Source organism: Lentilitoribacter sp. JB5-8, assembly GCF_055693385.1.
On the sequence record NZ_CM146332.1, the window covers coordinates 1,332,279 to 1,389,001 of the forward strand.

General features: G+C 44.0%; 59 protein-coding genes, 1 tRNA gene and 1 pseudogene (2 of these 61 cut by a window edge). 25 read left to right on the top strand and 36 right to left on the bottom strand.

The window, feature by feature from the left end:
- From ACZ1GZ_RS06330 to ACZ1GZ_RS06375, 10 genes are all read right to left on the bottom strand, one after another.
- Positions 1-107: the 5' portion of a branched-chain amino acid ABC transporter permease gene (locus ACZ1GZ_RS06330; RefSeq protein WP_472667627.1), read on the bottom strand. It extends 859 nt beyond the left edge of the window; 107 of the gene's 966 nt are visible here — the first part of the coding sequence; the start codon lies at positions 105-107; its stop codon lies beyond the left edge, outside the window.
- Complete coding sequence (locus tag ACZ1GZ_RS06335) at positions 108-974, bottom strand: branched-chain amino acid ABC transporter permease (RefSeq protein ID WP_472667628.1); 867 nt, start codon at positions 972-974, stop codon at positions 108-110.
- Complete coding sequence (locus ACZ1GZ_RS06340; protein ID WP_472667629.1) at positions 975-1,691, bottom strand: ABC transporter ATP-binding protein; 717 nt, start codon at positions 1,689-1,691, stop codon at positions 975-977.
- Complete coding sequence (locus ACZ1GZ_RS06345) at positions 1,688-2,422, bottom strand: ABC transporter ATP-binding protein (RefSeq protein ID WP_472667630.1); 735 nt, start codon at positions 2,420-2,422, stop codon at positions 1,688-1,690. Before ACZ1GZ_RS06345 ends, ACZ1GZ_RS06340 begins: the two co-directional genes overlap by 4 nt.
- A gap of 62 nt (positions 2,423-2,484) precedes the next feature.
- On the bottom strand, positions 2,485-3,720 hold the full coding sequence (locus ACZ1GZ_RS06350; protein ID WP_472667631.1) for an ABC transporter substrate-binding protein: 1,236 nt from the start codon (positions 3,718-3,720) through the stop codon (positions 2,485-2,487).
- 23 nt (positions 3,721-3,743) lie between these two features.
- Complete coding sequence (locus tag ACZ1GZ_RS06355; protein ID WP_472667632.1) at positions 3,744-4,562, bottom strand: alpha/beta fold hydrolase; 819 nt, start codon at positions 4,560-4,562, stop codon at positions 3,744-3,746.
- A complete protein-coding gene (locus ACZ1GZ_RS06360) occupies positions 4,555-5,871 on the bottom strand; it encodes a M20 family metallopeptidase (RefSeq protein ID WP_472667633.1) in 1,317 nt (438 codons plus the stop codon). The genes ACZ1GZ_RS06355 and ACZ1GZ_RS06360 overlap by 8 nt, the downstream gene beginning before the upstream one ends.
- On the bottom strand, positions 5,868-6,512 hold the full coding sequence (locus ACZ1GZ_RS06365; RefSeq protein ID WP_472667634.1) for a cysteine hydrolase family protein: 645 nt from the start codon (positions 6,510-6,512) through the stop codon (positions 5,868-5,870). The genes ACZ1GZ_RS06360 and ACZ1GZ_RS06365 overlap by 4 nt, the downstream gene beginning before the upstream one ends.
- On the bottom strand, positions 6,509-6,757 hold the full coding sequence (locus tag ACZ1GZ_RS06370; RefSeq protein WP_472667635.1) for a hypothetical protein: 249 nt from the start codon (positions 6,755-6,757) through the stop codon (positions 6,509-6,511). The genes ACZ1GZ_RS06365 and ACZ1GZ_RS06370 overlap by 4 nt, the downstream gene beginning before the upstream one ends.
- The gene (locus ACZ1GZ_RS06375; RefSeq protein ID WP_472667636.1) at positions 6,754-7,281 is read right to left on the bottom strand and encodes an N-formylglutamate amidohydrolase; all 528 of its coding nucleotides are present in this window, start codon (positions 7,279-7,281) and stop codon (positions 6,754-6,756) included. Before ACZ1GZ_RS06375 ends, ACZ1GZ_RS06370 begins: the two co-directional genes overlap by 4 nt.
- A gap of 151 nt (positions 7,282-7,432) precedes the next feature.
- On the opposite strand from ACZ1GZ_RS06375, the gene ACZ1GZ_RS06380 reads away from it, so the two are divergent.
- From ACZ1GZ_RS06380 to ACZ1GZ_RS06395, 4 genes are all read left to right on the top strand, one after another.
- The gene (locus ACZ1GZ_RS06380; protein WP_472667637.1) at positions 7,433-8,287 is read left to right on the top strand and encodes a MurR/RpiR family transcriptional regulator; all 855 of its coding nucleotides are present in this window, start codon (positions 7,433-7,435) and stop codon (positions 8,285-8,287) included.
- The gene (locus ACZ1GZ_RS06385) at positions 8,277-9,587 is read left to right on the top strand and encodes a glutamine synthetase family protein (protein ID WP_472667638.1); all 1,311 of its coding nucleotides are present in this window, start codon (positions 8,277-8,279) and stop codon (positions 9,585-9,587) included. The genes ACZ1GZ_RS06380 and ACZ1GZ_RS06385 overlap by 11 nt, the downstream gene beginning before the upstream one ends.
- Positions 9,588-9,847: 260 nt before the next feature.
- A tRNA-OTHER gene (locus tag ACZ1GZ_RS06390) sits at positions 9,848-9,914 on the top strand.
- A gap of 196 nt (positions 9,915-10,110) precedes the next feature.
- A complete protein-coding gene (locus ACZ1GZ_RS06395; RefSeq protein ID WP_472667639.1) occupies positions 10,111-11,463 on the top strand; it encodes a tyrosine-type recombinase/integrase in 1,353 nt (450 codons plus the stop codon).
- 136 nt (positions 11,464-11,599) lie between these two features.
- Here the strand turns inward: ACZ1GZ_RS06395 and ACZ1GZ_RS06400 are convergent, their stop codons facing one another.
- From ACZ1GZ_RS06400 to ACZ1GZ_RS06410, 3 genes are all read right to left on the bottom strand, one after another.
- Entirely contained in the window at positions 11,600-12,016 is a 417-nt protein-coding gene (locus ACZ1GZ_RS06400) for a hypothetical protein (RefSeq protein ID WP_472667640.1), read from the bottom strand.
- A 210-nt stretch (positions 12,017-12,226) separates the two neighbouring features.
- Entirely contained in the window at positions 12,227-12,715 is a 489-nt protein-coding gene (locus ACZ1GZ_RS06405) for a hypothetical protein (RefSeq protein WP_472667641.1), read from the bottom strand.
- 1,172 nt (positions 12,716-13,887) lie between these two features.
- Complete coding sequence (locus ACZ1GZ_RS06410; RefSeq protein ID WP_472667642.1) at positions 13,888-14,133, bottom strand: hypothetical protein; 246 nt, start codon at positions 14,131-14,133, stop codon at positions 13,888-13,890.
- Between the two features lie 144 nt (positions 14,134-14,277).
- Here ACZ1GZ_RS06410 and ACZ1GZ_RS06415 point away from each other — a divergent pair, with 144 nt between their 5' ends.
- Complete coding sequence (locus tag ACZ1GZ_RS06415) at positions 14,278-14,622, top strand: helix-turn-helix domain-containing protein (protein ID WP_472667643.1); 345 nt, start codon at positions 14,278-14,280, stop codon at positions 14,620-14,622.
- Here the strand turns inward: ACZ1GZ_RS06415 and ACZ1GZ_RS06420 are convergent.
- Genes ACZ1GZ_RS06420 through ACZ1GZ_RS06430 form a run of 3 tightly spaced genes read right to left on the bottom strand, consistent with a single transcriptional unit; the run spans position 14,619 to position 15,882 of the window.
- Complete coding sequence (locus tag ACZ1GZ_RS06420) at positions 14,619-14,984, bottom strand: hypothetical protein (RefSeq protein WP_472667644.1); 366 nt, start codon at positions 14,982-14,984, stop codon at positions 14,619-14,621. The genes ACZ1GZ_RS06415 and ACZ1GZ_RS06420 overlap by 4 nt on opposite strands.
- Positions 14,985-15,029: 45 nt before the next feature.
- Entirely contained in the window at positions 15,030-15,434 is a 405-nt protein-coding gene (locus ACZ1GZ_RS06425) for a hypothetical protein (protein ID WP_472667645.1), read from the bottom strand.
- Positions 15,427-15,882 carry a DUF805 domain-containing protein gene (locus ACZ1GZ_RS06430; protein WP_472667646.1) on the bottom strand — a complete coding sequence of 152 codons (456 nt, stop codon included), beginning with the start codon at positions 15,880-15,882 and terminating at the stop codon, positions 15,427-15,429. Before ACZ1GZ_RS06430 ends, ACZ1GZ_RS06425 begins: the two co-directional genes overlap by 8 nt.
- A gap of 608 nt (positions 15,883-16,490) precedes the next feature.
- Here ACZ1GZ_RS06430 and ACZ1GZ_RS06435 point away from each other — a divergent pair.
- Complete coding sequence (locus ACZ1GZ_RS06435) at positions 16,491-16,943, top strand: hypothetical protein (RefSeq protein WP_472667647.1); 453 nt, start codon at positions 16,491-16,493, stop codon at positions 16,941-16,943.
- A gap of 299 nt (positions 16,944-17,242) precedes the next feature.
- Here ACZ1GZ_RS06435 and ACZ1GZ_RS06440 read toward each other — a convergent pair whose 3' ends face one another.
- Positions 17,243-18,244 (bottom strand): tyrosine-type recombinase/integrase, encoded by a 1,002-nt coding sequence (locus tag ACZ1GZ_RS06440; protein ID WP_472667648.1) that lies wholly within the window; start codon positions 18,242-18,244, stop codon positions 17,243-17,245.
- A 40-nt stretch (positions 18,245-18,284) separates the two neighbouring features.
- Here ACZ1GZ_RS06440 and ACZ1GZ_RS06445 point away from each other — a divergent pair, with 40 nt between their 5' ends.
- A complete protein-coding gene (locus ACZ1GZ_RS06445; protein ID WP_472667649.1) occupies positions 18,285-19,235 on the top strand; it encodes an endonuclease/exonuclease/phosphatase family protein in 951 nt (316 codons plus the stop codon).
- Positions 19,236-19,490: 255 nt separating this feature from the next.
- Here the strand turns inward: ACZ1GZ_RS06445 and ACZ1GZ_RS06450 are convergent, their stop codons facing one another.
- On the bottom strand, positions 19,491-19,943 hold the full coding sequence (locus tag ACZ1GZ_RS06450) for an Lrp/AsnC family transcriptional regulator (protein ID WP_472667650.1): 453 nt from the start codon (positions 19,941-19,943) through the stop codon (positions 19,491-19,493).
- A gap of 120 nt (positions 19,944-20,063) precedes the next feature.
- Between ACZ1GZ_RS06450 and ACZ1GZ_RS06455 the strand changes: the two genes are divergently transcribed.
- Entirely contained in the window at positions 20,064-21,044 is a 981-nt protein-coding gene (locus tag ACZ1GZ_RS06455) for a nucleoside recognition protein (RefSeq protein ID WP_472667651.1), read from the top strand.
- The gene (locus tag ACZ1GZ_RS06460) at positions 21,038-22,258 is read left to right on the top strand and encodes an MFS transporter (protein WP_472667652.1); all 1,221 of its coding nucleotides are present in this window, start codon (positions 21,038-21,040) and stop codon (positions 22,256-22,258) included. Before ACZ1GZ_RS06455 ends, ACZ1GZ_RS06460 begins: the two co-directional genes overlap by 7 nt.
- Before the next feature lie 56 nt (positions 22,259-22,314).
- Here ACZ1GZ_RS06460 and hmuQ read toward each other — a convergent pair whose 3' ends face one another.
- Genes hmuQ through hemP form a run of 6 tightly spaced genes read right to left on the bottom strand, consistent with a single transcriptional unit; the run spans position 22,315 to position 26,654 of the window.
- A complete protein-coding gene (hmuQ, locus tag ACZ1GZ_RS06465) occupies positions 22,315-22,629 on the bottom strand; it encodes a heme-degrading protein HmuQ (RefSeq protein WP_472667653.1) in 315 nt (104 codons plus the stop codon).
- A gap of 9 nt (positions 22,630-22,638) precedes the next feature.
- Positions 22,639-23,418, bottom strand: a complete 780-nt coding sequence (locus ACZ1GZ_RS06470; RefSeq protein WP_472667654.1) for a heme ABC transporter ATP-binding protein — start codon at positions 23,416-23,418, stop codon at positions 22,639-22,641.
- A gap of 1 nt (position 23,419) precedes the next feature.
- Positions 23,420-24,517: a FecCD family ABC transporter permease gene (locus ACZ1GZ_RS06475; protein ID WP_472668246.1), complete on the bottom strand. Its 1,098-nt coding sequence runs from the start codon at positions 24,515-24,517 to the stop codon at positions 23,420-23,422.
- Positions 24,518-24,549: 32 nt separating this feature from the next.
- A complete protein-coding gene (locus tag ACZ1GZ_RS06480; RefSeq protein WP_472667655.1) occupies positions 24,550-25,422 on the bottom strand; it encodes a heme/hemin ABC transporter substrate-binding protein in 873 nt (290 codons plus the stop codon).
- Between the two features lie 10 nt (positions 25,423-25,432).
- The gene (locus ACZ1GZ_RS06485; RefSeq protein WP_472667656.1) at positions 25,433-26,488 is read right to left on the bottom strand and encodes a hemin-degrading factor; all 1,056 of its coding nucleotides are present in this window, start codon (positions 26,486-26,488) and stop codon (positions 25,433-25,435) included.
- Positions 26,489-26,498: 10 nt separating this feature from the next.
- A complete protein-coding gene (gene hemP / locus ACZ1GZ_RS06490; RefSeq protein ID WP_472668247.1) occupies positions 26,499-26,654 on the bottom strand; it encodes a hemin uptake protein HemP in 156 nt (51 codons plus the stop codon).
- A 210-nt stretch (positions 26,655-26,864) separates the two neighbouring features.
- Here hemP and ACZ1GZ_RS06495 point away from each other — a divergent pair, with 210 nt between their 5' ends.
- From ACZ1GZ_RS06495 to ACZ1GZ_RS06520, 6 genes are read left to right on the top strand one after another with little or no spacing between them, the layout of a single operon-like run.
- Positions 26,865-28,961, top strand: a complete 2,097-nt coding sequence (locus ACZ1GZ_RS06495; RefSeq protein ID WP_472667657.1) for a TonB-dependent receptor domain-containing protein — start codon at positions 26,865-26,867, stop codon at positions 28,959-28,961.
- 26 nt (positions 28,962-28,987) lie between these two features.
- Positions 28,988-29,419 (top strand): hypothetical protein, encoded by a 432-nt coding sequence (locus tag ACZ1GZ_RS06500; protein ID WP_472667658.1) that lies wholly within the window; start codon positions 28,988-28,990, stop codon positions 29,417-29,419.
- A gap of 10 nt (positions 29,420-29,429) precedes the next feature.
- The gene (locus tag ACZ1GZ_RS06505; protein WP_472667659.1) at positions 29,430-30,077 is read left to right on the top strand and encodes a MotA/TolQ/ExbB proton channel family protein; all 648 of its coding nucleotides are present in this window, start codon (positions 29,430-29,432) and stop codon (positions 30,075-30,077) included.
- 12 nt (positions 30,078-30,089) lie between these two features.
- On the top strand, positions 30,090-30,473 hold the full coding sequence (locus tag ACZ1GZ_RS06510) for an ExbD/TolR family protein (protein WP_472667660.1): 384 nt from the start codon (positions 30,090-30,092) through the stop codon (positions 30,471-30,473).
- 2 nt (positions 30,474-30,475) lie between these two features.
- Positions 30,476-30,862: an ExbD/TolR family protein gene (locus tag ACZ1GZ_RS06515; protein WP_472667661.1), complete on the top strand. Its 387-nt coding sequence runs from the start codon at positions 30,476-30,478 to the stop codon at positions 30,860-30,862.
- Positions 30,862-32,004, top strand: coding sequence for an energy transducer TonB (locus ACZ1GZ_RS06520; RefSeq protein ID WP_472667662.1), 1,143 nt, complete (start codon positions 30,862-30,864; stop codon positions 32,002-32,004). Before ACZ1GZ_RS06515 ends, ACZ1GZ_RS06520 begins: the two co-directional genes overlap by 1 nt.
- A 30-nt stretch (positions 32,005-32,034) precedes the next feature.
- Here ACZ1GZ_RS06520 and ACZ1GZ_RS06525 read toward each other — a convergent pair whose 3' ends face one another.
- Both ACZ1GZ_RS06525 and ACZ1GZ_RS06530 read right to left on the bottom strand, forming a co-directional pair.
- Positions 32,035-32,748: a DNA helicase gene (locus ACZ1GZ_RS06525; protein ID WP_472667663.1), complete on the bottom strand. Its 714-nt coding sequence runs from the start codon at positions 32,746-32,748 to the stop codon at positions 32,035-32,037.
- Positions 32,749-32,961: 213 nt separating this feature from the next.
- Positions 32,962-33,870, bottom strand: coding sequence for a LysR family transcriptional regulator (locus tag ACZ1GZ_RS06530; RefSeq protein ID WP_472667664.1), 909 nt, complete (start codon positions 33,868-33,870; stop codon positions 32,962-32,964).
- Between the two features lie 115 nt (positions 33,871-33,985).
- Between ACZ1GZ_RS06530 and ACZ1GZ_RS06535 the strand changes: the two genes are divergently transcribed.
- The 4 genes from ACZ1GZ_RS06535 to ACZ1GZ_RS06550 are packed head-to-tail and all read left to right on the top strand — an operon-like array spanning position 33,986 to position 38,423.
- Positions 33,986-35,014 (top strand): type 2 periplasmic-binding domain-containing protein, encoded by a 1,029-nt coding sequence (locus tag ACZ1GZ_RS06535; protein WP_472667665.1) that lies wholly within the window; start codon positions 33,986-33,988, stop codon positions 35,012-35,014.
- On the top strand, positions 35,011-35,535 hold the full coding sequence (locus tag ACZ1GZ_RS06540) for a TRAP transporter small permease (RefSeq protein WP_472667666.1): 525 nt from the start codon (positions 35,011-35,013) through the stop codon (positions 35,533-35,535). The genes ACZ1GZ_RS06535 and ACZ1GZ_RS06540 overlap by 4 nt, the downstream gene beginning before the upstream one ends.
- Positions 35,532-36,827, top strand: coding sequence for a TRAP transporter large permease (locus ACZ1GZ_RS06545; RefSeq protein WP_472667667.1), 1,296 nt, complete (start codon positions 35,532-35,534; stop codon positions 36,825-36,827). The genes ACZ1GZ_RS06540 and ACZ1GZ_RS06545 overlap by 4 nt, the downstream gene beginning before the upstream one ends.
- Positions 36,828-36,830: 3 nt before the next feature.
- A complete protein-coding gene (locus tag ACZ1GZ_RS06550; protein WP_472667668.1) occupies positions 36,831-38,423 on the top strand; it encodes an alkaline phosphatase family protein in 1,593 nt (530 codons plus the stop codon).
- Positions 38,424-38,443: 20 nt separating this feature from the next.
- Here ACZ1GZ_RS06550 and ACZ1GZ_RS06555 read toward each other — a convergent pair whose 3' ends face one another.
- The 9 genes and pseudogenes from ACZ1GZ_RS06555 to ACZ1GZ_RS06595 all read right to left on the bottom strand — a co-directional run bounded on the left by ACZ1GZ_RS06555 (position 38,444) and on the right by ACZ1GZ_RS06595 (position 46,759).
- Positions 38,444-39,370, bottom strand: a complete 927-nt coding sequence (locus ACZ1GZ_RS06555; protein ID WP_472667669.1) for a carbohydrate kinase family protein — start codon at positions 39,368-39,370, stop codon at positions 38,444-38,446.
- On the bottom strand, positions 39,367-39,966 hold the full coding sequence (locus ACZ1GZ_RS06560) for an ABC transporter ATP-binding protein (protein WP_472668248.1): 600 nt from the start codon (positions 39,964-39,966) through the stop codon (positions 39,367-39,369). Before ACZ1GZ_RS06560 ends, ACZ1GZ_RS06555 begins: the two co-directional genes overlap by 4 nt.
- A 36-nt stretch (positions 39,967-40,002) precedes the next feature.
- Positions 40,003-40,424: pseudogene (locus ACZ1GZ_RS06565) on the bottom strand (ABC transporter ATP-binding protein); the annotation flags it as partial.
- Positions 40,412-41,845 (bottom strand): mannitol dehydrogenase family protein, encoded by a 1,434-nt coding sequence (locus tag ACZ1GZ_RS06570; RefSeq protein WP_472667670.1) that lies wholly within the window; start codon positions 41,843-41,845, stop codon positions 40,412-40,414. The pseudogene ACZ1GZ_RS06565 and the gene ACZ1GZ_RS06570, both read right to left, overlap by 13 nt.
- Positions 41,842-42,738: a cupin domain-containing protein gene (locus ACZ1GZ_RS06575; RefSeq protein WP_472667671.1), complete on the bottom strand. Its 897-nt coding sequence runs from the start codon at positions 42,736-42,738 to the stop codon at positions 41,842-41,844. The genes ACZ1GZ_RS06570 and ACZ1GZ_RS06575 overlap by 4 nt, the downstream gene beginning before the upstream one ends.
- Before the next feature lie 2 nt (positions 42,739-42,740).
- Positions 42,741-43,508, bottom strand: coding sequence for an SDR family oxidoreductase (locus ACZ1GZ_RS06580; protein WP_472667672.1), 768 nt, complete (start codon positions 43,506-43,508; stop codon positions 42,741-42,743).
- The gene (locus ACZ1GZ_RS06585) at positions 43,505-44,341 is read right to left on the bottom strand and encodes a carbohydrate ABC transporter permease (RefSeq protein ID WP_472667673.1); all 837 of its coding nucleotides are present in this window, start codon (positions 44,339-44,341) and stop codon (positions 43,505-43,507) included. The genes ACZ1GZ_RS06580 and ACZ1GZ_RS06585 overlap by 4 nt, the downstream gene beginning before the upstream one ends.
- Before the next feature lie 9 nt (positions 44,342-44,350).
- Positions 44,351-45,295 carry a carbohydrate ABC transporter permease gene (locus ACZ1GZ_RS06590; protein ID WP_472667674.1) on the bottom strand — a complete coding sequence of 315 codons (945 nt, stop codon included), beginning with the start codon at positions 45,293-45,295 and terminating at the stop codon, positions 44,351-44,353.
- A gap of 180 nt (positions 45,296-45,475) precedes the next feature.
- Positions 45,476-46,759, bottom strand: a complete 1,284-nt coding sequence (locus ACZ1GZ_RS06595; RefSeq protein WP_472667675.1) for an ABC transporter substrate-binding protein — start codon at positions 46,757-46,759, stop codon at positions 45,476-45,478.
- 492 nt (positions 46,760-47,251) lie between these two features.
- Between ACZ1GZ_RS06595 and ACZ1GZ_RS06600 the strand changes: the two genes are divergently transcribed.
- The 5 genes from ACZ1GZ_RS06600 to ACZ1GZ_RS06620 all read left to right on the top strand — a co-directional run bounded on the left by ACZ1GZ_RS06600 (position 47,252) and on the right by ACZ1GZ_RS06620 (position 54,771).
- The gene (locus ACZ1GZ_RS06600; RefSeq protein WP_472667676.1) at positions 47,252-49,348 is read left to right on the top strand and encodes a S8 family serine peptidase; all 2,097 of its coding nucleotides are present in this window, start codon (positions 47,252-47,254) and stop codon (positions 49,346-49,348) included.
- Positions 49,349-49,376: 28 nt separating this feature from the next.
- Entirely contained in the window at positions 49,377-50,627 is a 1,251-nt protein-coding gene (locus tag ACZ1GZ_RS06605) for a ComEC/Rec2 family competence protein (RefSeq protein WP_472667677.1), read from the top strand.
- Between the two features lie 285 nt (positions 50,628-50,912).
- Positions 50,913-52,481 carry a Re/Si-specific NAD(P)(+) transhydrogenase subunit alpha gene (locus ACZ1GZ_RS06610; protein ID WP_472667678.1) on the top strand — a complete coding sequence of 523 codons (1,569 nt, stop codon included), beginning with the start codon at positions 50,913-50,915 and terminating at the stop codon, positions 52,479-52,481.
- A 13-nt stretch (positions 52,482-52,494) separates the two neighbouring features.
- The gene (locus tag ACZ1GZ_RS06615; protein ID WP_472667679.1) at positions 52,495-53,937 is read left to right on the top strand and encodes an NAD(P)(+) transhydrogenase (Re/Si-specific) subunit beta; all 1,443 of its coding nucleotides are present in this window, start codon (positions 52,495-52,497) and stop codon (positions 53,935-53,937) included.
- A gap of 126 nt (positions 53,938-54,063) precedes the next feature.
- A complete protein-coding gene (locus tag ACZ1GZ_RS06620) occupies positions 54,064-54,771 on the top strand; it encodes a VIT1/CCC1 transporter family protein (RefSeq protein ID WP_472667680.1) in 708 nt (235 codons plus the stop codon).
- Here ACZ1GZ_RS06620 and ACZ1GZ_RS06625 read toward each other — a convergent pair.
- Positions 54,768-56,255, bottom strand: a complete 1,488-nt coding sequence (locus ACZ1GZ_RS06625; RefSeq protein ID WP_472667681.1) for an NAD(P)H-hydrate dehydratase — start codon at positions 56,253-56,255, stop codon at positions 54,768-54,770. The genes ACZ1GZ_RS06620 and ACZ1GZ_RS06625 overlap by 4 nt on opposite strands.
- A gap of 151 nt (positions 56,256-56,406) precedes the next feature.
- On the opposite strand from ACZ1GZ_RS06625, the gene ACZ1GZ_RS06630 reads away from it, so the two are divergent.
- Positions 56,407-56,723: the start of a universal stress protein gene (locus tag ACZ1GZ_RS06630; RefSeq protein WP_472667682.1), read on the top strand. Its footprint extends 538 nt past the window's final position; the window shows 317 of its 855 coding nt (coding positions 1-317); the start codon lies at positions 56,407-56,409; the stop codon falls past the right edge of the window.

Here is a 56,723-nt window from a genome sequence, read left to right on the forward strand (position 1 = left end):
TAAATGAATGCGATGATGAAGAGATGACGTGTATAACTATCTTCGACAAAAATTGGGATGACCAACAAAATCAGAAAACCTGCAATGAGGGAAAAATATCGTGCCATCTATGCTCTCCCAAACAGACCATTTGGCCTGAAAATAAGAACACAGATTAATCCCAAGAATAGCAGGAACGGTGTCCAGTAAAGCCCAACCACAAGAACTAAAAATGCTTCAGCCATGCCAATGACAAAGGCTGCCCCCGCAGTTGACCCCATCGATCCCAAACCACCAAAGATAACCACGATCATTGCTTTGACTAAAGGCTCTGCGCCTAATGAAGGTGTGATGAACCGAATAGAGCCAAGCAATATACCTGCTAGTGCGGCCAGTGCAGCACCAAGCCCAAAGGCAAGTGCAAATGTAAGGGGAACATTAATCCCTAAAAGTGCCGCCGAATCCTGATTTTGCCCCACCGCTCTAAGTGAACGACCAACATTTGTTCGCGATGTAAAGACCCATAGGGCTACCAGAATAAAAGGTGCGAGAATAACTACCATAACTTCGTGGGCAGATATAACAGAACCAAATATGGAAACATCGCCTTCAACAAGTCGAGGCAATTGTTTAAGCCTTGAACCCCAGATAATCTGGGCACTTTTTTCAAGAATAATCATAGCTGCCAAGGTGGTCATCACCGTAATCAGCAGCATGTTTGGTTTGCCGTAAAACGGGCGAATAAGCAGATATTCGATGACAACACCAAGCAGTGTAGCAACCACAATGCCTGATATAAGGCCGGCTCCAAGCCCAAGGCCCATCGCTTCGCTGACCGTCCAAGCCACATAGGCACCAATCATCATGAGCGCACCATGGGCAAAATTAAACACGCCCAAGGTGGTCCAAATGAGGCTGAGGCCACTTGCCATCAAAGCATAGAGTGCACCTAGCACAACGCCAGATAGGATTGTCGAAATAAGCGTCTCGGTCATCTATGCCTCATTTCCAAAATACATATCCATGATCGCTTTTTGGTCAGGCGAATTATCTTTTGAAATCTCCTGCTGCACGGAGCCATGTTCGATAAAGTATAGCCGATCTGAGAGTGACAATAGTAATTCAACATCCTGCTCAACAATAACCAACGGTACCTTTTGAGAAATGTCTTTAAGTGCAACGGACAGTTCTTCTTTGAGCTTGGGCGACAGGCCAAGCGTAGGTTCGTCCAGTAGTAATAATCTCGGTGCACACATCAAAGCGGCACCAATTGACAGCATTTGCCTTTCACCGCCGGACAGAGTTTTCGCCAATTGTGACTTACGTTCGGCAAGACGAGGAAATAGCGAATACACAAACTCCAGATTCTCTTTCGCACTATCTTTTCCGCGTTTGCAGAACGCTGCCATTTCAAGTGTCTCAGCAATTGCCATATCTTTGAAAAGCGTATTGCCCTGTTGCGAATGTATAAGGCCATGAGCGACAATCTTCGACGGGGACAGTCTGCCAAGATCATTATCATCGAAATATGTGCGTCCGTTTTCGGGTTTAATCAGGCCAGAAAGGACACGCATCAATGTTGTCTTGCCATGACCATTTGGTCCGAACAGACCGACATTCTCACCCAAATTAACATGAAGGGAAAGATCACGAAGGACCGTGTAATTTCCGTAACCGGCTGTTACATTTTGAACATCTAGGAAGCGCGTCATTTCGTCCGCCCTCCCAAATATGCCTCTATAACTTCAGGCTGCTTGATGACATCTTTCGGGTCACCCTCTGCAAGCAACGAGCCATGATTGAGAACGAGCAGTCTCTGCGCGACCGACAAAAGTAGACCAAGAACATGCTCGATTAGAATAACGGTAATGCCCTTCTCGTTGATGGATTTAAGCAGTGCATCAAGCGAGGCTATTTCCGGTTTTGTAAGACCAGATGCAGGTTCGTCCAGCATCAGAATTTTGGGCTTCATGATCAATGCTGAACCGATCATCAATTGCTTACGCTCATAGACCGACAATTCTGTTGTTTTTAAAAATGCCCGTTGATAATCAAAATCAATATTATCCAGTACATTTTCGGCTTGGATGTTCGCTGTTTTTCGATCAAAATTTAGTCCGTAAGAACCAGCGAGTGCGACAGTTTCGAGAGCATTTAAATCAGGAAATTCAGCGTCCTTTTGGAACGTGCGGAGTAAGCCGAGTTTTGATATATTATGGGGTGGCATCTGATCGATTGTCTGACCGTTGAAGGTGATGGAACCAGATGTTGCGCCAAATGGAATGCGCGTCAAAATATTAAAGAGTGTACTTTTACCTGAACCGTTCGGTCCAGCAATTCCCAAAAATTCACCTTGATTTACGCTAAATGAAACATCGTTCACCGCCTTCAGTCCACCGAAGGACTTGGTCACGTGATCAACAGTGAGAATAGGGTTTGACATTGAAACTCCAAAAACAGTTTTTGACTGAGCGGGAACATTCCCACCCAGCGTATTCGAAGGATTTATTTCATCCAAGTTGGCTCTGAAAAATCGCCGGTTGCATAGACAGGTGGGTAGAACAGTACGCGTTCACCTTCGTTGATCTGGTAGAACTGAAGCGGGATACCGTCGTTGGACTGAACTGCAAGGTGTGTCTTAGGATCAAACTTGACCTTGCCCATAGCTGTTTGCGTCTCGCTTGCACCGATGGCTTTACCGATTTCAACGCGCTTTGATGGGTCTCCAACTTCGCTCAGAGCTTTCGCGTAGATCAAAACCTGCTCATAAAGAGCAGCACCATAAGTGCCCGGCTCATTGCCAAACTTTTCTTTATATTTACTCAAAACTTCAGCGGCACGAGGGTTCGTTGGTGTATTTAAAACACCGCCCAAAAGGTTATAAACGATCCCGGAAGACTGCTCTTTTGTGAGTTCGATAAATTCCGGTACCGAAGGTGCATATTGAATAAACACCAAACTGTCCGTCGGGTCTTCGTTGAACTGTGACACGAACAAAGCTGCATTCGCAGACACATAATCGGTATTAATTATAACAGCAGGTGGGTCCTGACGAACTTTTGCCAAAAAGCCACGCCAGTCATTAATCTCGCCAAACGGCAAAAGGTCGTTATGGGTTACTTCCCACCCGGCAGCGGTAAATGCTTCAACCATGCCATCGGCAATGCCTTTGGAGTAAGGATTATCAGATGCAATGATTGCGACTTTCTTGTTCGGTAAGTCCAGTTTCCCATCATTGGCTAATCCATCCACTACAGGCACAATTTCTGTATTGTATCCAGCAAAAGATGGTGTGAGTGACCAAACGGTTTGGAAGCTGTCAGGGTCAGGTGAGATGATGCCTTCAGTCTGTGTCGAGTTCGCAGACACCATGTAAATCATGTCCTGCTCGGCCATCATTTCAATCTCGAAATTGGAACCAGATGCATAACCGGTCATGATTGCACCCATATCGCGATCACCAAGCAAACGCTCGGCGGCAGTTGATACTGCATCAGCACTGGCATCGCCCACATCGCCGACAGCAAGTTCGAATGTATAGCCAGCAACGCCTCCAGCGGCATTGAGTTCATCAATAGCAAGTTGAGCACCATTGACCATTTCCTGACCATCAGCAGCTTGCTTACCTGATACTGGTGCAAGCACACCAATTTTTACCGTTTCCGCGAATGCATTGCCGGCAAGAATTGCAAGAGTAGCTGTGACTGATAACATCAGCCTAAGACTGTTCCTTTTGAGCATTTCATTTCTCCTTTTTGAGTTAATTATAATTGGGCCAGAAATCTTGAAAGATATGTATCGAAGAGTTCAGGTGCCTCCCAAAATGGGGCGTGTCCAATCCCATCTAGATCATGAACTCGACCTTCCCAGATGTTTTTGAATGCAAGTGCTGCTATAAAATCGTTGTGGATAAACGCATCTTCTCGGCCATTTACGATGGCTAATGGTGCGTAAGAGTTAATGGCTAAATCCTGTTGATTTGGCCCGACGCCGCATGCAAGCTTGGCAAGCATTAAGGATCGGGCTCTACCGTCTGTTCTAGCCACGGCATCTTTTAGAAACGGCTCATATGGTGCATTAGGTCCGCATGTGTTGTGCGCAAAAAACTCTATCTCTTCATCAGATAATATCTGCTTTGAAGCGATTGAATGTTCGATATCACCAGCAAAGCCTTCAGAAATAGCACCTTTAGCTTTAGTGACCGGAGGCGATCCAGTAATCATCAAACCCTTTATAGATTTGGTCTGGTCAAGCATATCAAGTGCAATATGGCCGCCTAGGGACCAGCCTAAAATCGCGAACTCATTGACATCAAGCTTTTGAAGCAGTTCGAGACCGGCACTTGCATAGCCCTGCATATTGTATGTTCGATCAGGATTGATTGCGTTGTCAGAAGCACCATGACCGGGTAGATCAAATGCTATGCATCTATATTGTTTGCCAATCTCCCCATCGAGTTGGTTTTTAAATACCTGATGACTGGTTGAGTTCCCGTGCACCATAAGTAACGGCAATCCCGTTCCACTGCTTTCTCTATAGGCCAGTTGTCCATGGGACGTTTGCATATGATCCATATCAGGCATTTTTTACCCCACACATATCAATCACGGACGCGGCAATGACCTTTGTTGTTTCCACTAAACTTTCGATATCCACGCACTCATCATTGCCGTGGAACCCTTCTCCAGCCGGGCCATAAATGACCGGCACAACGCCTTTTCCGGCGTAATGTGCAGCGTCTGTTACAGCCTCAAAACCTTTGATTTTTGGCTTCTGTAATTGGAACTTATCCGCGTTTTTTAGGACAGATTGTGTGAGCGGATGGTCAGTTGGCGTGTCCATTGGCGGAAAATATAGGTCCCACAGATTCCATTCTATATTAGGAGGGTTCTCCCGCATCCACGGGTCCATTTGGGCAAAATGATGAACGAAAGCCTCAAATTCAGCTTTCACATCCTCAAAATTTTCTTGTGGCATGAACTTATAATCCAGCACCATTGTCACAACATCAGAAATCATTGCCGCATTCGTCATGATTGCCGGGTTTCCATCTTCACCCATTCCTGCTCCACCCATGATGGTACCGGGGTTGATGGTTGCAAGCCCCGCAGGCAGCAAAGGATGGTTATTGTTTTGACATCTACTGGTCTCAAAATCACGAAGTGCGCCGATAAATCTGCTCGCCAATTCGATGGCGTTGACGCCCGGCTCTAAGCGACCGGGGGTTTCATGTTGCGGCCAAATGGAATTGAACCGCCAGCCCGCATGCGCCTGCTTTCCAAATATCGTGACCTTGACCCAACTTAAACCGCCTTCAGCGGGGATAACATCACCCCATGTTGGTTCTGCAATAATGGCATGTTTGGCGAGTATGCCTTTGTTCACAAGATCGATAGCACCGAAACCACCTGCCTCCTCGTCCACAACTGTGTGGATTGATAATTTGCCCTCAAGCTCAATTCCTGCCTTGTGAATGGCTCGTGCTGCGGAGATGCAAGCAGCAACCCCACCTTTCATATCAACCGCCCCACGCCCCCATATGCGCCCATCATCCGATTGGCCGCCGAATGGGTCACGTTTCCACGCGTCTGCATCACCAACGGGGACGACATCGACATGCCCGCATAAGATCATGCTCTTGTCGTCTGACCCTTGCCATTCCGATACTAAGTTTGGCCGGTCTTCAAAGACATCCCAACGCTCTTGTGTGAACTCAATGGACGATAGCTCTTGTGAAATTCGATCCTGAACATCAGCTTCACGGTTTAAGCCCTGTTCCTGCTGAAACTTCGGATTGACGGAGGGTATGCGGACAAGATCTTGCGTCAGGGCAACGACATGATCTTTGTCATTTTCGATGATATCTATCACGGAGCTGATTGCATCATTCATGCTATACCCTCCAACTCTTTAATTAATTGATCTGAAGTCAGTTGGCGGCAATAACCACTAATTGCTGAAATTGAATTGTCGTGTCGCTCTTGCGTATATGTCAGGCAAGCGTCGGTCACCTGTGTGACCAAGTAACCAAGATCGCAGGCATCGCGTATGGCACTTTCTACGCATTGATCTGTTATCAGGCCGGATATGATTAATTGCTTCACACCGAGATTTCTTAAAGTGTAATCAATGTGTGTTGAGATAAAGACTGAAGAAGATGATTTGGGTAACACGATCTCATCTCCCACAGGAGCAATCTGGTCGATCACTTTTCCATCCCATGACCCTTTTGGCACGTTAAACCCGGTGATCTTATAATCAAGAGAACGGTCCCTGCCATCCAGTGTCAGGCTTTCGATAGTTGTGTACATCACCTCAACACCTGAACGACGACAAGCGGATTGAATCTTTTGCATGTTGGGAATAACGCGGTGATCAAGCTCGGTAAAATACCAACCATATTTTTCGTTAAAGGCACTATCATCCAAGTCTTTGAATTCTGCACCTTTCCGATGGGCTGAGAAATTTTGCACATCAATGAACAGAAGTGCGCTTTCAGATGGATTGATGGTTTTGTTGCGTGTCAGACTCATTTCAACTGCTCCAATATTTCACTCATTGCGCTTGAAATCAGTTCAGCCCATTCATCAATACCTTCCTGTGAGAGCAGTTGATCATTTCGAACTTCAATGAGTGTATGGGCTGCATTTAATTTTTCAGCATATTGTGGAATGAACCAGTCTGATTTCTCATCAATGGCATAAGGTTCATTAATCGCCAAACTGTAATCTGGTCTGAGCTTTTGAATATGCTCACATATCCCTTTCGCAGTTTTCATATCTTGGCGCGACAGAAACCCGGCGTTCCACGGACGTTTCTGACCACCCATTTGGGGGTGAATGAATGTATCGAGATCAATAATTTACGTTCGTATTGATCAAGGCAGGCAGAAATTGCGCTATCCATGGGATCAAATATTTCGTGTCTACGCGCTAACTCTTCCTCTGGTGTGCAATCTTTATTGCCAGCAATTTCGACACCATCGCTTATGACCGGAATAGAACCAAACTCAGTTGGTGGGCGATTGCAATCAATGACCAAGCGGCTGTAGCGTTGCAATATCAGTGGTGCCGTTAGATTGTGCGATATCTGTCGAGCCAGTTTCTCAGCACCAATATCCCAACCAATATGACTTTGTCGCGCTTCATCCGACAATCCCAAGTCATCCAAGCATTTTGGTATAGTGTTACCGGCATGTTCGCAAAGCAACATAATGGGCGCGGAACTATCCCGGTTCTCCCATACAACTGGATCGGGATCAGATGACCCCAACAATCCTGATATTTGCTCCAAAAAATTCATCTGAGTTATATTTGCCCTTATGTCTGACTTGCGCCATTAACACGCTAAGCTTAGATTAACGGTAAATATTTTTCAAAGTCAATGATTTTTATGTTGACTGAAAAATTATTTTCATTCATCTGTATAGGTAATTCGAAAGTTGAAATAAGTTATGTACGTAAAAGAAAAGATCGAAACAGCTGCATCAGAGCTAACGGCAGGAGAGCGCAAACTTGCTGCATCAATTTTGTCTGACTACCCTTATGCTGGGCTATTATCCATTCAGGAATTAGCCAAAAGATCGGAAGTCTCTTCTGCGTCTATTTCAAGGTTCGTTATCAAAATTGGCTTTGGCGGATATCCTGAATTTCAACGTGACATCATTAAAGAGCTGAAGGAAGGGGAGCGATCACCGATTGATATTTACCAGTCAAACCGGAAGATCGACAAAGGTTTTCTCGATGATTTCGTTTCCAAGGCAGCAAGCCAGTTGCAACTTGCAACCGAAACAATAACTGAAGAACAGTTCGTTCAAATATGCGGAATGCTATCGGACCCGAAAAAACATATCTATGTTATTGGCGGTCGGGTCAGTAATGCAATTGCTGAAAATCTTTCATTCCACTTAAGACAATCACGCAGTCATGTCTATCATTTGCCCCGTGATCCAGAGGTTTGGCCCGAATATATTTTAAGAATGAATTCTGGCGACGTTCTGTTTGTCGCCGACTTTCGGCGATATCAAAAGAGTTTGCAGGACTTGTGTAAGGTAGCATGTGAAAAACGCGGCGTAAAAATTATTCTTATGACTGACAAATGGCTGTCACCGCTTGCCAAGCATGCCGCTGAAATATTGCCCGTACCAATTGATATTGGCACTCTTTGGGATACCTATTCAGCTGCGCTCACAATTACTGAAGCCGTAGTCACTTATATTGCTGAAAACAACTGGGAACAAACTCGTAACCGCATTACCGAATGGGACGGGATACGTGATCAATCAGGAAAAGAAGCCGATGACCAATGAACCGCTTATATTTGCTGCCACATGCGATATTGCAGGTAAGGTGCGAGGCAAAGCCTTTCCGGCCGCGCAACTCGAAAAGAGATTACAACGCGGTGTTGGTTGGACGCCGACAAATGTGCAGATAACTTGCTTTGATACGATTGCGGAAAGTCCATTTGGCGCATTGGGTGATCTGCTGCTAGTCCCAGATGACAACACCGACGTAATACTTAAACTACCGGATGGTAAGACTGAACGCTTCATGCTCGGCGACATCTCTGATCTGGATGGTAATCCATGGAACTTTTGCACCCGTTCGATATTGAAATCCGCTCTTGGGCGGCTGGATGATGTTGCAGGCTTGAGCTTGTTATCAGCCTTTGAACATGAGTTCCAACTTAAAGAAGAACCAGCGATCATAAATCAAGGCTATGGTCGCGAAGGCTTTGAACTTCAACGAGACCTATGTGAGCTATTGGTGGCATCATGCGAAACTGCTGGGTTAAACACCGACAGCATTATGAAGGAATATGGTCCCAATCAGTTTGAAATTGTAGTTGGTCCAAAGATCGGTGTCACAAGTTCTGATGAGGCTACAATTTTGCGGGAACTAACGCGTTCATGCGCAAGCGCACTTGGGCATAATGCAACATATACGCCCATTCGGGATGTCAATAATGTCGGCAACGGTGTCCATGTCCATATGAGCCTGCTTGATCAGAACAATGAACCTGTTGGATATGATGAAGAATCACTATATGGCATGTCAGAAATTATGGGTTCATTTGCGGCTGGTATCTTGAAATATCTCCCAAATATCATTGCCCTGACTGCACCATCAGTGATCTCCTATGAGCGGCTTACGCCGCATAGATGGTCTGCGGCCTATAACAATCTGGGGTTCAGAGATAGAGAAGCATCACTACGGGTTTGCCCGGTCACTGCCAAGGACCCTCAATCAATCGCTAAGCAGTTTAACATTGAATATCGGGCAGCTGATGCAGCGGCATGTCCTCACCTTGCGCTGGCAGCGATTATTCATGCCGGTACGCAAGGCATTGAGGAAAACTTGCCAACGCCAACACCAACCGAAGAAGACCTTTCTGTGCTGGAACCGGATGAACTTGCAAAGCGTGGGTTCGAACGGCTACCAACTAATCTGGAAGAGGCTCTTGCAAAGTTCTCCGAGAGCGACACTGCAACGGGTTGGTTCCCGGATAAATTCAGCGATGTGTATATGGCACACAAAAAGGCTGAAATCGAACATGTGAGCGAAATGTCTGTCGAAGAACGATGCGCTGCCTATGAGGATACTTACTGATTGCAATTACAACATCATTAGATGCACGTTAACATTGAGTTTGCATTTGAGGATATGCTAATCTCCTCACGCACCATGTCAAAAATCGCAGAGATATTTGGATTTCCATTAGCTTTTGGAGATCACTACAAGGTGCCTATTACTATATATCCAATTGAACAAATTATTGGTGCTTTATCCGCAACGGAACCGCAACGTTATCGACAATTTGACTGAGTTTCATTGTAATAAGTGATTGATAATAATTGATATTTCTCAGGGTATTTGGAGTTTTAAGATGCGCTCCGAAGGCAGAGGTCGCAGATTCGAATTCTGCCGGGTGCGCCATTAACTTGCTGATATTATTGAATTAAATTTATAGAAATCTGCTCTTTACAAGTTTGATATCCTAGCACAATATTAGCACAGTGCTATTTGAGATTTTCAACATCCTTATTTTTCAATAAGTTAGCAACCAAAAGAATCACAAAATAGCACAGTCGTAGCACAGCATTGAGCTCTGCTACCTTTTTGGAATGTGCTAATGCCTTATGTAAAATATGATGATGAGAGCTACACAGTATTCAAACGCTCCGATAGCGGTAGCTATGCCATGCGTTTTACACTTGTAGATAAAGATGGAAAAACTACCCCGCAAATACGAATTGGACTGCGTACACGAGATGAGGCTGAAGCTCATAAACGTGCAGCAAAAGAATATCTCAATGCGCGAGTAAGATTAGAAAACAATATTCTTACTGGACCTGCCAGTTTTAAAAATGTGGCAAAGGACTACTTGAAATACTTGGAGGCACAAATCGGTGATGATCCAAAGAGACGATCCGCTTACAAACACGCTAAATCAACAATTGATCGGTTCTTTATTCCAAAGTTTGGCGAACAACCAGTTACCATGCCTTTTGAAGAAAAGTTTGAAGATTATGTTCAATGGCGAATTGTGTATTGGATAAAAGGGCCAGGTAGCAAGAAGCCAAAAGAAGAGCCAATCTATTTGCGTAACGGCAAAGAGGTAAAGCACAAGCTAGTTAAAAAACGGGCTTCTAAAAGCACACTAAAACGTGAGAATTCATTTTTACGCAGTGTATTTAATCACGCTGTTCGCAAAGGCTTGATAAGAAAAGGTGATATCCCAAAGTTGGAATTACCCAAGTTTGAACAAACTAAAAGACCCGCATTTACAAAAGAACAATATCACAGAGTATTGCAAACAGCTGAACAACGATTGTTTGAAGCAACGAATAGGCCATTGACCCAATCTGACCCCAAAGAAATGGAAGAAGAACAAGCTCAAAAGCAACGGGAAATTTATGAACACTATCAGATGTTCAATTTTGTTGAATTCGCAGTCGAAACTGGCATGAGGCCAGTTGAGCTATTTAATTTAAATTGGGGGCATTTAGAAGGTTTGGAAATAGCTCGGCAATCTCCGGCTAATGAGAGAAAACTTGTTATCAGCGCATTTGGTAAGGGGAAAAAACTACAACGTTTTGTGCCACGTCGATCTGCCATCGGTAACTTATTAAACTTGTGGGATGGTGCTGTTCAACATTTTGGCATTGAACCCAAAAAAAGTGATGCTGTTTTTAGGGACTATTTGGGCCGACGTCTCAAATCGCTTAATCGACCATTGAATAAATTATTGAAAGAGGCCGATGCGCTTTACAGTATAGGTGAAGATGAAAATAACGGCCAAAAGCTATCCACCTATTCATTTCGTCATTCTTATGCGACTTGGCAATTGGAGAAGAACCCACCTATTGACGTCTATACGCTGGCTATAAATATGCGCACATCCGTTGAGATGATTGAGAAATGGTATTCAAAAGCAAATGTGGTTAGCCAATCAGACATATTGCTGGGTGATGATGAATGGTAAAAAGTTTAAATTTTAAACTTTTTAAGATGCCCTCAGTCTCCCATTTTGCATGTTCATTTATGTTGGGTCATTCATTATTGAGATACGCACTGTGAACCCTATTTGAGCATTTAAAACAATTACAGCACTTGTTGTGTTATCCGAGCCTATGCCAAGCTTCTTTAAATTGTGGCTGATCGTATGCTGTAGGCTGCAACCAATGTGATTTAGTGCCTGTTTTGCTTTTTGCTGGATCGCTATGAAAACAAAGCTCTTTGACCTCTTCCATTGTCATAATGTAACAAACAGGGTGATCGTCTTTTGCCTTAATGGTAATTATCCACCATTTAGAACGCAGATTATCTAAGTTAGACCCCAGCCCAACTGGATCACGTTTAGAGAGCCCTTTACTTTGAACACCAAAGATTATGCTTTCATCATCATTTGAACAGAATAGATCACTACCTTTTGCGTTTCTCGCAGTCGGCATAACATTCCAACCCTTACGCGACAATTGCCAACCCACATAGTGTAATGCTGCATTTCCAGTAGCCTGAGCCGATTTGACATCCATAGTTCACTCCCAATATTTTGACGGTATTGGGTTAAACAGCAGATTATTTAACAAGTAAAGCAAACCAAATATTTGACGCAACAAATATGATGCGTGGGTACCAACTGTCGCTCATTGCTATAAACCACATTGCGCGAACGCCAACGCCAATGAATTTAAATGCAAGCACAGAACAAATTGTGCTTGCTATGAATACGATCACAATACCCATTAGCTGGACTTCGTAGTTTTGGAAGTTGATGGTTCAGCAGCAGGCTTCTTGTTTTTACCAAATGGCTTACGCTCAGAGATCAGCTTTTCAAGCCGCTGATCAAGTTCACCTGCTATAACAGCAGCACGTACAGTTTCGATTGTGCCAGCTAAATCTTCAATACCACCCACTTCAACAGATTTATGATTGTCATCCAATGGAATGATCTTGTTTCCATCTTTAAGCGTGAGCATGAGCGCACCATGCTCATTGGCCCACCACCATTTTTTAACCGGACGGCTTTGGGTGACCAGTTCTTTTTCACCTGTTTGTTCGTTTTTGACCCACCGCTTGACTTCTGCGGTATGCTCCATACCTTCACTTGCGCATTCAGCAGCCAGCAATTGTTGATCAAGTTTACGCAACAGCTTGATACGTTTACGGGCTAATGGTGTTAATGGCTGATTGGGCGTTGTGGTTGTCAGTGTGAGCTTGGACAAATTGGACATGGAAAGAACCTCAAATAATTACAGAGGCCTTTTCATCTAACGCCAAATTGCTCAAAGAGCGACCAATCTTTTGATAGCCAATTACACTAAGTTATCGGCGTTTCGGTCTGTTGAGAACACGTCTCATCAGCTCCAATGCAATTGCTGCAACGAACAAAAATAAAAAAACTACAGGTATTACAGAATTGAACTCAATCACCACCTCAATAATACCTGAAATCCCACCACAGAAAAATGCGCGAATAAAATATATACACAAGAGTGCCATTGGCGTTAGAAACGTTGCCAGAAAGCAAAGCGCACTTTCTATCCTACTTTTTGTGAAGAAAAAAATCGCTGCCGAAACCAACAAAATTGGCAGACTCCCCCAAACCATACAGTTATGATTGAAAGTGAAATGTAAGCAAAATTCACGCCATCTATATTGCAGGTTGGAGAACCATCATACCAGCTTGCGATATAAACTGCGCACAAAAACAAAGCCGCAACTATGATAACTGGAATTAAAATAAATCTATTGAGCTTCATAAGTTCTCGCAAACAAACCAATTAGTTACGTCCTGCTTTCTTAAGCATCAACATGATGAGATTTAATGAGATAACTGCCAAAATTATTGTGGGGATTGATAAAACCGGTGACTCAAAGACAAATAAGCCAAATATTTCCCATAATCCCGCAATGCCATCGCAGTAGTATGCGCGTATAAAATATATACTGGAGAAGATTATTGGTGTCAGAAATAAAGAGTAAATGCACAATGAACGTTCATTTTTACATTTTGTGAAGTGAAACCAAGCTGCTGAAGTTAGCAGGACTAACAGACAGCCTCCGAACCAAACAGTAATATTGTGAAGTATCAAAAAGGAATGAACCACACCGTCTACGTTGCATGTGTTTGGGATATGCACCCATATAGCTGAAGACAGGCAAAACCAATACAATGCTAAAATCAGTAAAATCGGTAGCACTAAAGCTTTTTTGAACCACAAATCGTTTCCCAACGCATCTGCAAATGCACTCATATGTTGCAGTAGTACAGGGTTAGTCTTACGGAAATCTGAATCAACTATTTAAAAGCACGTGCAGTCCAATTAAGAACCACACGTGCCTTTTCGCATATTGGAACGACGTAAGAACCTATGCGAAATTCTTAAATTTGATGGACCTGTGTTTAGCTGGCGCCACGTGCTGCTTTGTAAGAATTGTAGTCGCCGTAATGTTTGATCAATTGCGCTTGCACATTCGAACACTCATCATGCATTGGCACACCATTCTGTTTTGCGTCGGCATCACATTCATCAAGTTCAACATGCAGACGTTTCAACGCATCTTCGGTTAAAACAAAATCTGTGTTCTCAGCCTTTGACAAAGTCGCAGTAAACAAAACACCCAATACAACAACAGCCAATAGTTTCATTCTTACCTCCATTTAAGCAAAGCTTTGCCAATGATAGAAATACGTATTTCTACCCTATAATCGGCTTATAATATCTAATTCAACAATCGATAGCGTCTCAAAACATAATGGTCAAGCACTTTACACGGCTTTATAAATCATATTATGTCAGATCAATTGAAACAAAATATCGGTTTACGTGTGAAAACCATACGCAATCAACGCAAGCTAACTCAGGCTCAGCTTGCGGAAGCTATTGATAAGACATTTGAGGCAATATCCAATTTGGAACGTGGTAAGACAGCCCCCAATTTCTCAACATTGGCTGACATAGCACGAGTACTTCAAGTTCCCATGCGCGAGTTTTTTGAAGGAATTGATGCAGAGCTTTCAGAAGACAGGCAAGAGCTTTTCACAAAACTCAATCTTCTGGCTTCAAAAATGGATGATAAAACACTGGAGCTATATTTAAAGCTTGGTGATGTTTTGTTGGAACAAAAAACAGATTAATCACTGTTGTCATTCAGATTATTTAGAAATTCATCTAGTATTTCACGTTCGCTTGAATTAACAAATCTTCTATCAATTTCAGCAAATATTTGACTTTTGGGGAAATATTTCTTCTTGGAATCTTGATTAAAAAAAATTGTTCCGTGAATTCCTGCAACTTCTGACTTTATAACTGGACAGCCCCACAATCTTTGCAATGTCTCAGTTGTAACTTTGTCATTTGGAAGATCAGAGTCAAACTGAATATCTTGATTCAATTTTGGGAATAAAATTTTGTAGTCTTCGTGCGTACATGCAAAAATTGAATAAGTGCAATTCTCAGCTTCATCTATGATTTGTACGTTCTTAATTTGTATTTTCATGATTTGAAATACTCTGCTTCAATAAATGCAATTCCAAGTAGACTGTTATGTAGGTGTGTCGGAAAATGGTTCAGCAATCACCTGTTGCTCATCCTCAAATACAATATATCCAATTCGACTTGAATGGACTGTTTCAATGGCGTAACCGTTTTGTTCTAGCAAAGATACAAGCCCATATGCTTTTGCTAAAGCACTAGAAGCTTCAGGCTTAAACCAACTCAAACCTTTTGTATCTTTTTGAAACTTACCCTTCGACTTTGATCTAGTAAATTTATTTGGTATCGGCAAATTTTGCCTGAACCATTCAAGTAAGTCTTCAAGCTGCTCTGACGTGTATTGGTCAATTTCATCATTTTCGCGCAACTCATATGCTGCATTAAAAAAGCCTTCTCTTGCAGACATACCACAAACAATATTTTGGCGAACAAACCTAGTGAATTTCTCAGGCAACTTTCATGCCCTTTCGGAAGCCTAAATTAATAGGTACCCAAAAGAACATAACCATCCATAGAAGAAGAAGTAAAAACTCCAAAAGAGAACCATCTTCATCGATAAGAATTAGTTTGAAGGAGTAAAGTACACAGAGTAATGCACTCAAACCCAGATAAATGAATATACCTATATGACGTCTTCCCAAATCATTCGTACGCTTCACCAATATGGCTGCTTCAGGCATGATTAACATTAAGCCAGTAACACCAAATGTTATTCGGTAATTTGTATTTAACAGCATTTCATTGGTCGTGTCCCATGCATACGGATTGACGCCATTGAAATAGATGGATGAAAGGTAATCGGTAAGAGTACCGATTAAAACAATTACAATAAAACCAATCCAAAATTCATATCTGTTTATAGTCCCATTGAATGAGAAAAATAGGTGTTTTAGATTAGGCAAAATGAACCCCATTTACCAGAATACAATTCAAACGAGCATTAGGAATTATATAGAATTAATCGGTTATATTGGCCATCACCGCTGCAATTATTTCATTGAATATAGTTAATTAAATACTGGCGAGATCACCTCCATCTCAATTGTATTGATGAGACCCTCCAAATGGCGGTGTGCTTTTCTGAGTGCTTTTGCGTTCGGATTGCTGAAGTGTTTATTGAGCTCGAGCGCACCATGATAAAATCTAGCAGCATTGAGTATGCGCAAAATCACAGTCTTTTTTGGTGACCTATTTCTTGTTCTCATGCAGGAAAAATAGCTGGGCTTCATTTTCAATACATGGGTCGAAAATTCACTCTGATTATCGACAATTCGAGTTTTCAAAAATATCTCATATGACAATTCCAACAATTGCAGGTTTGGTGGCTTTGCGGGAACGGTTAATTTGGGTGGTGTTGGGGTAACTTCGACAGCTCTCATTGATGAATCCTTCTTTGTTTAATGCGCTTTGGTAGCAGTAGTATTTATCAATCCAATTCCTTTTGCTCCTGCGTAATTAATACTTTCCGCCTGCATGTTTTGAATAAATAGATTTAGAGTGGAGCAATAAAATGGAACTCATTGAACGTCGAAAAATCTATATGGACCTATCTAAAAAGTTTGAGCCAAACACGTTTTTGACACTGACAACTAACCAAACTTGGACACCCCAAAAATTGCGCAAATTGGTTGGTTCATATTTTGCAAGAATGGACCGTTGGTATTTGGGGCACACATGGCACAATGAACCATATGATCGACGCACAAATGGTATGGGTTTCATTGAGCATGAAGACAGTAACATTCACATTCATCTTTTGGTCAATTTTAAATCTGGCAATGAATGGGGAAGACGTATGATGACAGAACACTACTGGCACAACTTCTGTGAAAGTGGCTCAATTGAAATCAAACCTATTTATGACCTGAATGGCGCTGCTTATTATTGCACGAAGGAAATGACATCCACAAAATATGACGTCTATGAACAAATAGTATTTTTGCAGGATTATACGAGATCGTAACAATGGGGTATCGCCAAACCAACTAGGCAAACGCTGATATAGAGTGAGGCTATCTATCACAACTCGTTGATTCGCAACTATAGAGGGTAGGTTGATATGTAACTAAAGCTTGTATGAAGGTTAAATCTCTGCATATGTTGCAACATAGAAATTGACAAATATTAAAAGCATTTTAAAAGCACATAAATAACACAAAAATATAAAACATTGATTCTATTGTTTTATTTTAAATAATTTTAACTCCGAAGGCAGAGGTCGCAGATTCGAATTCTGCCGGGTGCACCATTCTTTTCAATGACTTAGCCAATCTCAGCCACGGAAAATTGATGTTCCGCAATGTTATCCGCAACGATATCATTTCCAATTTGGTTCATAACAGCCACAGCACGGTGCTGATGGAGAGGCGAATGTTGTTTGTAAACTTTCAACAAAGTTTCTGCTGACGTGGCGAAATATTCGACAGCGTCCTCCAGCATCATGCCTTCCTGAAATGCCCATGTGACTGCCGTATGCTTCAGTGTATGACGTACTACATCATCAAGACCAGCGAGTTTACAAGCGTTGTTAAAGCCTGTCGTTACGTTCGAGACTGGATTACCCTTGTAATGGATGACCGACTCGTTTCCATCCTCTTGCCATAACTTTGCGATCTTAACCAAGTTGGAAGGCATGGAGATCGAACCCTTGCGTTTGCTTGATTCGGTGTCCGCATATCCTTTGAAGTGAATCATCTGCTTATCCATGTCGATCCAACCGTGATGAGGTGAACGTTTCCAACGTAAATCCAAGACAGCGTTCTTCCTTCTTCCAGTGAACAGCGAGAGTATAATGAAGCGATCAATATGGGGTGGAACGTGTTTGCGAAGTGCTGACACTTCCTCTCGTGTTAACCACCTCTCTAGAGGCTTTGGTTTCTCTGGCAACTCTGCTCTGGGAGTATTAACTAACCCCATGGCCTTGGTTGCGTGATTCAATGCGGTGTTCAGCACACCTAACTCACGGCGTATCGTTGAAGGACTTACTCCGCGTTGCCGTTCATATTCAGTGCAATTCGTAAGTGTCACATCGTTCGGGGTCAGGTCACCCCAGAAGGGTGCGAGAGCTTCAATGGCATAGCCTGTGCGTTCAGGGGCTTTCTGTTTGGGACCTTTAGCATCGGCGTAGGCGTCAAGAATTATTCCAAGCTTTACTGTACTTGGGTCAACATCCCTCTGAAATGTTTTACTCTTTTCATTTAAGTATTCGCGGAGAGCCTCTTCAGCTTCATCGCGCTGTTCAAGGCGCTGGTGGCTTACAAGCACTGGAACTTGTACGTCTTTGCCGTTAATTCCGCAAAATACGGTGGATGAAATAATCGCTGCGCCAAGAACTGCACAAGCACATCGCGATTTTATGTCAAAGATACCTGCACTGCATCTCTTGGAACGTTGTGAAGACGTTGCCTATGATGATCACTTGCCAGAAGAAATGTCTGTTTTGGCGTGGAATTTGGAGCGTTGTATTTCTCCTATGTCGAGCGCGCAACGCATAGCTCAATATTCGCCCGACATCGTTTTATTATCTGAAATGGATTGCGGTATGTCCCGCACCCAGCAACAGCATACCACCAAGCTTTTGGCTGACAATTTAAACATGAACTACATCTTTGGGGTGGAGTTTTTCGAGATCGGTTTGGGGAGTGGCCCTGAACTTGAATTTGCAGAAGATGATTTTAATGCCTGTGGGTGGCATGGAAATGCAATCCTTAGCAAAGTACCGGCAAAATTTATGGCGCTCATTCGTCTAGATGATCACGGACACTGGTATTGTATGAGTGATGGCACTGATCAAAACCAGCCTCGTATCGGTGGTCGCATGGCAGTGGCTGCGATTTACCCATCGGAAAAGGGCGATGTGTGTTTTGTATCCACTCACCTTGAAAGCGCCGGTAGTTTATCAATCAGACAGTCGCAGATTGATCGCATTATCGCAGCGGTTGATACCTTTGCACCTGGCATTCCGGTTATATGCGGTGGTGATCTTAATACCGGCAATAATCTTGATGATTTTGATTGGAAGCGCGAAACACTCTTTGAGGCAGCAGAGCGTCAAGGGTTTGATTGGGATTGCAATGCGCAAGGCACGACCACTCGTCCCAGTAAGCTCACACGCTTTCCGGATCGGGCGATGAAGCTCGATTGGTTTATGAAGCGGGGTTTGACTGGCAAAGATCCTAAAATCATAGCAGCGCTTGATCGAAATAAAGAGCCAATTTCCGATCATGAACTGATAGCCGCGATTTTTCGTGTTTAACGTAGAGTATGTCTTGACCTTCATGATATGGACACTGGCACATACCATGATCTGTGATCTATTTGCCGTGGATATCAGATCTCTTGGCCAGCATGTTGATCGTCGGGATCACATCAATTTTTGCGATTTGGATTGCGATCAAGTGGCGTAGGTTTGAATATATGTGTACAATTTAACCAATGTCTTAGTGCTGAAGTTTGCGATAGATTCGAATTGAAATTGGGAAGAGCCGATTCTAAAAGACTGCCTGCGGTTTTATAGTTCAACAGCTGTTTCTTCTTTTGCAGTTCGTATCACCATCATTGTCACATAGCGCGCAATGTTGGTTTCTTCTTTTGCAAATTTTTGACACAAGGTATCAAGTTCTTCCATGTCGCGAAGGCGTAGCATTAAAACAACATCGGTTTCCCCGGTGACCGCATATACTCCGGTTACAGCAACTTCTTTGGCCATACGATTTACAAAAGCTTGCATGTGTTGTTCACCGTGAAGCTCTAAGTTTACCGTTATGATGGCTTTAATATTGCGCTCTGTTTTCTTCGGATTAAGTACCGCAACAATACGATCGATAACACCCGTTTTGTGAAGTCGCTGCATTCGACGAAGACATGAAGATGGAGATAATCCCACTTCGTCGGCCAAATCGCTGTTGGTACGACTAGCATCTGCTTGTATCAAATTAAGAAGTTTGCGGTCTATTTTATCCATATTCATAGCTTACAAGCATACACTCATTGGTGCAATAATATTGCAAAGATATGCAATTTTTGACCACATATTCGATTGCGCCTGATCTAGCATAGTTGGAAACAATGAGAGTCTTTAACTATGTTATTATCGATATTTAAAACCACATCAGAGGCACTGCGCGTTTATAAAGTTCTCCTCCTAATCATCGTTCCAATAAGTATATTTGTGGAGTTCTTATCGCGCATTGGCGTGATCAAAGCGATAGCTCCTGCCTTCTCACCACTAATGGACCTCATCGGATTGCCATCAGAATTAGGGTTGGCATTCTTAACTGCAATGTTAGTTGGAATATGGGGCGGTTTTGCGTTGTTATTCACACTTGTGCCATTAGAAACATTAAGTGTTGCTGATGTTACGGTCTTTTCTGCACTGATTTTATTTGCGCATGCCCTACCAATTGAGCAAAAGATTATTGAACAGGTGGGGCCAAGGATGATGTTTACATCTTTGCTCCGTTTTTTAGGCGGGCTGTTATATGCGTTTATCCTTCATCAGATCTTTAGCCTAACAGGTTGGCTTCAAGAGCCGGTGGTCCCCGCTTGGGTGCCGATGACGGCAAGTATGACGTGGGCCGAATTTTTACTGACCCTGTTTGAAGCGATGGCATGGATGGGTTTTATTCTGTTAGGCTTATTCTGGGCACTTGAGCTATTAAAATTATCTGGCGTTCTCGGCGCAATGATGCGGGCGATAATCCCGATGTTGCGTCTGTGCGGCATTAGCAGTGAGACAGCACCGTTAACGACAGTAGGCCTACTTTTGGGCATTTCCTACGGTGCCGGCCCGCTTATCAAAGAAGCACAATCGGGCTTGATATCGCCAAGACAGATTTTACTAAGTTGTATTTTGATGGGTTTCGCCCACAGCATGATTGAAGACACAATACTTGTCATCGCAATGGGGGCAGATGCAATTAGCGTGTTTTTTGGCAGGTTTTTATTTGCAATCATTGCAACTGCAATGTTTGCATACGCCTTAAAGCGCGTTCCAGATCGTTGGTTTTTCCTGCTGCTTTATGTTCCGCGTCGACCTAATTTGCGGGGTGCATCGGCATGTTAAATTCAGCTCGAAACTGTTTTTCAAACAAACTTTGGAACCTTTCATTCATCGGCATCCTATTGCTCGGTTTTGCTGTTGCTTCTCTTGCACCTTATCGTTCAATCATCGGAATTGAGCGTTTGGGTTTAAGCGAAATTGAATTCGCGCTTTACACAACAATTTCAGCGATAGCCACAATCTTTGTATCTATCGCAATTGGAATATTTACCGATCAAACGGGGCGTTACAAAGATGTGTTAATCGTAAGCCTTATTATTGGCTGCGTCGGTAATTCCATGTTGTTTGTTTGGCAAACCAAGCTCATGTTTATTATCACATTCATTGTGTTTTTCCCCATTGCGGCAACAGCCATTAGCCAGTTGTTTGCCTTGGCAAAACTTGCGGTGAACCGCAGTGAAGGGATAGATGGAGATTTCTCAGCGGCTGTAATTCGAGCGGCATTCGCTGGTTCGTATGCACTCACACCTCCAATATGGGCAATACTTATTCTCCAAGGTGTGGATTTGCTCACAATCTTTGGTGCAACAGCCATTGTTAATCTGATCATGATCGTTATTGTCTATCTCAAATGGCCGCAGCAAGCTGATGAGATCGACCAGTCAAAAGTCGCACCTGAATTTGGTCAGGCAATCGCTGAATTAGCGCATGTGCCGTTGTTAATTCGACTGATATTAATTTCAATTATTGGATCGTTGACGAGTTTAAATAGCACGATGGTAGGTCTGATTATTCTCAATGATTTAGGCGGAACAGAAATTGATGTCGGTTGGTTCGCGGGATTTGTTGCATTGTGCGAAATACCCATCATGATACTCAGTGCTTCGGCGTTAAAATTCGTGACTAAGCCTGTTCTGATTTTGATTGGTGTTGCATTGTTTGGGGTTTATTTAGGAGCTTTTCAGTTTCTGTCCTCAACGGATTATTTATGGTTCTTAATCATTCCAGCGAGTTTGGGCGGGGGCATTTTCATCCCCTTGGTTATTGGCTATATCCAGGAGCTAATGGATGATAAACCCGGAACAGGTGGCGCGCTCATATCGATCACCAATATTGCCGGACACTTAGTGACGGCAATCATCTTTGGCGTTTGCACTTTGTTTTTCAGCTACTCAATGACAGCTTTTATTGGTGCGATGATTGCCATCTTATCAGGCATAATTTTAGTGATTATAGACAAAGGTAGCGTTTTCAAAACCTATGCCAAGGGCACCTGATTTTGCACATATAATCGGTGCCCAAACCAAGATAAATTGTTTGTGTTCTTTGCTCTTCAAACGCCTTCGACGAATTCGAAACCTTCAAAGTTTGGATGTCCTGAATACATATGACCATTATTGCCAGCATTTTTGTGAGCCGCGCGAAAATGTTCAGATTTTGTCCAGGCGATAAAAGCGTCTTTCGTTTCCCATAAGGTATGGGAGGCATATAGTGTGATTTTACTGTCTTCATTCGCAGGGCCTTTTAAAAGATTGAACTTTATAAACCCGGGCACCTCTTCCAATTTTGAATCGCGTTCGCGCCAGACATTTTCGAAGTCAATTTCAAAACCGTCATTAATTTTAAATCTGTTCATTGCGATAAACATATATCTTCCTCATGCTAGTATCGGTGTGATGTGCAATTGGTCCTCTGGTCCATGATGGTCAACGCGCATGGCGCAGTCATAGACATTCTCCAAATTGTTTTTATTCAAGACATCTTTTGGACTGCCTTGCGAATAGGTACTGCCGCTTTTCAGTAAAATGATTTGATCAGAATAGGCAGCTGTGAGGTTCAAATCATGAAGCACGGCAATAACAGTGCCACCTTCATCTGAATATTGTCGGGCAATTTTCATGATCTGTATTTGATGTCGGATATCCAAGCTGGATATCGGCTCATCTAAAAACAAAACTCTGGAATTATTTTCATAAACTGGTTCCCAAACCTGCACTAAAACGCGCGCCAATTGCACGCGTTGTTGCTCACCTCCAGACAGCTCCTGGTAATATCGGTGCGAAAAATCGTGTAACCCGACTCTGGTCAAGGCGCGTTCGATAATATTATCGCTGTCAGGTGTTAAGCTGATACCGGATAATTGCCCAAGTTTAACCACTTCATACACAGTGAAAGGGAATGATAATTGGCTCGCCTGGGGCAGAACACCGCGCATGATTGCCATATCCGCAGGTGCCGTCTTGGCGACCTCCAACTGATTGATTTTAACTGATCCGCTATAGGAGATCTCCCCTGTGAGTGCGCGAAGCGTAGTGGTTTTGCCCGAGCCATTTGGCCCAACAATGGAACAAAAGGTTCCAGATGAAACATTAAAACTGATGTCATTTAAAATTTGTTTTCGCCCGAAAAAGACATCTAAACTAGACACACACAACATATTACAAGTCCAACAAACCGCGTTTACGTAGCAAGATCCATAAGAAGAAAGGTGCGCCGATGGCGGCGGTGATAATGCCGATTGGTAATTCTGCAGGGGCTACAATTTGTCGAGCAACAGTATCGGCCAATAAAAGCATAATCGCACCTAATAACGCGCAGGCTGGCAATAAATATTTGTGATCAGGCCCAATCCATAGGCGTAGCAAATGCGGAACAACAATACCGACAAATCCTATGCCCCCGCTCGCTGCGACAGCTGCACCGGTGGAGGCTGCAACAGCAACAATCGTGATACGCTTAAATATTTGAACATTAATACCCAAATGACGCGCGGTGGCTTCGCCAAGCGTCATGGCATTTAAGCCTTTTGCAAGAAATGTGCATAACAGCAAAATTGGTAGGATGATGGGTGTAATGGCAAATACTTTTGTCCAAGTTGCGCCAGCGAGTGAGCCAAGCTGCCAAAAGGTTAAGTCCCGCAATTGTTGATCATCTGCCTTGAAGACCAAAAGACCGGTAAATGCTCCTGTTAAAGCACCAAGTGCTATACCTGCTAACAGCATTGTGGCAACGGATGTTTGCCCGCCACGAGTTGAAACGCGATAGAGCAAAAATGTTGTCACCAACCCACCAAAAAAAGCAGCAATTGGTATGTGATATATCCCTAAAAATAGTGCAACGGGCGCAAGATATCCTGTACCAAGAACGATAAAAGTAACGGCTCCAAGCCCGGCGCCTGATGCAACACCAACTATGCCCGGATCAGCTAAGGGATTTCTAAAAAGTCCTTGCATGACTGCACCAGATACGGCCAACGATGCTCCGATCAGAACACCCAGTATCACCCTAGGGAACCGAATTGTTTCGATAACAACGCGCTCATATGTATCGATTTCAGCGGATTGGCCGAAGCTAAATATATAAGCAAGCGTGCTTTCAAAATGAACATCTGCCGCACCGCTGGAAAGCGCAAATATGCAAGTAATTAAAAGCGCTATGGCCATGACTACAGTTAGTACGAACGCATAGTGTGAACGGTCGCCAGCATGGGCATTGGGCTGATCGAATTTAAAGCCGTTGAAATATGGCCCGGATATTCTTTGCTCGCCGGGAGAACTTATAGACACAATTACTCACCATATATCTTTTGAGACAGTTCTAAAACGGCTTGACCTGTTCGTGGTCCATAACCAAGTAGGTAAAGTCCATTCATGGTAATGAGTGATTTTGATCGCCCTGCGGGGGTTCCCAAAATAGCTGGGTGGTTTAAAATTTCCTGAGACGTTTGTGCATCATCTCCGTGACGGTTCATCATCACAATCACGTCTGGGGCCGCTTCTAAAATAGCCTCATCGGTTGCGGATTTATAACCTTCCATGCTCACAAGCGCATTTTCAGCACCGGCCATTTCTATCATCCCTTCGGCAGATGTATTCGTACCTGCTGCAAGTAGATTGCCGCCGTTATTTGATAGGACGAATAATACCTTTTTCTTTTTGCTGATTGAGCCGATAATTGCATTTGTTTCTTCAAAATCGGCATTCACTTTATCTGCCAAAGCCGCAGCTGCATCTTCAACCCCGAGCGCACGTCCTACCGCTTCGATTTTAGATATCACACCTTCTTGTGTGTATTTTTCTTCAATTTCAACAAATGGAACCCCCGAACTTTTAATGACGTCAACAGCTTCTGGCGGTCCCGCGCCTTCAAGTGTGATGATCATATTCGGATTGACCGATAAAACCCCTTCGGGGGCTAATCGTCGAATATATCCAACATCGGGCAGCGAAAGAGCCGCTTGTGGATAGAGGCTGGTCGTATCGCGAGCAACCAATCGTTTTTCCTCGCCAAGAGCAAAAATGATTTCGGTAACGGAGCCACCAATTGAAACAATATGATCTTTGGCATCATTAGCGAGGGCAATTGGAGCGCTCAGGAGCAACAAAGATGATACGATCGCGGCTGAAAAGTTTCGTTTCACGCCATTTAGAAATTTCAACATTTATCTTCTCCTAAGCTGCCTGAGATTTTTTAATACGAGGCAAATTTTCAACAATGAGGCGCCAAGAATTACGTTCATCGTGGCCTTCAATTCGTTTGCCAAAAAATTGTATAATTAAATTGCCCTTAGCATCATAAGCTTCAACAGAAGACACATGACCTTTATCCGTTGGTTTGCGAACCGCCCATACTTGGTCAATATGGTCGGAACGAAGATGCATATGAAAACCTTCATCCAAAATGTTTAGCCAATTGCCCATGCGTTTAATGGATTGGATCGGACCGGAGTGGATTTGAATACATCCTTTATTTCCGATGAAACACATGATGGGCAGTTTTTCGTTAGCCGCCAGTCCCATAAGTGCTTCAATTGAGGAGGGGTCAATGGGCCAGGCATATTCTTCGCCAATTGTATTGACTGCTTGATAGCGGCTTAGTTTCAGACTTTTGACCATCATTGTGAATTGATGGGTATCCGTCATTTTTGACCACTTATCTTTAAGCTTATCAGCAACACTTTCAGGATTTTCCAAAGTATCTTTGACAATCTCTGGTTTGATATCAATCAGATCAGATTGATCTGAGTTGCAAAATGCTTCCCCAAGTTTTGACCAAGCATTCATATCTGTGTTTGGCTTGGTATGAATTTTGTGAACAGTATCGCCTTGTTCATCGAAGAACTGTATGCTCTGTTTCAAACCATGATCGGTTTCTTTTTGCACCAAAAACGCATGAGCGAAATGTCGACGAAATAGCCGGAGGTCGATCTGCTCGTTAGAGATCATGCTGGCGAATTTACCACCATGATACACGTCATAAACTCCCGTTTTTTCATGCACTGCGCTTTCATTGCGTGTGAGTGCGAGCACTTCCCCAACACTTGCAAGTCTGGTGAAGATTTCATCCATATCGCAATTTAGTCGGATCGTGCCATGGCCTGTATGTGCAGCGACCAATTGAGCTTCTTTAATGCCGAGCATATTTGCGATATCGCGCTCGCGCATTTTCGGGTTGTTTGCACAAAAATCACGGATTTCTGCTGCAGTTTCACTTTTTGTTTCTTGCATGATGTTGCACCTATTTATTTAGAATAAGTTTTCCCTGACGGGTAATTCTCAAACGATAAGATGCATCTTCGTGCTGAATGATAATTTCTTTGTGGCCCTGGAAAAGGTTCTCACTTGTATAAACCAACGATGGGCTTGCGGTTTTGATTGCTTTGTTTTGTTCCATCGAAATATTCACTACCTGCATCTTATACTCTTACTACTGAACTGAATTTCGCCGGGCTTGCAGATAGCTGGCTGGGCATTTGAATAATTTATCTTGACTTGTTTAGTATACTTTTTTAAAAAGCGCAATAACTTGACTAAAATAGTCATATTAAAAATAAGCACGCCAGCCATAAGCCAGCCGCTACCACAGCTTTAAAGGATATAGATTATGGGGCTTGCGAAGGGCTTTAAGCTCGCTTTGATGGCGAGTGTTTCAATGGGTGTGATTTCAGTGCATGCTGAAGCGCAAGAGACACAATATGAAAATACACTAGGCATTCGCCTATTGAGAATTGTGAAAGGCGCTGGCCAGGATAAGGTAGCCACTGATACCCCTCAGGCAGTAACGGTACTAAACCAAGAAGATATCGAAAATGCCGGCGCAACAACGGTGGGTGATACGTTCGATTCGGTCCCAGGCGTAACCACTTCTGGTTCAGAGAGCGTGTTAGGTGAGAGCTTTAACATCAGGGGTGTTGGTGCAGGTGAAGCGCAAGCCGATGAGGGGCGTTTTATCATCAGCGTTGATGGCGTAGACAAAAACTATCAGCAATACCGCTTGGGTGGTTTCTTTAGTGATCCTGAACTTTATAAACGCGTCGAAGTTCTGCGAGGACCTGCATCTTCAACACTTTACGGATCTGGCGCGCTTGCCGGTACTGTCTTGTTTGAAACAAAGGATGCATCTGACTTTCTTCAAGAGGGGCAAACATGGGCCGTTCGTTTAAAAGGTGCTTATGGGTCTGTTGATGAACAAGGTTTGGGCTCAACCACAATTGCTTGGCGTCCCGTGGACAGCGCTGAATTACTGCTCACAGGCAACATGCGCAATGGTGGAGACTATTTCACTGGTGATGGCTCAATTGTTGATTCAGACTTTGAGTCATTTTCTGGCCTAGCTAAAGGGACATTCTACTTTGGTGATGACAACGAAAAAGAGCTACGCGTATCCTACCAAAAATGGCAATCAGATGCGGAAAATCAGCAATATGCACAAACGGTAGACAGCACCGGTTTTGGCAGCGTGGATCGTAAAGTTATAGATGAGCAATTCCTTGTGTCTTGGGAAGATCCGTTTTCAGATAACGATTTGTTGGATTTAAAGGCGCAACTGTCATATTCAAACACGCTTAATGAAGAGCGCAACGCATCATTTTTCAGTTTTGGTGGTCCTGCATTCCAGTTCTTCCCAGACGCCGACTTCGCTTACAAAACTCTTCAGGGAAAGATTGAAAACACATCCTATTTTTCAGGTGAGAACTGGGAAAATTACTTAACTTATGGTGTGCAGTATACAAATCTGGATCGCGAACTCGCGTTGCGTAGTACAGGTGCACAGCCCTCAGGCACAGATACAAAAACAGCATTCTTTATTCAGAGTGAAATTACATTTGGTGATAATCTAACAATTATCCCGGGCCTGCGTGTAGATCATCGTAAACTAACGCCGGATGAAAGTGTCATTGCAGGATTTGGTTCTGCCTCAAGCATAAGTGAAACAGCATTTTCACCTAAACTTGCAGCACTTTATGAGTTTAACGAAAACTGGAACGTCTTTGGTTCGTATGCCCATACCGAGCGCTTTGGAACATTAGATGAAATTTACGATTACAGAACGGGTCTGGTTCCGGGAATAGATCTTAAAAAAGAAGAATCTGACAATTTCGAAATTGGTTTTGGCTATTCAAATACTGGCGTGTTTAGTGACAATGATTCCATTCAGTTTAAAACTACAGCCTTTTACAACACCATTCACGATTACATTACGCGTAATCCAAACACCAGCGATTCTGCGCGGACGGGTGCAGCTTACATCAATATAGATCAAGTTGAACTGTATGGCGTGGAAGTCGAATTTTCATATGACCGCGAAAGCTGGTTTGTCAGTGGTGGTGGCTCGATCATTCGTGGTGTTGATACCAACAACTTCTTCTCTACATCGGGGAATTTGAACACGATCCCGCCGGATGAATTGTTCTTTACAGTTGGCGGTAAAATCCAAGATGAAGGCATTAGCTATGGATTTAAAACGCGTCTCATCGCAGCGCAAGATGAAGTAATGACGGGCGGCCGCGATGAAAGCGACGACATAGTGCTTAATGATCTTTATTTCAATTGGGTGTCAGAAAAGAACGGTTACAACGGCATAGAGTTCCGCGCCAGCATCGAAAATATTTTTGACGTTCAATATCAGGAATATCTCTCCAACGACGCGGGCCCAGGACAAAACTTCAAGATCTCATTGGTCAAAGAGTTTGGCAGTTAATTGGGGGTAATTTGTTGTTAGAGAAAATGACAAAATTAAAATGGAAGGGAAGGTGGGTAATCCACCTTCCTTTAGCAGCATTTGCATTTACAGCTGTAACATCAGCCTATGCGCAAGAAAGCTCAAATATTGTATTAGAGTTAAATAAGCTAACGCCCCTAGAGGCGAGTTGTGAGCTCACATTCTTGGTAGAGAACAAAACTTCAACTCACGTTGAAAAGCTTGCCCTTGAATTTGCTTTTCTTGATAAAAATGGCCAATTGTCAAAGCTAGCCACTTTAAATTTCGGTGCATTAGTAACCCAGCGGCCAAAGATCGCACAGTTTGGGTTAACCCAAACACATTGCCAGGACCTATCCAAAATCTTTATCAACTCAGCTTCTGAATGCGCAGGGATTGTAGCAGATGATTGCATTGGCATTATCAGCAAATCCAACAAAACGTCGGTCGAGTTTTAGGTGATGACGAATGAATGAGATTTTGGATTTTATAAAATATGTGCTCGATCTCGGCGGGCCGGTGGTTGCAATACTTATCGTTGCTTCCTTCATTGCCTTAACACTCGTGATCTTCAAACTGTTTCAGTTTTACATCTTTGATCTTGGTAAAACAAAAGACACACGCCGTGCCATTAATCTTTGGCAATCGGGAAAAATGGAAGCAGCGCTAAATCTGATTGAACAAAAAAAGGGACTGATTGCACGCGCAGCATTTTTGGTCTTAAGCCGTCTGTCGAAAGATACCCCATCTAACCATGATCAAATTGAAGACGCGGTTCAAACACTTGCAATTGAGCGAATGCATAATCTGCAGTCGGGATTGAAGGCTTTAGACACAATCGCACAACTAGCGCCATTATTGGGTTTGTTTGGAACCGTTCTTGGGATGATCGATGCCTTTCAGGCTTTGCAAGGCGCAGGTTCAAATGTTGACCCGTCCATACTTGCTGGCGGTATTTGGGTTGCATTGCTAACAACGGCCGTTGGCTTGGCGGTTGCTATGCCGATCACGATTGTCCTTTCGTATTTTGAAGCGCGCCTTGAAAACGAACGCGTGAGCGTTGAGGTTTTGGTCGGTGAGTTGTTAAATCCAACAGAGCAACCAAAATTTGCTTAGGAGGGATTTGATTTGCACATTCAAAGTCAACTCGCCCCCCGTAAGAAATTATCTTTAACATCGCTCATTGATGTCATTTTTCTTCTGCTGTTGTTTTTCATGCTGTCATCAACTTTCTCCAAATATTCGAAATTAGAAATTAGTGCTTCGACAAATGGAGCAGGTGCAACAACGCGGCAAAAAACAAGTTTAATCGCCCTTGATGGTGTGCAGATTAGATTTAACGGACAAGCAACAAATATTGATGATTTGTATGCTCAGTTTACACAAACATCGGACGATCAAAAAACTATTTTGATCATTACGACTTCTGCACAAACATCAACTCAGCAATTGGTTGATGTGCTTAGCAAGCTTTCAAATATCGATGGCTTGAACATTACGATTGCGAGGTAGATATGCGCCTTGAACGTCGACATAAACAAAAGCAACACGAAAATACCATTCCGTTGATTAATGTCGTGTTCTTGATGCTCGTGTTTTTTTTGATTGCAGGCACAATTGCGCCAAGTGCTGATAATGAAATTACACCTGTGGTCAGCGTGCTGGATCAACAGTCGCCGCCGGAAGAGGCAATTAGCCTGCGCAAAGATGGATCCATGTATTTCCAAGGTACTGAATTGAACCTGTCATTACCTTTACCAGCTCAATTAGATAAGTCAGATCACTTGATTATTTATCCAGATCAAAATTCAAATGCGCAGATGTTTGCAGAGAAAGTCGCGCAACTGAAATCAAAAACATCAAAACCAATTTCGATATTGATCAAAAGGGAGAGCGAATAATGCGCACTTCTGGAAACCGACGGATACTTCTTTTCGCTGCGATATTATCTTTGTTTGGGCATATTGCCTTGGCATCGATTTTTATCGACAAACAAGATGAGGCAAAAATTGCTGGCGGAGCTACGGTTTCAATTGCGGTGATGGGTGATGCTTCGGTTGATCAAGTTATGGCCGGGGAGCTGTACCCCAATCATAAAACCGAGCACCATGAAGCAAAGTCTGACCCAACAGAGTTAACTGCTGAAACTGAGGTAAAACAGGTTCAAGATACAAATACAAAGAGTGCAACTTTGGACGCAAAACCAAATGCGGAACAATTGTCTGAAGCAAATGCGCCTAAAAAGATTAAGACCCACTCAACTCCACCAAAAGAATTAACTGCCAAAGCGCTCAAACTCGCTGAAACAACACCGGTTAAGTCTGAGCCCGTAGAGATCAAAACCGCATCAAAATTGGCGTATTCGAACAATCAAAATACACTGCTTGAGACGCCTGAAAAGCAGACACTGAGTGAAAAACTCCAAGAGCTTCAGCATCAAACAATTGAACCACTCAGCACTCATCAAGCAATTCAAGATGTTGAAAAGACAATTGAGCAAATTGATGCGCAAACACCCTCTGATGATATACCTCTGCCTCAATTCCGGCCACAAGAGGAGTATAAAAAGCCTGTCCAAACAGCAAAACTTGATCCAGGTGCAATATCAAAGAAACCGATAATCCGTTCAGCTAAAAAGAAGGCTGAACCTAAAAAAGCTGCAACAGGACGCAAGGGCAAAAATCAAGCAAATGTGAAAAAAGGCAGCCAGGCTAGTAAAAACAAACAGGGTAAGGCTGGATCAAAAAAACGGGGACAATCCAAGGCCAGTGGCAATGCCAGTATCTCTAATTACAAAGGCAAAGTTCGGCAAAAAATATTTCGGCGATTTAGTCCAAAAACAAGACCAGCAAAACGCGATGCTGTGGTCGCCTTTACAATTGGCAGAAATGGGTCGGCCAATGGGGTCAGATTGGCAAGAAGTTCGGGAAATGCCAAATTAGATCGTGCGGCTTTGTCTGCTGTTAAACGGGCATCGCCTTTTCCATCTCTGCCATCTGGTAAATCAAAACTGGCGTTCAGTGTAGGACTGAATGCTGGTTAAGGAAAAGACGTGCCTTTGTCGGCGCTCTAGCTATGCAGCTGAGCTAAACTGTATGTCACCATCGTGTAAAAAGCAGAGTTTGTTGAAGCAGGATGTATCAACTGGATTGGGTAGGCGCAGATCCTCAAGCGATGGGAATTTCTCGGATGTGAGCTCAAATCTTCGATCAATCTGGGAAACAAAGATAAAAGTGGTGCCTGTCTTATCCGCATATCGTTTGAGCATGAGAATTTGTGTGTCTAATGCTGAATTATCGCGCTTTTGATCCAATAGTTGTAAATAATCAATAATGACGATTGCATTTCGGTGAGAAGGATTAATGCGGTTGATAATGTGTTCGGCACAAATCTCATCAGATGTATCAATCGTTAAAGAATGGGCTCGTGAATTAAACTGTACACCCAGATTTGCAATGGCAGTTTTGATGTCTTTTACATTGTAATCAAGACTGAAAATATAACCCGTTTTTCCAACAGTTTCACTTAATGTCGCCAGTTCTAATGCGAGTGAAGTTTTACCGTGTCCCGGTCGCGCGGCAATTATGACCATATCACCTGGTATAATTTTTGATAGGAGCTCTTTTGCTGGTGTTGTTTTAGAATAACATGAGGACAGATGACCCCAATTTTTATATCCCTCAGAAATCGCGATTTGATCAAGTGCTTCGTTAAGCTTTAACCCCTTGGATCTGGCATTGAGTTTAGCTTGGCGCTTAAGCTTGTAAATCGGTGATGATAGTTTCATTTTGAACATCCTCTTATAAGCAATTAGCCGGTCCCTCCTTACGTTCATGCTTAATCAGATTAGTTTCAAATTATCATCACTCTACATTTTTAATGCTGCCCCAGTGGAGGGAGGAGGCCCGAGCAAGGCCTGTCTCATAATAGCACTCAAGCCTTCTTTTCTCAACTCAAATTGCGGGAAATATCTTTGCTTGTTGGACGTGAATGGACCCTGTTAAAGCGTGTTTGCTACTTGACGTCTGACATGCTGTTTAAAATCAAGAAGCAATTTTGTTTCAAGTTGGTCGTTTAAAGTAATCATGTTCACAGTGTTGATCGGGCTTGGTAAATCTATTGGCATAGGCACTAAGCCGCTTGGTCTTTTTGTGTGAATAGCATAGCTAGGTAAAACCGTTAGAAAATCGGTGATACGCAGTGTTTCTAGAACCGCACCGGCGGCTTCTGTTTGAAACGCTAGTCGTATTTGCTTCACACCTAATAGCTTTAATGCATTTTCCATATCTGTACGCAGAACACTGCGCTCAGAATGGGCGATCCACGTGGTCTCGCTTAGGTCTTGAACCGTGATTGCCTTCTTGTTTAATAGCGGATGGTTTTCTCGACCCACAATCTTATTCTGGTCATTAAATAACGGTTCGATATTAAGATCAGCACCGCTTACATTCGACATTTTTGCAGGGCCTAAAATGATGTCGATTTTGTTTTGAAACAATTGCTCCTGCAGCGCGGTGTAATAATCAGCAATTAAATCAATGCGGACCTCGGGGCGTTGTTCAATAAAACTGGCAATGGTTTCCGTCATCAATCGTTCACATAAAAAACGCGGTGCGCCGATTTTCAATACACCGGAAAATCCGCTTTTACCCAAATCAACAAATTCTAATGATCTTAGTCTCGCTGAGCGTATCACACGTCCCTGGCTCGATAATTCATGACCAATGTCGGTTAAACGCAAGGGCCTTTTTGTGCGTTTAAAAACCGGCATGCCGATACGCGCCTCTAAGGTGGCAACCATCCGACTGAGCGCTGGTTGCGACATATTTAATTCATTTGCCGCTGCCTGGAAGGTGCCTTTGTCGACAATAACGGACAGTTGTTCGAGGTGACGAGGATCTAAGAACATATCATTTGCTTATGTTAATTTACCGAAATATTATTGGACTGTTATGTTGGTGTAGTCAATACTTGTCCTTAGTTGGTCTTCTCCATCTGGAGAGACATATGTTTGGGAGGACATAATGAAATTCAATTCAACTTTATTGGGCTTAACAGCCGCTTTGGTCATGTCTACTGCGCCAAATATTGCGCAGGCGAAAACGCGATTGATCGTAAATTGTTTTTGGCCATCTCAACACTTTGTGTGTCAAAAGGTGTTGCCTGGCTGGTTGGAAGAGGTAGAGAAAGTCACGGAAGGCAGGGTAGTTGGTAATATTCCGCCAAAGTCAGTGGCGCCGCCACCAGAACAGCTTGGTTCGGTAGAAAAAGGCATTGTTGATGCAGCTGTTCAGTTCAATGGCTTGATCGGGAATCGTGTAAACGGCGCGTTGACTGCCATGCAGCCGTTTGTTGGCGCATTTAATGGGCCTGCAATGACGCAAGCCGCATGGGAAACTCAAGAAAAGTTCTACCCTGAAGAATTTGATACAGTCGAGCTTTTAGCGCAGTGGGTCATCACACCCGGTCGGTTATTCTCAACAACAGACAAGCCCGTCGTTACTTTGGAGGATTTTACATCTCGAAAAGTTTGGGCATTGCCCGGACCACTCGCTAATATTGGAAAATCTTTGGGCGCAGGGGTTGTTTCATCTCCGGCGGTTAAATCAAATGAAATCATTTCTCGCGGGGTTGTAGACGCACATTTGGGGCTAGGTGGAGATGCGATTAAAGCGTTCCAGGTTGTTCCTTATTCAAAATCGATGACAAAGTTCTCAAAACCACTTTATACAACATCATTTTCCTTCGTCATGAACAAAGAAAAGTGGGCAGATATTTCTCCTGAGGATCAAGCGGCCATTCGTGCCATTAGTCAGGAGAAAGTGGGCATGGTTGCTTCCGCAACATGGGATTCTGTCAGCAGTTCTGTATATGCAACTTTTGATGAGTTAAATATCGAAGTTGTAGATGCAGATCCGGGTCTTGAAACTGCGTTCATGGATGCTGCAAAACCAATCACCGCAAATTGGATCGCAAAGGCAACTGAAGCCGGCATTGATGCGGATGCAGCTCTTGAGTTCTACAAAAAGCGCTTGGCGGAACTTAATCAATGACGGGTAACTCCCAAAGTTCAAGCGGTGTGAGAGGGCTGTTTAATCGGTCCATCACAGCGCTTGAAACATTTTCAAGCACAGTAATTTTCATCATGATGCTTCTTACATTTGCTGATGTGATTGGGCGCTATATTTTAAATAAACCAATCTTTGGTGCGTCCGAGATGATTTCTGCGCTCTTGGCGCTTGCAATTTTTTCAGGCCTTGGTGTGACCAATGCGCGTGATGAGCATATCATGGTTGAGCTGTTTGTTGAGCCGGCAAGAAAGCTGTTAAAACCAATATTCTATGAGGTTGTTATCCAAGTATTTTCTGTGGCAGCAATGACGCTTATCGCCATTGTATTGTTCGAGCACGCGTTGGAATCTTATGAATTAAAATCTCTTACGGTCGTGATGGAAATCCCGCTTTACTATATCACAGGTTCAATTGCTTTCTTGGCGTTGATAAGTGTTATTTCTCAGATACTTGGTATCTTTTACAAATTCATCGATATGGGTAGTTTGGAAGCCGAAAAATGATTACCGCACTTTTAGGTTTTGCAGCCCTTATTGCGCTGTGCTTCTTTGGCTTTCGTGTTGGCTTTGCAACGCTTATTGTTGGCTTCGTTGGTTTTGCTTTAGAGCGGGGGATGAGTGCATCTCTTGCCATGGTCGCGCAGCAAGTTGCCGAGGATGCTCAAAACTATAATCTATCCGTTATTCCACTTTTCATTCTAATGGGCATATTCGTTTATCGATCTAACATTAGTGGCGATCTCTATGATGCCGCCTATGCCGCATTGGGTCGATTTAGAGGTGGATTAGCGTTAGCAACTGTCATTGCCTGTGGCGGATTTTCAGCAGTATGTGGCTCAACCTTGGCAACAGCTGCCACAATGTCAAAAGTCGCAATGCCGCAGATGAAGGGTTTTGGCTATAAAGATAGCCTAGCCGCCGGAACGATCGCGGCCGGCGGTACGCTCGGCATCATGATCCCGCCATCTGTTCCACTTGTCATTTACGGGATTACGGCTGAACAGGATATCGGCTTGTTGTTCATCGCAGGCATTTTACCCGGTATTCTGCTGGTTCTGTTATTCCTGCTTGCGGTTATGTTTACCGTTTATCGCGACCCAAGCTCAGCGCCAGATGCAACAGATCTTGCACCTGAGCGAAAGAAAGAAGCAATTCGCGGAACGCTGCCGGTACTCATTCTTTTCGTCGTTGTCTTAGGCGGTATTTACGGTGGTGTCTTCACAGCAACCGAAGCGTCAGGAATTGGTGCATTTGGTGCCGCCGTGATTGCCTATTTACGAGGTTATTTGCGCAGTTTTGAACAGTGGCGCAGCTGTTTGGTTGAGGCTGCTATTACCACATCTAAAATTTTCATCGTTTTGTTTGGAGCCGTTGTATTTGCCCAATTCATAAACCTTTCAGGCATGCCTTATGACTTGTTAGATCTGGTTGATGAATTACAGATGGGACCGTTGCAACTTGTTGCTTTTATTTGTTTTATTGCTTTGCTTATGGGCATGGTGTTTGAATCAATAGGCATTGTGGTTTTGCTTGTTCCTGTTTTTCTACCGGCTGTATCCATTCTTGGGGTTGATATGATTTGGTTTGGTATCATCATTGTTTTGGTGACTGAAATTGGTCTCATCACACCACCAATTGGTATGAATGCGTTTGTGGTGAAATCTGTGCTTCCAGATGTGCGACTGCTCGATATTTTCCGCGGAGTTGTGCCATATATATTTGCTTTATTAATAGGCTTGTTGTTGGTGTTTTTATTCCCATCAATAGCAACCTTTTTGCCTGAAATTGCTAGGTGATCTATGACCGAAAAAATCAAAAACATCCTCTTCATCATGGCTGATCAATTAAGGTGGGACTATTTATCCTGCTATGGGCACCCGCATCTAGATACTCCCAATATTGATAAATTGGCTGGCAAAGGGGTACGGTTTGACCGCGCCTATGTGCAATCGCCGGTTTGCGGCCCTTCGCGGGCGTCGTTTTACACAGGGCGAACAGTATTTAGTCATGGCTCTACATGGAATAAGGTGCCGCTACCCATCGGAGAATTGACCCTTGGTGATTATTTACGGCCTTTGGGTGTAACCACAGCTGTGGTGGGTAAAACGCACATGACCCCGGACAAGGAGGGCATGGCCCGTCTTGGATTAAACATGGAGACAGAGTTGGGTTGCTTAATCGGTGAACCTGGCTTTGATCCCTATGAGCGTGATGATGGCTTGCATCCAACGCCCGGATTGCGTCTGCGTGGCGGCCAGCTTCGCTATAATGATTATCTCAATGAACATGGATATGAAGGAGAAAATCCCTGGAATGATTATGCCAATGCTGCCGAAGGACCCGATGGCGAAATATTGTCGGGATGGGAGCTTAAGCATTCGTCACTGCCAGCGCGCGTGAAGGAAGAACATTCTGAAACCGCCTATATGACGAACCGTGCAATGGATTTCATAACGGAGATGGGGGATAAGCCATGGCTTTGTCATCTTAGTTTTATCAAACCCCATTGGCCTTATATGGCACCCGCGCCCTATCATAACATGTATGGGCCTGAAACCTTCATTAAGGTAAAGCGGGATGAGCGGGAGAAAAAGCTCAATAGTGTCAATCCTGTCATGCAGGCATTTCAAACCATGGAAGTAAGCGAAACATTTTCAACGCCGGGTGTTCGGGAAACAGTGTTACCAGCTTATATGGGGCTGATAAAACAGATTGATGATCACCTTGGGCGATTGTTTAATTGGCTTGAGGAAACAGGAAAAGATAAAGAGACCATGATCGTCGTTACATCTGATCACGGAGATTATTTGGGCGATCATTGGATGGGTGAGAAAGAGCTGTTTCACGAAGAATCTGTCCGTGTACCAATGATTATATATGATCCACGCGCGTGCGCTGATACAACACGCGGAACCGTTTCTAATGCCATGATTGAGGCAATAGATTTGGTGCCGACATTTATGGAAGCAGCTGGCGCACCTCCGGCAGCTCATCGCATTGAGGGTCGCTCACTTGTCCCGCTGCTGAAGGGTGAAACACCACGTGATTGGCGTGACGCAGTCTTTTCAGAAATTGATTATGCCTTTTATGCCGCGCGCGAAACTTTAAATTTGGGGGCATCCGAAGCAAGGGGCTATATGATCCGGACCGAGGATTGGAAATATGTCTATTTCAAAGGCTTTCCGCCGCAATTATTCGATTTAAATAATGACCCGAATGAATTTGATGATCTTGGTGTTTCGCCTGAGCATAAAGATATTCGATCAAAAATGCATGACATGCTACTGGTGCGATTATTGGACCGTAAAAACCGTGTCACAATGACTGATGAACATGTTTTGGGGGTCAGAGCAGGTGAGGGAAGCAGCGGTATTAAAATCGGCAAGTGGTAACTTGCCGAAATCAAATAGGATTAAAGTTCGTTTGCCCAAGGCGGATTAGCACCAGATCTGGAAACAGTAATGGCCGCAACCTTTGAAGCAAATGCCATTGCCTCTTTAAGCTGGTTGTCATCGAGCATTTTCAGCTTGGATTTCGACAAAAGATCAAGCTGAGAGAGTTTTGCCAAAAGCCCGCCGTTAAAGCTATCACCGGCTCCAACAGTGTCCGCAACTTTGACTTTCTCGATTTGTACGTCCACAGATTGTCCATCGCCATAAAATGCGGTTGAACCATCTTCGCCTTTGGTGAGCACCACCAGTGACGCACCGGCATTTAAGATGGTGTTTGCAGCAGAATGTAAAGAAGCAGCATCAGGATAGATCCAGCTTAGATCTTCATCTGATATTTTAACGATGTCGCAAACGCTGAACAGCTTTTCCAAGCGCGCTCGGTATTTGGCTTCGTTTGAGATAAAAGTAGTACGAATATTGGGATCGAGCATAATGACTGAAGTCTCAGCCATCTTCTCAGCCAATGCAGCATAGCTTTCTCCCGATGGTTCGCTTGCTAAGCTAATGCCACCAAAATAATATGCTGATGCCGGTTCCTCAACAGATGGAAAATCATCAAACTGGACCATTCGGCCGGCAGAGTTTTCATCAAAAAACGAATAGGAAGCTTGCCCGTCCTTTAGTTCCACAAATGCAAGTGTCGTTGGGCGCTGACTGCGAACAAGATATTGTGTGCTGACATGGCTTGCATCTAGATCATTTGCGAGCTGTTGCCCAAACATATCTTCTGAGACGCCGGAAATAAGTCCAACGTCTGCCCCAAGTCGCCCAAGAGTGATTGCAGTATTAAAAATTGCGCCACCTGAATGTGGCACAAATGCTGTCTGGCCGTCATCAATGCCTGTGGCAATCATGTCGACCAGTGCTTCACCACAGCAGATGATCATGAAATGCGTTTCTCACTTTTTTCATCAAAGTAATGAACGCGCTCAGGATCAACTTTGAAATGCATCAAGTCACCGCGTGAATATTCTGCAAAATGTTCAGTCTTTACAATGAACTCAGATTTATCATCACGGATTAAGTGAGCAATGATGTGATCACCAAGTTGTTCGATCAATTCAAGCTTACCACTGATTACAGCTTCTGACTTCTTACATGTTGTCAAATGCTCAGGACGGATACCAACAACTACACCGTTTTGTGGCGCTTCTTGCAGATCACCAACGCCTTTTTCTCCGCCGATTGAGACAGATTTTCCAGACACTTCAGAGCTGAAGATATTCATAGCCGGACTACCGATAAATTGCGCTACAAACAAGTTATCTGGCTTGCTGTATAGATCCATTGGCTTACCAACTTGCTCGACATGACCAAGACGCAATACAACGATTTTGTCTGCAAGTGTCATCGCTTCGACCTGATCGTGTGTCACATAAATCATGGTTGAACCCAAACGTTCGTGCAAACGCGCAATTTCCAAACGTGTCTGACCACGAAGCGCAGCATCCAGGTTAGATAGTGGCTCATCGAATAAGAACACCTCAGGCTCGCGAACAATAGCCCGTCCAATGGCAACGCGTTGACGCTGCCCCCCGATAAAGCCCGAGGTGTCCTATCTAGGTAATCGACGATATCAAGCACTTTTGCAGCCTGCTGAACACGACGATCAATCTCATCTTTTGGTGTTTTAGCTTGTTTAAGACCAAACGCCATATTGTTGTAAACTGTCATATGAGGGTAAAGCGCATAGGTTTGGAACACCATGGCAACGCCGCGTTTTGAAGGTGCGACTTCGTTCACCACTTTATCGCCAATTGAAATTTCGCCACCTGAAATTTCTTCAAGACCGGCAATCATCCGCAATAGGGTAGATTTACCGCAACCTGAAGGGCCAACAAATACGACAAACTCGCCGTCTTCGATATCAAGATTGACCCCATGCATGACCTCAACCTCACCATAGGACTTAATCACATTTCTGATTGTTAAACCGGCCATTGTTTTTCCATTTCTGTTATTGCATTTGTTAAACCGTCAACAAAGTCTGGGTATTGAGTTGGTAGATCAGCCCACAATCGTTTTGAGTGAGCAAATTCCGTCTCTTTCCCCGGCTTTAAGAGAGGCTCTAATAAATTCCAGTAGGTTTCATGATAAGGAATGGGCATGTTGCCTGATGCTATACGGCGTGCATATACATACCAGCTTGCAACACAATCATATCCATGAATTGGTTTAATGCCTTGCTTTAGGCAAGATTCCAATGTTGGTCTGATAAAGACTGGCATCTTAGAGAAACCGTCCATACAAATACGTTCCAACTGATCCGCAATTGCGCGATTAGAAAAACGTTTAGCGATCTTTGCTAAATATTCATTCTTGTCGAGCGGCAGCTCCATATCAAGACCAGGAAGAACTTCATTTGTTTCATAATTATCAAAAAACTGACGAAGTTTTGGATCCCTAAATGCTTGATCATAAGTGTCATGACCAGCAAGTGCACCTAAGTAACAAAGCCCAGTATGACCACCGTTCAGGATGCGAATTTTCGCTTCTTCGTATGGGTCAACATCATCAACAATCTCTACACCAACTTTGCCAATATCTGGCATTGGTGCACAAAATTTTCGCTCGATAACCCATTGCGAGAACGCTTCACCATGGATGGGATCGAAATGTCCAACGCCAAAGCTTTCAGCAATTTCCTGCTGCAGGGATTCATCGGCACGTGGTGTGATACGATCTACCATTGAACATGGGAAACTTACATTTCCTTCAACCCAGGCTAACAATTCTGTTTCGCCTTTAAGCGCAAGATAATGCTTGAAATTATTTTCAAGCATGTGACCGTTTGAGCGAATGTTATCGCAGCATAACACATTAACCGGATCACCTGTTTCCTGATAGCGTTGCTTTAAACCAAGCGTCAAAAACGCATAGATTGAAGCTGTTTGTTCACCGGAAACTTCTGCAGCAATGAGAGGATCTTTGGTATTTAAAGAGAAATCATCATTGAGATAATAACCACTTTCAGTCACCGTGATCGTGATCATATGTACGTTCGAATTTGCAATTGCGCTTTCCGCTGATTTCGCATCAAGTGACCAATCAAGGAACTGGCAATGTGAACGCACAAGACGCAGTTCTTTATCGCCCTCAGGTGAAGTGGTTTTCAAAATATAACCATTTTCCACCTGTGATGAATTTGCAAATGCAGAAGATTCACCCGCTCTCAAATTAATAGCGGTAATGCCCCATCTTAAGTCACCGGTTTGATCCATATAATCATCAAGATAAACGGCTTGGTGGGCACGGTGAAACGCACCGTAGCCAATGTGCACAACACCGAGCGAACAATCTGAGCGATCATAACGTGTTGCAAAGAGTTCGGGGTGTGATTGATGTATCGAAGCTAAAGTCATGAGCTTGCTTTCTGCTTTGGTGCCAACTCATTCAAAGCAATGTCGCGATACTCTGATGGCGTCATGTCTTTCATTTTTAGGAACTGTCTATTGAAATTCGCCAGGTTCTGAAAGCCCACAGAGAAGCAAATGGCAGAGACCTGATCATCGGTTGAATAAAGCATTGAACAGGCTTGGCTAATCCGAATGCGATTAACAAATTCTACGAATTTATTGCCTGTAAAACGTTGAAAGTTTCTTGAGAATGCAGCCGGGCTCATCCCAGCCATATTCGCCGCCATGTCGATGGAAATATCTTCCGAATAATGCTCGGAAATATAATCAACAACTTCTGCAATGCGCGCTTGTTTGGAATTACCCTCTGGCTGGATCATACCAGCAACAGACAAGGCACGCTTTTCTGCATGTTCATTAACCCGCACAAGGAATCGCAAGAATGCAACGATGCGTTCGGCTCCTTTTGTTGAGCGGATGCGCTCAAGATGGCCTTTAGCAAAGGTTGGGTTAAACCCTGAAAATTCAATCCCAGATTTGGCCATTTCAAACATCGCATCCATTTCGCGGAATTCCGGAAACGCGAGGGCCAATTGGTCGATACTTTCCTGACTGAATTGAACCAGCATATCGCGGATTTCAACAGGTTTCGGATCGGCAACTTCATCTGTAATCCAGTTATGGGGCAAATGAGGTCCCGTCAGGAACAATGATCCAGGCGAGAATTCGCCAATATAGTCGCCAACAAACGCTTTGCCGCGTGTGGCAACAACCAGATGCAGTTCATATTCGGGATGAGAATGCCAGCGGCACAAATCTGTTGGCCAGCCATGCTCGAGATACCGAATGGTCTCGGTGGCGCGGTCTACATATTCAAATTCTGGCAAAATAATCGACATCGTTACCTCAGCACATTTCCACCATCAACGCTAAGTGTTTGCGCTGTGATATATTGCGATTGATCTGAAGCAAGAAAAACGGCTGTGCGTGCAACATCCTCAGGCTTACCCATGTAGCCTAAAGGTACAGCTTCGCCAACTTCGCGTTTTTTCTGTCCAATTTCTTTGTTTTCAAACTTTGCGAAAAGCGCATCAACGTCTTTCCACATGGGTGTGTCTATAACACCGGGAGAGATGGCATTTACACGAATTTTATACGGCGCAAGAGCCAAAGCTGCAGATTGGGTATAGCTGATGATCGCAGCTTTTGTTGCGCAATAATGCGCAACCAGTGCTTCACCTCTGTGACCTGCCTGGCTTGCAAGATTAATAATTGATCCTTGCTGATCTTCTGCGACCATTGATTTCGCAGCAGACTGCATAACTGCGTAAGCTGCGCGAACATTTAGTCCAAACAAACGGTCATATTGTTGAAGATCGGCTTCAAGAACAGAGCCCATGTCAAAGATTGCTGCGTTATTGAAGACTACATCAGGTTTAATCTGAGATATCCATGAAGTGCAATCGGACAATCCGTTCTCATCCAAAAGGTTAAGTCCTTTGTGTTCGCTTTCGCAATCACCACTGAAAGTGTCACCAAGATCAGTTGTGAAAACCCGTGCCCCAAGCGCAGCGAAGTGTTCGGCAGCAGATGCGCCAATCCCTCCGTTTGCACCGGTAACAAGACAAGTCTTGCCCGATAAGTCTGTTGGGGCAGGGTTGATACTCATTTTACGGCACCGAAAGTTAGGCCTTGTACGAGTTGTTTCTGACAGAACCAGCCAAGAACAACGATCGGGCCAACAGCTGCCATCGACACCGCCGATAGACGTCCAAAGAACAAGCCCTCTGGTGCTCGGTTACCTTCGATAAGCTTCGACAAAGTCGCAGCTTCAGTCGTTGTCAAACGCACAGTCCAATAGGCTTCGTTCCAGGCGAAGATGAAGCATAGGAGGGCTGTTGAGGCCAAACCACCCCAGGCAAGTGGGAGAAGGATATCTTTGATCTCACCCCAGGTGTTAACCCCATCCATCTTACCAGCTTCAATAATCTCTTTCGGAATTTCTTTGAAATAAGTAAAGAGCATCCAGATCACGATTGGCAAGTTAATCAAACTTAGGACAATGATGATGAGGAAATGAGTATCAAAAACGCCCAAGAAGTTTTTCGTCAAAAATGTCATCGGATATAGCACCGCAGCAGCAGGCAACATCTTTGTCGATAGCATCCACATCAAGATATCTTTGGTATGACGACTTGGATTAAACGCCATCGCATAAGCTGCCGGGACACCTACAAATAGTGTGAAACCAGTGGCAAATGTTGTTGTGATAACTGAGTTAATCGCAAAGCGCCAATAATCATAGTTTTCGGCCATATTGAGATAGTTATCAAGCGTTGGTGTGAAGAAGAATAAAAATTCAGGCTTCACCGCATCAGCATCAGTTTTGAAACTGGTGAATGCTAACCAGAAAATTGGGAAAAAGAAAATCAGTCCAACAATCCAGGCCAATGTAGGCCTTGCGATGTTACCAAATTTAGATTTTTGAGAAACAATAGCCATATCCGTCACCTAGTCCATTAAGCTCTTGCCGATCATGCGCAGCAAGAAGAACGCAACGATATTGGCAAGAATTACAGCGAAGATACCTGTAGCACTTGCTGCCCCAATATTGTTAGACGCAAACTCACCGATTAGATAAGGCAGGTTTTTGTTCCCGTTGCCTCGGCTGACAATTTCAATTTCCGCATATAGAGATAGATGGAAAATGGATTGGATCATAATCACGATCGCAATCGGGCGAGCCAAGTGTGGGATTGTTAAATTCCGGAACTGAGACCATGCATTGGCACCATCAAGCACAGCAGCTTCCTTTTGTTGCTGATCTTCTGACTGCAGAGATGTCATGAAGATAAGCACGGCAAATGGTGTCCACTGCCAGGTTACCATAATGATAACAGCATAGGCAGACGTTTGAGTTGCGCGGAATGATATAGGTTCAATCTCTGGCCATAGGGCAAAGAAGCCACCAAGCAGGGGGACATCCTTCAAGCCAATAATGAGTTCATTAATGCCTGCAACAGCCAAACCATTTAGGCCCAGTACTGGATCAAGGATCATATTGATCCATAGCACAGCGTTCACCGCCGGCATAACGAAGAATGGTGAAATCAATAGAACACGTACGATACCGCGTCCTGGGAACGATTTATTGATCAAAACTGCGATCGCGAGACCGAGTATAACGGTCAAAATCAAAATGGACCCTACAATAAAGAGACTGTTTGATACGGCAAACCAAAAGTCTTTGGCGTTGAATAATACATATTCATAGTTACCAAGACCGCGCCAGTTGCTGAGACTTGGCGTCGTCCATTCTGGTCTGCGATTGCTGTTTAAAACATAGCGAATAAATGAAAAATAAAGGGTCATGGAGAGCGGAACAAGCATCCAGACCAATAATAGCAACACAGCAGGCGTTTGCAGTAGTCGCGGGAGCGTTCTCTTAGTAGACATCGTTCTCATACCCCTATCGGGAGCTCAGGCTCCTCACTGAAAAACGGATTTTTAGTTGAGTGGTTTATCCAACTGGGCACCACATCATAATGTGAACCCTGATCAAAGATAATTTTACATCTTTGAGGCGTAAGATCCGGCAGCAAGCGCTACCGGATCTCTTTTTAAGTTAGCTAAAGCTTAGTAGTAGCCAGCTTCTGACATGATCGCATCAGCAGCTTTTTGGGCAGCAGCTAGCGCGTCATCTACAGATTTAGCACCTGAAAGAGCCGCAGCCATTTCTTGTGCAACAGCAGAACCAACTTCTGGGAACTCAGGAATAGCAGCGAACTGAACACCAACGTATGGCTTCAAGTCTGTAGCTTCCGGAGCAGCTGATTCAATCGCAGCCATTTCAGCAGCAGCGAACTTCGCAACAGCCTGGAACTCAGGGTATGCGTATGTTGATGCACGTGTACCTGTTGGTACTTTGCCCCAACCGAACTCTGGGTGATCAGCAACAGCTTTGATGTATTCTTTTGAAGTTGACCACTCGATGAACTTTTTAGCTTCTTCTGAGTTTGGTGAACCTGCAGGAACAGCCATAGCCCATGCCCACAACCAGTTTGCACCTACTGGGTTACCAGCGTTTGGTGACTGAGCGTATGCAACACCGTCAACTTCTAGGAATGATGCAGCGATAGTCGCATCGATCCACATGCCACATTTACCTTCGTTGTAAAGAGCAAGGATTTCGTTGAATGAGTTACCTTCTGAACCTGGAGGTCCGTAGTTACCCAATAGATCAACGTAGAAGTTGATTGCAGCTTTCCATTCAGCAGACTCTAGCTGTGGTTTGAAGTCTTTGTCGAACCAAGCACCACCGAATGAGTTCACAACTGTTGTGATGAACGCCATGTTATCACCCCAGCCTGGCTTACCGCGCAAACATGCACCATAAACACCGGCATCTGGGTTATGCATCGCAGCCGCAGCTTTTTTGATGTTATCCCATGAATCGTTGTCAGCAACAGTAACACCAGCTGCATCAGCTAGATCTTTACGATACATAACCATTGATGATTCACCGTAGAACGGTGCAGCATATAGAGTGCCGTTGTGTGACAAACCGTTGCGCATAGCTGGCAACATGTCATCGATGTCGTAATCTGCACTGAACTCAAGTGCTTCGATCCAACCAGCTTCACCCCAGATTGGAGCTTCTTGCATGCCGATGTTGATGATGTCGTATTGGCCACCACCTGTTGCAGTGTCTGACGTTACTTGCTCGCGCAGTACGCCTTCTTCCAAAGAAACCCAGTTTAGCTTAACGCCAGTTTCTTCTGTGTATTTTTCAGCAACTTTCTGCATGTTAATCATGTGACCGTTGTTAACGATCGCAATAGTTAGCTCTGCAGCAGAAGCTGTTAGTGCTGTTGATGTGCACAGTGCAAGCGCGATTGCACCTTTCCTAATTACTTTCATAAATTCCTCCCTGGAAACAGACGCTCCATGCGTCTTGACGAAATCATCGGTTAAAAAGTGTTGTCTCGTCTAATATTTTTATTGCTATGAATTGTACTATTTTGTCATTTATTTGGGTGTTTTGTCAAAAATTATGATGTTTTTGTATAAGTGCATGCTTAATAAGCAATAAAAGTATAAGCCCAAATTTTAGCTAAATATGTGTCTCACTTGTTGAAACCTGAATTTATATTTGCAAATCCGGGTATATCTCAAATCACATTTAGCGCGTTTTAAAACCAGCAAATAATGCGTGATATGCCTTAAACGCCAAACTCATCCATGCGTAAAAACACCAGCAACACAGAATAACGTTCATAATTGTCCATAACAACAATCCAGACAGTCTAGAAAAACCAACATTAATTGGCAAGAGTAAATGCAACTTTGAAATTTGACTCGATCATTTATACGACTTAAGGTTTTGCATGCGTTCAAACAATGGGGTGAGGAATGGCGCGGTTTCGGATAGATAGTGAATTTGTTTTAAAGATCTTATATGCATCATCTTCAGGCCAACGGTTTACTCAAGATACACAAGTACTGCCGGAAGTTTGGACAAAGCTTGCGAAAAAGCCTGAAAGTCAAACACCGTGCTTACTCGTACCCATGCGTGGAAAGCAGGCGCACCATCTTGCTGACGAATTACATGCGCGAACAAACAAGTTTGAAAAAATAAAGGCTATTAAAAGTAAAAACCGGAAAGGTCGAGCGATCTCGGATATGCCCGGACTTGTATCCGCCAAGTTACATTTTGATGAGATCGTCAATATTATTCTGCCACTTACCAGTTGGTGGACACGCTCTGGCTTACATTCCTTCTTTAAACACAAAACAGAAAAACAACTTGCCAAGATCATTTCGCAAAAGGTTTTGCTTTTAAAGGAAACCGAAGATGGCGCGAGAGGCATACGTCATGACCTTTCAGAGAAGGTTTATCTTGGCAAGGGGGACGCTAAAAAGGATGACGACAAGAATACGGTTGTCATACCAGACAATGCCATTCGATTACTTATACTCATCGGCATTATTGGTTTTAAAGCATTGAGCGGTGACGATGATCGCGAACTAATATTATTTCACGAATTTAAACAGATTGATCCCAATGAGGTTGCGCAGGGCCTGATTGAAACTTTACGGATTGGGTATCTTAAGCAAAGCGATCAACCTGTTTCTACTTATTATCGACAATTAGAAAAAGAACCGTTTTGCACCAAGCATTATTTTTTAGTCAGTTTAGACCGCAAAGCACAGATGAGTTCGACCGATGCGATTAAGACGATAAAGGCAGATGCGGCTGAGCGTGTGTTTGAAATATCAACGGATAAAATTAATTGGGCGATCATCGATTCAGGAATTGATGCGCAACATCCCGCTTTTCGAAAGATGAATAAAAGCGAAAAGGCTAAATTTTTGTCGGACGCCAGGGCAAACGAATTTGACAATGGTTCTTTTGATGATGAGATTGAGGAACATAAGACCCGTATAAAAGAAAAGTATGACATGACGTTGATACAAGATCTGCGTAATCGGGATATCTTAACCAGAGACAGTGCCGCTGAATTATTGCTTATCCAAAAATTAAGAGAAAACGGCCGCGATGTAGGAACGCAGCGCGTAACGCCGAATTCTGGACGACAACACCGATTAAGAACAGATCAAAATGCCTATCTTTGGCTCAAGGGTGACTTGCATCAGGGGCGCCCGCTGAATTGGGATTTGGCGCGGATTTTGCTCAAAGTCTCTCACAGTAAAAAGCCAGACCTTAATCACGGAACGCATGTTGCAGGTATATTAGGCGGATGCTGGATTGAAAAAGAAAATGGTGTGAAGGAATTTCAGTCCGGTGTATGCCCCGATATAAACATCTTTGATTTTAACGTGGTTGGAGAGAAGACAAAGATCACCGAATATGCGGTAGTCGCTGCACAACGTTTGATCCGTCATATTAATGAAAGCAGCGGAAAAACGCTTATTCAAGGTGCAAATATTAGCCTTTCCATTCCTCATGATGTGACCAATTATGCCTGCGGTCGGACACCGGTTTGCGAAGAGGCTGAGGATCTTTTTGGAAGCGGTGTCGTCGTCGTCGCGGCTGCGGGCAATCAAGGTTACAATAAATTTCGTGTCGATGCCGGCGGTTTAAAAGCTTTTCACACCGACACCAGCATTACAGATCCCGGCAATGCGCAATCGGTCATAACCGTTGGTTCAACACACAGGCGACAACCACATACATATGGCATTAGCTATTTTTCATCCCGCGGGCCAACAGGTGATGGACGCTTAAAGCCAGACCTTGTTGCACCGGGGGAGAAAATTTACGCGCCAATTTGTGATGGTGAGTTTGAAACCCTTGAGGGAACAAGCATGGCAGCACCTTATGTCAGCGGTGTTGCTGCAATGTTGCTTTCACGATTCTCAGAATTTATTGGCGATCCGGCAAAGGTGAAAGAAATCTTGTCTGAAACGGCAACAGATTTAGGGCGTGAGCGTAATTATCAAGGTCACGGTTTAGTCGATGCTTTGCGCGCCTTACAATCTATTTAAGGGTATATGCAATATAGGGGAATAGGATATGACCGCAGAATATTTCACAATTGAAGCCATTCCAGCCCGTAAGGGTGACAGCCTCATTATATATGAAGGACCATCTGATAATTACAAAGTTGCGATTATCGACGGTGGGCCATCAAAGGTCTACAAAAATTCACTCAAGCCGCGCATTAAAGATATCCGCAAGGACAAAGGTCTTTCAGATGATGATCCATTACCTGTAAATTTCATGATGGTTAGTCATTTAGATGATGATCACATCAAGGGCATTTTGGATTTAGGAAAAGAGCTTAAAAACCAGACTGAGAATGACGAATCTGTTCTGTTGACGGTCGACAATCTTTGGAACAATTCATTCGATGATATTATCGGAAATACCCAAGGTACGCTGGAAGGCGTACGCGATGGCGCAGGCGTCACTGCAAGCGTTGATACAGTTAACTGGTCAGATCCGCGCCTTGATCATGACGCTGAAGCTGTTTTGGCAAGTATTGGGCAAGGGTATAAACTTTGGGGATACGCGAACTTTTTCAACTGGCGGGTTAATCATCCCTTTGGCAATGATGCATTGATTATGCAGCGCGGCACAGATGATGATGAAAAGAAACCATTCAGCCGTGATGTCACATTTACAATTATCGGCCCTCAAGAAAAGGAAATTGAAAAGCTTCAAAAGAAGTATGACAAATATCTAAAAGACAAGGGGCTTGGGCGCAATGAACGCGAAGCGGTTGTCGCAGGACTATCTCAAGATAGTAGTGTGACCAACCTTTCAAGTCTTGTTGTATTACTGGAGCGGAATGGAAAGACAATCTTACTTACCGGCGATGCTTTGGGTAGTAAAATTATTGATGGGCTGGAAGTCTCTGGTCATCTTCCTGTTGGCGGGACAATGCATGTCGATGTGTTGAAAATGCAGCACCACGGTAGCGATCGTAATGTGACCCCGGAATTCTTCAAACGCCTCACTGCTGATCACTACATTTTTTGTGGTGATGGTGAGCATGGAAATCCCGAACGGCAAACTTTTGAATGGTTAATGAAAGCGCGCGGTGATGATGAATATACATTGCACTTTACCTACCCGATTTCGATGATTGATAAGAAGCGCGAAGATGAAGTTCACGGTGGACATATCTGGGATCATGATGAGGATAGCTTAACCAAGCTATTTGAGAATGCTGGAGACAATGTAACGCTCAGCGAACCAACGCATAGAGATGGCGTGCGCATAAATCTCGCTGACCCGCTTAATGTTCCGCGATCAACTTAAGTAGGAACCATTGTTGGAAGTGGGCTAGGTCAACATTCAATATCTTGAAATGATAGACTTAATAAACCGGTTGTTTGTATGGCTTTGCTGCCCGCGATGCGGGACATTTATTCAAAAAATAACAAGTTAATTCAATTTAAAACGATTAGAATTTGTGCAGCCTATTTGCATTGGTGCTGAGTTTCTGTATGCATTCCTATCACTTTAAATCAGTGACTTGCTGGGTGCCAATCCAAAACAATTTTCCAGGGTGAGAAGAGAAGCCTTGGATTGATAGGAAAAGACATGACCATAATTGGAACGCCGAAGGAATCGGCGAAGGATGAAAATCGCGTCGCGATGACACCGCAATCCGTCAAAGAATTACAAAAACTTGGCTATGATTGTATAATTCAAAGTGGAGCAGGTGCTGCGGCGCGCTTTGCTGATGCTGACTACAAAGAGGCGGGTGCAACCGTCGTTAAAACAGCAAAAGATTTATGGGACAAAGCAGACGTTGTTGCTAAAGTCCGTCCTCCGAGCGCAGCTGAATCTAAAAAAATGCGCGACGGCCAAACAATCATTAGTTTCGTTTACCCAACAGATAACGAAAATCTAATGAAAGCTGCAGCTGACGCTGGTAGCTCACTCATCGCCATGGACATGGTGCCACGTATTTCACGCGCGCAAAAAATGGATGCTTTGTCATCCATGGCAAACATTGCCGGCTATCGCGCAGTTGTTGAAGCGAGCAACAATTTTGGCCGTTTCTTCACCGGTCAAATCACGGCCGCTGGTAAAGTGCCACCTGCAAAAATCATGGTTGTTGGCGCGGGTGTTGCAGGTCTTGCGGCAATTGGTGCTGCCCAAAGCATGGGCGCTATTGTGCGCGCATTTGATGTGCGCCCAGAAGTGGCCGAGCAAATTGAATCCATGGGTGCAGAATTCCTGTTCCTTGATTTTGATGACAATCAAGATGGTGCTGGCACTGGTGGTTACGCAGCGCCATCGTCTCCAGAATTTCGCGAAAAACAATTGGCATTATTCCGTGAGCAAGCGCCAGATGTTGATATTGTTATCACGACAGCGCTTATTCCGGGACGCGATGCACCAAAATTGTGGTTAAAAGACATGGTGGAAGCCATGAAGCCAGGTTCCGTTGTTGTCGATTTGGCAGCAGAGCGCGGTGGTAACTGTGATCTGACCGTTAAAGACGAGAAGATCGAAACAGAAAACGGTGTGACGATTATTGGTTATACTGATTTCCCAAGCCGTATGGCTGCACAATCGTCGACGCTTTATGCAACAAATATCCGTCATATGATGTCTGATCTTACACCTGAAAAAGATGGGGTTATCGTTCATGACATGGAAGATGATGTAATCCGCGGTGCAACTGTTGCGCATAAGAAAGAGATTACCTTCCCACCTCCGAAGCCAAAAATTGCTGCTATTGCTGCCGCAAAACCAAAAGAGCCGGAGAAAACGCCTGAGGAATTAGCGGCAGAAGAAGCTGCTGCCTTCAAAAAAGCAACTAAACAGCAAGTTGGTCTATTATTGGCGGGTGGTTTGCTTGTTCTCGGCGTTGGCACTGTCGCGCCAGCAAGCTTCATGCAACACTTTATAGTGTTTGTCTTGGCCGTATTTGTTGGCTTCCAGGTCATTTGGAATGTAAGCCACTCATTGCATACACCTTTGATGGCTGTGACCAATGCGATTTCATCGATCATCATCTTGGGTGCATTGATGCAAATCGGATCTGGGTCCGTCCTCGTTATTCTCCTTGCTGCATTATCTGTCTTTATGGCGAGTTTGAATATCTTTGGTGGCTTCTTGGTCACGCGTCGCATGCTAGCCATGTTCCAGAAGTCTTAAGGGGAGAAGTAAAATGAGTTTAGGTCTTACTACGGCTGCGTATGTTGTTGCAGCAGTCCTCTTTATTCTGTCACTCGGTGGTTTGTCTGGACAGGAGAGTGCCAAACGTGCTGTTTGGTATGGTATTGTTGGGATGGCTTTGGCCGTTCTTGCCACATTGATGGGTCCAGGTTCTGGTCTTTGGTATCTTTCAATCCCGCTCATCATTGGTGGCGGTATTATCGGTTATATGGTTGCGCAACGCGTTCAAATGACCGAGATGCCTCAACTGGTTGCCGCTATGCACTCACTTGTGGGTCTTGCTGCGGTGTTTGTCGCATTTATCGCTCATTTTGAAATTGATAATGTACGTTATGCGCAAGAAGTATCGGGTGAAGATGTTAAATCACTTGGTGCATTTGCAGCGCTAATTGCTAAGAAAACAGCCGTTGAGATTAACATCCTTCGCGTTGAATTATTCCTCGGCTTGTTCATCGGTGCGATCACCTTCACAGGTTCTGTCATTGCGTTTGGTAAGCTTGCTGGCAAAGTATCGTCAGCGGCTGAAAAATTACCTGGCGGTCATGCGTTAAATGCGGGTGCAGCAATCATCTCATTGATCTGCTTGATCTGGTATTTCAACACTGGTGGTCTTTTGCCGCTCATCATCATGACAATCATGGCTCTGTTCATCGGTTATCACTTGATCATGGGTATTGGTGGCGCTGACATGCCTGTTGTTGTGTCTATGCTGAACTCATATTCTGGTTGGGCTGCAGCTGCGATCGGTTTCTCGTTGGGCAACGATCTTCTTATCGTGGTTGGTGCGCTTGTGGGTTCTTCCGGTGCGATCTTGTCTTACATCATGTGTAAAGCTATGAACCGTTCGTTCGTCAGCGTTATTCTTGGTGGTTTCGGTGGTGCGTCTGGTCCTGCGATGGAAATTGAAGGCGAGCAAATCGCCATCGATGCAGATGGTGTTGCAACAGCACTTGATGAAGCCGATAGCATCGTTATCGTTCCAGGTTACGGCATGGCTGTGGCGCAAGCGCAGGCTTCGATTTCTGAACTTACTCGTCGCCTTCGTGCGAAGGGTAAAGAAGTACGTTTTGCTATTCACCCAGTTGCGGGTCGTCTTCCTGGTCACATGAACGTACTATTGGCGGAAGCCAAAGTGCCATATGACATTGTTATGGAAATGGATGAAATCAATGATGATTTCCCAGATACGGACGTTTGTATCATTGTCGGTTCAAACGATATCGTGAACCCAGCTGCACAAGAAGATCCGAACTCACCAATTGCAGGCATGCCCGTGTTGGAAGTTTGGAAAGCCAAACAAGTGTTTGTGTCCAAACGCGGTCAGGGCACTGGTTATTCTGGCATTGAGAACCCGCTCTTCTTTAAAGAGAATACGCGTATGTTCTATGGCGATGCAAAGCAGTCTGTCGACATGTTGCTGCAGAAAATTTCATAACTCGGTCTTTCCAGTTAGATTTATAAGGCGAGGGCGGTTTATCCGCCCTCGTTTTTTATGCCGATTGATCTGGCTCAAGGTGCTCATCCCTCCATTATCTTATGCTGATCAGAGATTGGAGCAATTATGGAGCACGGACACTCAATTAAGGAAATCCGTAAGCGCTTGACGGAAAAGAATTCGCCAAGTGATCTTAAAGATTTTGTTTATGGCAGCATAGACGGCACGATCACCACATTTGCAATCGTTGCAGGTGTTGAAGGTGCAAACTTATCGCCGTCAATTATTATCGCGCTAGGATTGGCCAATGTAATAGCGGACGGTTTTTCCATGGCCGCAAGCAATTACAGTGGGACCAAAGCTGAACTCGATGATATGAACCGTTTACGGCAAATAGAGCAACGCCATTTAAAAACCAATCCGGAGGGTGAACGAGAAGAAATTCGTCAGATACTGATATTAAAGGGTCTAAAGGGAGAGGTTTTGGAAGGTGCAGTTGAGGCTATCACGTCGCAACAAGAACGTTGGATTGATATGATGATGGTTGAGGAATATGGCGTTTTGCCACAAAATCCAAACCCAATACGTGCAGCACTCATCACGTTTTTTGCCTTCGTGATTTGTGGCATGATCCCGTTGCTGTCTTATATTTTAGGCCTAGGAAATGCCTTCGTATCGGCTGCCATAGGCACCGGGATGACTTTCTTTTTCATTGGTGCATTAAAAAGTAGATGGTCCTTACAGCACTGGATGTGGTCAGGTTTAGAAACGTTGGGGATTGGCGGTATTGCCGCAGCTTTGGCTTATTTCGTGGGAACACTCTTTGCCGGTTAGTCAAAGACGTTTTGATATATGTTTTGAATAACATCTCTGAGCGCGATCTCTAAATCTGATGATATCAGTCCGGGACCCGCTTTCACGCCTGCTTCACCATGGAACCAAACACCCGCGCATGCGGCTTCAAATTCTGCCATACCCTGCGCCAATAATCCGGCAATCATGCCGCATAACACATCGCCGCTACCAGCAGTCGCAAGCCAAGGTGGAGCATTGTTTGAAATCGCAGCATTCCCACCCGAATGAGCAATCACGCTATCTGGTCCTTTAAGAACAATTGAAGCGCCGGCGCGTTCGGCGGCTAAAATTGTCTTTGCAAGTTTGTCACGCTCGGGTGCAAGATCAGGAAATAGTCGGGCAAATTCACCGTCATGCGGCGTTAGTATAGTAGGCGCTGATCTGGTCTTTATTACATCAAACAATTCTTCGGGATTATCTGAAAACGCAGTTAGCGCACCCGCATCCAACACGACAGATCTTTCACTCTTCAAGATGAGTTTCACCAGATCACGCGTGGTATGGTCTGGATCAAGACCCGGGCCAACACTGATTGCATTAATCCGTTTGTCGCTGAGAATAACTTCAAGTTCGCCAATATTCTCCATTTTAGACAGCATAATTGCATCGGAATGAGCCGCGTGAGCTGCCATTGTTTCAATAGGGCAAGCAATGGTCACCAAACCGGCGCCAATTCTTAGAGCTGCTTTTGCCATTAAACGAGCTGCGCCGGATTTGTCCAACCCGCCTGATATTGCGAGCGTGTGGCCACGATTATATTTGTGCCCAGTTTTAGTCAGAATTGGATATTTATCTTGCCATAAGGCGGGTATATTCAAATAAGTGGTTGGTGCAATCTTTGTCAAAACACCATCATCAATACCTATTTGCCCGAGAAAAACTTCACCACATAATTGTCGGCCCGGATAAAGAAAATGCCCTAGCTTAAAGCGAAAGAATGTTGCCGTCACATCAGCTTTGATCGCACATCCTGAAACTTGGCCGGTTCGTCCGTTAATACCGCTTGGTAGATCAACCGCTAGAACGGGTGTCGTAGATGCATTGATTGCTTCGATGATTTCGGCATGGCGCCCTTCGATATCGCGCGTGAGACCAGCACCGAATATTGCATCAACAATCAGGTCATATTCATCAAATTTAGGATCGCAGAGTTGTTTTGCCTCAGGCGACATTTGATCAAATGCAAGTTTCGCGTCGCCCGATAATTTGGCTTCGTTACCGATGATGAACACATTCAATATGCAATTCTTGTTCGACAATAAATTGGCCAGCACAAAGCCATCACCTCCATTATTACCTAGGCCTGAAACGATCAAAATCTTCTGAGCATCTGGAAAATACTTTTCAATCGCTGCGAACAATATTTCGCCAGCGTTTTGCATGAGATCTATACCAGGAATGCCGCCCTTAATGGTCAATGCATCTGCTTTTGACATCTGATCTGGGGTTAAGAGTTCATGCATAAAAGATCCTGAAATTGGTAGACCCCGCATTCAACAAAGCGAGACTGGCGGCTTGATAATAACTTGAAAAAATATCGAACGCTTTGATCTGGCGCAAGGCGCTTGGTTCAACTCTCCACTAAAGTGAAGGCAACACAAAGGAGAAGTGAATATGAGCAAAGATACGATTTTGACCTTCATAGGTACCTCATGTCCTGCCGATACAGTGCAAAAGGCAATCACTATGGCAGAGGAGGCGGACGCCCATCTGTCCGTTGTGATTGTTGCTGTTGCCCCGCAATTATATTCCTATGGCTACGGCATTGCTTATGGTCGATTTGTTGGTGTTGAAAACTGGTCTGAAGAGATCAAAGACATGACTGACGATATTAATAGCAAATCTAATTTGGTTGAAAAAATGGTGCAAGAAGCCGGTATTTCAGCTGATGTCGTTATGGAGTTTTGTGACGTTTCGGTTCTGCGCAGTGC

Bases quoted from the DNA above. Each gene is read 5' to 3' on its own strand.
- ACZ1GZ_RS06335 (WP_472667628.1), bottom strand. From the start codon at position 974: ATGACCGAGACGCTTATTTCGACAATCCTATCTGGCGTTGTGCTAGGT.
- ACZ1GZ_RS06340 (WP_472667629.1), bottom strand. From the start codon at position 1,691: ATGACGCGCTTCCTAGATGTTCAAAATGTAACAGCCGGTTACGGAAAT.
- ACZ1GZ_RS06345 (WP_472667630.1), bottom strand. From the start codon at position 2,422: ATGTCAAACCCTATTCTCACTGTTGATCACGTGACCAAGTCCTTCGGT.
- ACZ1GZ_RS06350 (WP_472667631.1), bottom strand. From the start codon at position 3,720: ATGCTCAAAAGGAACAGTCTTAGGCTGATGTTATCAGTCACAGCTACT.
- ACZ1GZ_RS06355 (WP_472667632.1), bottom strand. From the start codon at position 4,562: ATGCCTGATATGGATCATATGCAAACGTCCCATGGACAACTGGCCTAT.
- ACZ1GZ_RS06360 (WP_472667633.1), bottom strand. From the start codon at position 5,871: ATGAATGATGCAATCAGCTCCGTGATAGATATCATCGAAAATGACAAA.
- ACZ1GZ_RS06365 (WP_472667634.1), bottom strand. From the start codon at position 6,512: ATGAGTCTGACACGCAACAAAACCATCAATCCATCTGAAAGCGCACTT.
- ACZ1GZ_RS06370 (WP_472667635.1), bottom strand. From the start codon at position 6,757: ATGAAAACTGCGAAAGGGATATGTGAGCATATTCAAAAGCTCAGACCA.
- ACZ1GZ_RS06375 (WP_472667636.1), bottom strand. From the start codon at position 7,281: ATGAATTTTTTGGAGCAAATATCAGGATTGTTGGGGTCATCTGATCCC.
- ACZ1GZ_RS06380 (WP_472667637.1), top strand. From the start codon at position 7,433: ATGTACGTAAAAGAAAAGATCGAAACAGCTGCATCAGAGCTAACGGCA.
- ACZ1GZ_RS06385 (WP_472667638.1), top strand. From the start codon at position 8,277: ATGACCAATGAACCGCTTATATTTGCTGCCACATGCGATATTGCAGGT.
- ACZ1GZ_RS06395 (WP_472667639.1), top strand. From the start codon at position 10,111: ATGCCTTATGTAAAATATGATGATGAGAGCTACACAGTATTCAAACGC.
- ACZ1GZ_RS06400 (WP_472667640.1), bottom strand. From the start codon at position 12,016: ATGGATGTCAAATCGGCTCAGGCTACTGGAAATGCAGCATTACACTAT.
- ACZ1GZ_RS06405 (WP_472667641.1), bottom strand. From the start codon at position 12,715: ATGTCCAATTTGTCCAAGCTCACACTGACAACCACAACGCCCAATCAG.
- ACZ1GZ_RS06410 (WP_472667642.1), bottom strand. From the start codon at position 14,133: ATGAAACTATTGGCTGTTGTTGTATTGGGTGTTTTGTTTACTGCGACT.
- ACZ1GZ_RS06415 (WP_472667643.1), top strand. From the start codon at position 14,278: ATGTCAGATCAATTGAAACAAAATATCGGTTTACGTGTGAAAACCATA.
- ACZ1GZ_RS06420 (WP_472667644.1), bottom strand. From the start codon at position 14,984: ATGAAAATACAAATTAAGAACGTACAAATCATAGATGAAGCTGAGAAT.
- ACZ1GZ_RS06435 (WP_472667647.1), top strand. From the start codon at position 16,491: ATGGAACTCATTGAACGTCGAAAAATCTATATGGACCTATCTAAAAAG.
- ACZ1GZ_RS06450 (WP_472667650.1), bottom strand. From the start codon at position 19,943: ATGGATAAAATAGACCGCAAACTTCTTAATTTGATACAAGCAGATGCT.
- ACZ1GZ_RS06455 (WP_472667651.1), top strand. From the start codon at position 20,064: ATGTTATTATCGATATTTAAAACCACATCAGAGGCACTGCGCGTTTAT.
- ACZ1GZ_RS06460 (WP_472667652.1), top strand. From the start codon at position 21,038: ATGTTAAATTCAGCTCGAAACTGTTTTTCAAACAAACTTTGGAACCTT.
- hmuQ (WP_472667653.1), bottom strand. From the start codon at position 22,629: ATGTTTATCGCAATGAACAGATTTAAAATTAATGACGGTTTTGAAATT.
- ACZ1GZ_RS06470 (WP_472667654.1), bottom strand. From the start codon at position 23,418: ATGTTGTGTGTGTCTAGTTTAGATGTCTTTTTCGGGCGAAAACAAATT.
- ACZ1GZ_RS06480 (WP_472667655.1), bottom strand. From the start codon at position 25,422: ATGTTGAAATTTCTAAATGGCGTGAAACGAAACTTTTCAGCCGCGATC.
- ACZ1GZ_RS06485 (WP_472667656.1), bottom strand. From the start codon at position 26,488: ATGCAAGAAACAAAAAGTGAAACTGCAGCAGAAATCCGTGATTTTTGT.
- hemP (WP_472668247.1), bottom strand. From the start codon at position 26,654: ATGGAACAAAACAAAGCAATCAAAACCGCAAGCCCATCGTTGGTTTAT.
- ACZ1GZ_RS06495 (WP_472667657.1), top strand. From the start codon at position 26,865: ATGGGGCTTGCGAAGGGCTTTAAGCTCGCTTTGATGGCGAGTGTTTCA.
- ACZ1GZ_RS06500 (WP_472667658.1), top strand. From the start codon at position 28,988: ATGACAAAATTAAAATGGAAGGGAAGGTGGGTAATCCACCTTCCTTTA.
- ACZ1GZ_RS06505 (WP_472667659.1), top strand. From the start codon at position 29,430: ATGAATGAGATTTTGGATTTTATAAAATATGTGCTCGATCTCGGCGGG.
- ACZ1GZ_RS06515 (WP_472667661.1), top strand. From the start codon at position 30,476: ATGCGCCTTGAACGTCGACATAAACAAAAGCAACACGAAAATACCATT.
- ACZ1GZ_RS06520 (WP_472667662.1), top strand. From the start codon at position 30,862: ATGCGCACTTCTGGAAACCGACGGATACTTCTTTTCGCTGCGATATTA.
- ACZ1GZ_RS06525 (WP_472667663.1), bottom strand. From the start codon at position 32,748: ATGAAACTATCATCACCGATTTACAAGCTTAAGCGCCAAGCTAAACTC.
- ACZ1GZ_RS06530 (WP_472667664.1), bottom strand. From the start codon at position 33,870: ATGTTCTTAGATCCTCGTCACCTCGAACAACTGTCCGTTATTGTCGAC.
- ACZ1GZ_RS06535 (WP_472667665.1), top strand. From the start codon at position 33,986: ATGAAATTCAATTCAACTTTATTGGGCTTAACAGCCGCTTTGGTCATG.
- ACZ1GZ_RS06540 (WP_472667666.1), top strand. From the start codon at position 35,011: ATGACGGGTAACTCCCAAAGTTCAAGCGGTGTGAGAGGGCTGTTTAAT.
- ACZ1GZ_RS06545 (WP_472667667.1), top strand. From the start codon at position 35,532: ATGATTACCGCACTTTTAGGTTTTGCAGCCCTTATTGCGCTGTGCTTC.
- ACZ1GZ_RS06550 (WP_472667668.1), top strand. From the start codon at position 36,831: ATGACCGAAAAAATCAAAAACATCCTCTTCATCATGGCTGATCAATTA.
- ACZ1GZ_RS06555 (WP_472667669.1), bottom strand. From the start codon at position 39,370: ATGATCATCTGCTGTGGTGAAGCACTGGTCGACATGATTGCCACAGGC.
- ACZ1GZ_RS06570 (WP_472667670.1), bottom strand. From the start codon at position 41,845: ATGACTTTAGCTTCGATACATCAATCACACCCCGAACTCTTTGCAACA.
- ACZ1GZ_RS06575 (WP_472667671.1), bottom strand. From the start codon at position 42,738: ATGTCGATTATTTTGCCAGAATTTGAATATGTAGACCGCGCCACCGAG.
- ACZ1GZ_RS06580 (WP_472667672.1), bottom strand. From the start codon at position 43,508: ATGAGTATCAACCCTGCCCCAACAGACTTATCGGGCAAGACTTGTCTT.
- ACZ1GZ_RS06585 (WP_472667673.1), bottom strand. From the start codon at position 44,341: ATGGCTATTGTTTCTCAAAAATCTAAATTTGGTAACATCGCAAGGCCT.
- ACZ1GZ_RS06590 (WP_472667674.1), bottom strand. From the start codon at position 45,295: ATGTCTACTAAGAGAACGCTCCCGCGACTACTGCAAACGCCTGCTGTG.
- ACZ1GZ_RS06595 (WP_472667675.1), bottom strand. From the start codon at position 46,759: ATGAAAGTAATTAGGAAAGGTGCAATCGCGCTTGCACTGTGCACATCA.
- ACZ1GZ_RS06600 (WP_472667676.1), top strand. From the start codon at position 47,252: ATGGCGCGGTTTCGGATAGATAGTGAATTTGTTTTAAAGATCTTATAT.
- ACZ1GZ_RS06605 (WP_472667677.1), top strand. From the start codon at position 49,377: ATGACCGCAGAATATTTCACAATTGAAGCCATTCCAGCCCGTAAGGGT.
- ACZ1GZ_RS06610 (WP_472667678.1), top strand. From the start codon at position 50,913: ATGACCATAATTGGAACGCCGAAGGAATCGGCGAAGGATGAAAATCGC.
- ACZ1GZ_RS06615 (WP_472667679.1), top strand. From the start codon at position 52,495: ATGAGTTTAGGTCTTACTACGGCTGCGTATGTTGTTGCAGCAGTCCTC.
- ACZ1GZ_RS06620 (WP_472667680.1), top strand. From the start codon at position 54,064: ATGGAGCACGGACACTCAATTAAGGAAATCCGTAAGCGCTTGACGGAA.
- ACZ1GZ_RS06625 (WP_472667681.1), bottom strand. From the start codon at position 56,255: ATGCATGAACTCTTAACCCCAGATCAGATGTCAAAAGCAGATGCATTG.